Source organism: Streptomyces sp. NPDC008238 (assembly GCF_042956445.1).
In the GTDB taxonomy this organism is placed as follows: Bacteria; Actinomycetota; Actinomycetes; order Streptomycetales; family Streptomycetaceae; genus Actinacidiphila.
Window position 1 is genome coordinate 1 of record NZ_JBIBGK010000039.1, and the last position, 43,234, is coordinate 43,234.

Sequence of the window (43,234 nt, forward strand, 5' to 3'; positions counted from 1 at the left end):
ACCTGGGGGTGGCCTCGGGCAACGGCAAGGGGCAGATCTTCGTCAAGGGCGAGGTCATCAAGACCGTCCCCGAGTCGAAGATCGTCGAGACCCTCATCGAAGAGGCCATGAAGCTCGCCGAGCAGATGGAGGCCGACGGCGTCACCTCCGGCGAGCCCTCCGTCTCCATCAGCTGAACCACCGGCCGCAGCCGCGTCCCGGACCCCAGCGGTCCGGGATACGGGCCGGCCCGGGCGGAACACGCGTTCGCGAGGTAAGGTTCGGGGACTTCCCCCGACCGCTGCGGCCCGTACGGTGAGGCGCCCCACGTGTTGACGACCACGACGACCAAGGTCATGGAACCCGGCGAACTCGACGCCGCCCTCGCGGTGCTCGACCGCGACCCGGTGGCCAACGCCTTCGTCGCCTCCCGGGTCGCGGTCGCCGGCCTCGACCCCTGGCGCCTCGGCGGCGAGATGTGGGGGTGGTACTCCGGAGGCCGCCTCGAGGCGCTCTGCTACGCCGGCGCCAACCTCGTCCCGATCAGCGCCGGCCCCGAAGCCGTCCGTGCCTTCGCCGAGCGGGCCCTGCGCGCCGGACGCCGCTGCTCCTCCATCGTCGGGCCCGCCCCCGCCGCCTCCGCGCTGTGGTCGCTGCTCGAACCCAGCTGGGGCCCCGCCCGCGAGGTCCGCGCCCACCAGCCGCTGATGGTCACCCGCGCACTGCCCGCCCAGGTCGAGCCCGACCCCCACGTGCGGCGGGTCCGGCGCGACGAGATGGACGTGATCATGCCGGCCTGCGTCGCCATGTTCACCGAGGAGGTCGGCGTCTCCCCGCTCGCCGGTGACGGCGGACTGATCTACCAGGCCCGCGTCGCCGAACTCGTCAGCGCCGGCCGCGCGTTCGCCCGCATCGAGGACGGCAGGGTCGTCTTCAAGGCGGAGATCGGCGCCGTCACCCGGCACGCCTGCCAGATCCAGGGCGTCTGGGTCGCCCCCGAGTACCGCGGCCGCCGCCTGTCCGAGACCGGCATGGCCGCCGTCCTCCACTACGCGCTGCGCGACGTCGCCCCGGTGGCCAGCCTCTACGTCAACGACTTCAACGCGCCCGCCCGCGCCGCCTACCGCCGCGTCGGCTTCACCGAGGTCGGCGCCTTCATGAGCGTCCTGTTCTAGTAGTGTCGCCGCCCATGGAGGACGTGGCGGTAGAGCCGATCGACCTGACGGCACGGGTGGACGAGGCACTGGCCGTCCAGGCGGTCGCCTTCGGACTGGGCGCGGAGGAGGTCGCCATCCGGCGGCAGATCGTGCTGCGGCACCTCTGCTTCCCCGGCGTCCGCTCGCTCGGCGCGCTCACCCCCGACGGACGGCTCGCCGGCTTCGTGTACGGCATGCCCAACAGCCGCACCCACTGGTGGTCCACGGTCGTCGAGCCCTACCTGCGGCGCACCGGCACCGACGCGTGGCTCGACGACTCCTTCACCATCACCGAACTGCACGTCCACCCCGATTTCCAGGGTCGCGGCATCGGGCGCGCCCTCATCACCACCATCACCGACGGCGCCGACGAACCCCGCAGCATCCTGTCCGCCATCGACACCGAGAGCCGGGCCCGGCGGCTCTACCGCGCCCTCGGCTACACCGACCTGGCGCGGCCCGTGCACTTCCCCAGCGCCGCCAGCCCCTACGCCGTCATGGGCGCCCACCTCCCGCTCGCCCGGTAAACGCGTTTCCGGCTGCGCGCCACGGCTCGATATCCTCGGCGGAACGGTACGAAACCCCCTGGAGAGCCCCATGGTCCTGCGCATGTCCCGGCTGATGCTCAAGACGCTGCGCGACGACCCGGCCGACGCCGAGACCGCGAGCCACAAACTCCTGGTCCGGGCCGGATACGTCCGCCGCTCCTCCGCGGGGGTGTGGACCTGGCTGCCGCTCGGCAAGCGCGTGCTGGAGAACGTCGCCCGCGTCGTCCGCGAGGAGATGGACGCCATCGGGGGCCAGGAGGTCCTGCTGCCCGCGCTGCTCCCGCGCGAGAACTACGAGGCCACCGGCCGCGCCGGCGAGTACGGCGACCTGCTCTTCCAGCTCCGCGACCGCAAGGGCGCGGACTACGTGCTCGGTCCCACGCACGAGGAGATCTTCACCCAGGTGGTGAAGGACCAGTGCACGTCCTACAAGGACCTGCCGGTGATCCTCTACCAGATCCAGACCAAGTACCGCGACGAGGCCCGGCCCCGGTCCGGCGTGCTGCGCGGCCGCGAGTTCCAGATGAAGGACTCCTACTCCTTCGACACCACCGACGAGGGGCTGGCCGAGGCCTACCGGCTGCACCGCGAGGCGTATATCAAGATCTTCTCGCGGCTCGGCTTCGACTACCGCATCGTCTCCGCCGTCTCCGGCGCGATGGGCGGCTCGGCCTCCGAGGAGTTCCTCGGCCCCGCCTCCGCCGGCGAGGACACCTTCGTGGACTGCCCGGCCTGCGACTACGCGGCCAACACCGAGGCCGTCACCACCGTGGTGCCCCCCGTCGAGGGCGCCGCGCACCCGCCGCTGGAGGAGGTCGACACCCCCGACACCCCCACCATCGAGACCCTCGCGGCCCACCTCGGCGTGCCGGCCTCGGCCACCCTGAAGAACCTGCTCGTCAAGGTCGACGGCGAGATCGTCGCCGTCGGCGTCCCCGGCGACCGCGAGGTCGACCTCGGCAAGCTCGCGGAGCACCTCGCCCCCGCCGAGGTCGAACTCGTCACCGCCGAGGACTTCACCGGCCGCCCCGACCTAGTCCGCGGCTACGTCGGCCCGCAGGGCCTCACCGGCGTCCGCTACCTCGCCGACCCGCGCGTCGCCCCGGGCACGGCCTGGGTCACCGGCGCCAACAAGCCCGACACGCACGCCCGTAACGTCGTCTGCGGCCGCGACTTCGAGGTCGACGAGTACCTCGACGTCGTCACCGTCGAGCCCGGCGACCCCTGCCCGCGCTGCGGCGCCGGCCTCAAGCTGGACCGGGCCATCGAGATCGGCCACATCTTCCAGCTGGGCCGCAAGTACGCCGACGCCTTCGGGCTCGACGTCCTCGGCCAGAACGGCAAGCCCGTCCGGGTCACCATGGGCTCGTACGGCATCGGCGTCTCCCGCGCCGTCGCCGCGCTCGCCGAGCAGACCGCCGACGGGCAGGGCCTGTGCTGGCCGCGCGAGGTCGCCCCGGCGGACGTGCACGTCGTGGCGGCGGGCAAGGCACTGCAGACGGAGCTGGCCCTCGAGGTCGCGGAGAAGCTGCACGCCTCCGGGGTCCGGGTCATCGTCGACGACCGCGCGGGCGTCTCCCCGGGCGTCAAGTTCACGGACGCGGAGCTGCTCGGGGTGCCGACGATTCTGGTGGTGGGGCGGGGGGCCGCGGACGGGGTCGTCGAGGTGAAGGACCGGCGGTCCGGGGAGCGGGAGGAGTTGTCCGTGGGGGATGCGGTGGCGCGCCTTTCCGCGTAGCGGGTGCGGGTGGGTTGTGGTTGCGGCCGGTTGCTGTGTGCGGGTCCGTTGCGCCTGCGGTCGGCTGCGCCGGGCTGCCCGGTGGGGTGTGTGCGGGTCCGTTGCGCCTGCGGCGGGCTGTCTCCCACCCGCCCTCCCTCCCCCAACCTTCGGCCGGGGGGACCCCCATCCGGCGCGGTTGGTGCGGGTCTCGCACGTTGTTGTGGGGTCGGGGCCGCGCCGGCGCACTCCCCCAGCCTTCGGCCGGGGGGACCCCCAGAACGCTCGCGGTTTACGTCCACATCCCCTGGTACCGCACTTAACCGCTCGTCTCCCCCAGCCTTCGGCCGGGGGGACCCCCATGGCCGCACCCCGCCACACCCCCTCCCGTCGTATGGGCGCACAACGGCCGGTGGGGGTATGGAGGCAATCCGGGGCGCCCCGAACCGCGCCCTGACCCGCGGCCCCGTGGTTCAGGCCTGCATCGTTCGGCACCGGGTCAGCCGCCTGTCTTCTCCAGCTTCCGGCCAGGGGGAGCACCCCGCCACGCCCCAGTCTCTTTGCGCGGGCGCATGACGGCCGGTGAGGGGTGCGTGGGACGGGTGCGGCAACCCCGGACCGCCTTCGCACCCCCACCGGCCGTTGGTCGCCGTCGATTCGGAGGGGGTGGGGGAGGTGGGGGCACCCCCGGCCGAAGGCTGGGGGAGGGAGGGTGGGGGAGAAACCCAACCCCAGCCACGTAAGACCCGCACGCGGGGACCCGGGGTCTACAGCCAGGCCGCGAACTCCAGCAACAGCTCACCGGTCTGACGGTCGCCCACAGAGAACCCCCACACCCCCGCCTCGACCGCGCGAAACAGTGCCCACCCGCGGACGCGGTCCCGGTCGGTGTCGAGGGAGTCGGAGAGCTTGGCGACCCTGCGGCGGGCCGCGGACTGCGAGCCCGGCGTGGCGACCAGCGTCTCGAGGCGGTCGCGGACGAGCCACGCCAGGTCGTACGCCGGCTCGCCCGCCAGCGGCCTGGGGTCGACGGCCAGCCACGGCACGCGGTCCGCGGCGAGCACGTTGCCGTGGTGGTAGTCGCCGTGCAGCAGTACCGCCTCGCCCGGGGCGTCCGCGCACAACTCGTCGCGGACCGCGAGTGCCTCGTCGACCAGGGACCGGGCCTCGTCCGGCACGTACGGCCGTTCGCGCCGTTCCCGCAGCAGCGCCGCCAGGCGCGCCGTGTGCTCGGCGACGGGCACGAACGGGTGGCCCTCGCCCGGGGGGACCCAGAGCCGCTGCAGGGTGGCGCACGCCTCGAGCATCGCCTTCTGCTCGGGCAGCGAGCGCAGCGACACGTCGTTGTGCAGGCGCTCCAGCAGGAGCGCCCCAGCCTCGGGGTCGGCCCGCAGCAGGCGGACCGCGCCGCGGCCGTCCCAGCGGGCGAGCGCGGCGTGTTCGTACCGGGTCTCGTCCGTGACGAGGCCGACCTTGAGGGTCGCGGGGGTGTCGTCGGCCTGCCGTACGAGGACGGCCATGCTGGTCCGGCCGCCGGGGGAGAGGACGCGCTCGGGCCGCAGTTCCCAGCGCGCGAGGAGGTCCGCGACGCGCTCGGGGAGGCCGGCGAGCCAGGCGCGGCCCGCCTCGCCCTCCCGGGCGCTGACCGTGCGGACCAGCCGCTCGGGCGGTTCCAGGTGCTGGGGCTGAGGTGCCGAGGCCATGCGTGGGTACGTCCCTCCTGGTGCTAAACCTTCTCCGCGGCCGTCCGCTCGCGTTCGGCCAGCCCCGGGAAGGCTACGCTCCCCCCGCGCCAGCGCACGGCGCGGACCGCCGCCTCGCGCAGCGCGTCGGCCGCCCCGCGGCGCAGATCGGCGTCGGCCGCGCGCACGAGGTCCGCGTAGACCCCGGCGACCCGGTCCTCCAGTTCCGCGGCGAGACGCACGGCCGCCGCGCGGTCCGGCACGTCGAACGGGAGGGCGTACGCGGGCTCGGCGGCGACGGGTTCGCCGCCGAGGTCGCCGACGGTGCGGCGCAGCGCGTCGCGGCGGGCGCGGTGCGCGTCGTACGACTGCTGGGCCTGCCGGGCGAGTTCCTCGCCGACGCGGGCGCCGACGATGCCGTAGCCGTACACCGCGGCGTGCTCGGCGGAGAGTGCGGCCTGGACGGCCTTGAGCAGCGCTTGCTGTGCCATGGGTCGGGTCAGTGCTCCTTGAGCAGCAGGACGTGCCCGGCGCCGCAGGCGGCCACCGAGGCGAGCAGGCGGGCGAGTTCGGCCGGCGCGTCCAGGAGCGCGGCGGTCCGGGCGTCGGCGAGCGTGCGCTCGGCCGCCGCCAGCGCGGACAGCGCGTCCCCGGCCCGCGCGGGGGCGGACGGGGAGGCCGAAGGCGACGGCGACGCGGATGGCGAGGGCGCCGCGGATCCCGAGGGCGACGGTGAAGCGGAACGCCCGGACGGGCCGAACGCCTCGGCGTGGCGCGCCACTTCGGCCCGCAGCGGCTGCAGCCGCTGCGCCAGGTCCGGGTGCGCCGTGATGGTGGCGTCGTAGCGCGCCAGCAGTGCCGCGCTGTCCCGGGCGGCCCGCCGGCGCAGCGTCACGCTCGCGTCGGCGGACGGCGAGCCCTTCGCGGAGGTCCCCTCGGGCCGTGTCCCGTCGGAACATCCGCCGAGCAGTCCGGCCGCGGCCGGCAGGACGAGGGCGGCGCGGACCGCGCGCCGGCGGGGAATGTTGCTGAGCGGCACAGTGCCCCTTCCCGTGATCACCTCACGTGAGGGTACCCGCGTGGCGGCCGACGGCCGTGACGGCGCCCTCCGCGGCGCCGAATCGTCGTTCCGGGACCTGAACCGATAGGCTTTGGCCCGACACACGACCTTCCATCACAACAGCACACGCGGCCGAGGAGTCACCCGGATGAGCACCACCCAGAGCGAGAGGCTGCGCGCGCTGCTCGAGCCGCTCGTCGTGAAGACGGGGCTCGAACTGGAAGAGGTCAAGGTGACCGCGGCCGGCAACCGTCGGCAGCTCCAGGTGATCGTGGACTCCGACGAGGGTGCCCCGTTGGACACGATCGCCGAGCTGAGCCGGGAGATCTCGCAGGTACTCGACGACGCCGACGCCATGGGCGGGGCGGCGTACCTGCTGGAGGTCTCCTCGCCGGGCCTGGACCGTCCGCTCACCGAGCCGCGCCACTTCCGGCGCAACGAGGGCCGGCTGGTCAAGCTGACGACGGCCGGCGGCGAGCAGTTGGTCGCGCGGATCCTCGCGGTCGACGAGGAAGGGCTCGACCTGGAGGTCCCGGGTGTCAAGGGACGCAAGCCCAAGCCCGCCCGGGTCGCCTTCGGCGAGATCGCCAAGGCGCGGGTGGAGATCGAATTCAGTCGCAAGGACCCGGCCGGTGCCGATACTGACGGCGACGAGAGCACTGAGGAGGCGTAGCCGTGGACATCGACATGAGTGCCCTGCGGGGTCTGGTCCGGGAGAAGGAGATCTCCTTCGACCTGCTGGTCGAGGCGATCGAGTCGGCGCTCCTCATCGCGTACCACCGCGAGCCGGGCAGCCGCCGCAACGCGCGCGTGCAGCTCGACCGCACCAACGGGCACGTCACGGTGTGGGCCAAGGAGGACCCGTCGGAGACCCCCGAGGGCGCCGAGCCCCGGGAGTTCGACGACACGCCCAGCGGTTTCGGGCGGATCGCCGCGACCACGGCCAAGCAGGTCATCCTGCAGCGGCTGCGGGACGCGGAGGAGGAGATCACCTTCGGCGAGTACGCCGGACGTGAGGGCGACATCGTCACCGGTGTCGTCCAGCAGGGCAAGGACCCCAAGAACGTCCTGGTCGACATCGGCAAGCTCGAGGCGATCCTGCCCGTGCAGGAGCAGGTGCCCGGCGAGGACTACAAGCACGGCACCCGGCTGCGCTCGTACGTCGTCCGGGTGGCCAAGGGCGTGCGCGGTCCGTCCGTGACGCTCTCGCGCACCCACCCCAACCTGGTGAAGAAGCTCTTCGCGCTGGAGGTCCCGGAGATCGCCGACGGTTCCGTCGAGATCTCCGCGATCGCCCGCGAGGCCGGCCACCGCACGAAGATCGCGGTCCGCTCCGGACGCTCCGGGCTGAACGCCAAGGGCGCCTGCATCGGCCCCATGGGCGCCCGGGTGCGCGCGGTGATGGCCGAACTGAACGGCGAGAAGATCGACATCGTCGACTGGTCGGACGACCCGGCGGAGATGGTCGCCAACGCCCTGTCACCCGCTCGGGTGAGCAAGGTGGAGATCGTCGACATGGGCGCCCGCTCCGCCCGGGTGACCGTGCCGGACTACCAGCTGTCGCTGGCGATCGGCAAGGAAGGGCAGAACGCGCGCCTGGCCGCACGGCTCACGGGCTGGCGGATCGACATCCGGCCGGACACCGAGCAGGCCGAGCAGTAGCACCCGCGGGTGACGGAAGAACAACCGTGCGTCGAATAACCCGGAGGGGTGAGGTCGGCGCGGGGAGGTAGACTAAGGATGTCTGGCCGGACGCATGGCCCAGCACGCCCGGAGCGCACGTGCATCGGGTGCAGGGAGCGGGCGGTCAAGCATGATCTGCTGCGTGTGGCGGTGGTCGGGGAGTCCTGTGTTCCCGATCTTCGCGGTACGCTGCCCGGTCGGGGTGCCTATGTGCACCCCGACACCGTCTGTCTCGACCTGGCGGTCCGCCGCCGGGCGTTCCCGCGGGCCTTCCGGGCCCGGGGACCGCTGGACACCGCGGACCTCCGCGGGTACGTCGAGCAGGCACACCGTGAGTAGGCAGGAAGACCGCTCGGGCGACCGTGCGGTCAGTACCCCGCGAGTTGGAAGTAGGTCGAGATTGCGATGAGCACTCGATGAGCACGCGATGAGTACGCCCATGAAGTAGCGACGGTCCGGCGGACGACCACCCCGGACCTCATGAAGGAGCGAAGTGGCTAAGGTCCGGGTATACGAACTCGCCAAGGAGTTCGGAGTTGAGAGCAAGGTCGTCATGGCCAAGCTCCAAGAACTTGGCGAATTCGTCCGTTCGGCGTCCTCGACGATCGAGGCGCCGGTTGTTCGCAAGCTGACTGACGCACTGCAGGGCCCCGGCGGCGGTTCCGCCTCCAAGCCCTCAGGTGTCAAGCCCGCGGCGCCGCGCAAGGCCGCGCCCGCAAAGCCGGCCACCCCCACTCCGGGTGCGCCGGCCCGTCCCGCTGCCCCGGCCCCGAAGCCGGCCGCGGGACCTGCCCCCACCACCCCCAAGCCCGCGGGCGGCGCCGCGCCGGCCCCGGGCCCGCGCCCGACCCCCGGCCCCAAGCCGGCCCCGGCCAAGCCCGCCCCGGTCACCCCGGTGCCGCAGGCGGAGTTCTCCGCCCCGCCGGCCCCGGCCCCGGAGCGTCCCGCCGCCCAGGAGCGTCCGGCCCAGGCCGAGCGCCCCTCCGGCGGTCGTCCCGGTGCCCCCGGCCCGCGTCCCGGTACCCGTCCCTCCGGTCCCGGTCAGCGTGACGGCGGCCGTGGCCAGGGCGGCCCCGGTGCCCCGCGTCCCGGCGGCCAGGCCGCGCGTCCGGGCGCCCCGCGTCCGGCCGGTCCCCGTCCGGGCAACAACCCCTTCACCTCCGGCTCCACCGGCATGCCGCGCCCGCAGGCGCCGCGTCCCGGCGGCGGCCACGGTGGTGCCCCCGGCCAGTCCGGCCCGCGCCCCGGTGGCGCCCCGGGTGCCGGCGGTCCCCGTCCGGGTGGCGCTCCGCGTCCCGGTGGCGGTGCCGCCTCCGGCGGTGCGCGTCCGACCCCGGGCGGCATGCCCCGTCCGCAGGGCGGCGGTCCCCGTCCGAACCCCGGCATGATGCCGCAGCGTCCCGCTGCCGGCGGTGCCCCGGGTCGTCCGGGCGGTCCCGGTCGTCCCGGCGGCGGCCCCGGCGCGCGTCCCGGCGGCGGTGCCGGTCGTCCCGGCGGCGGCGGCGGCTTCGCCGGCCGTCCCGGTGGCGGTGGCGGCGGCGGTCGTCCCGGTGGTGGCGGCGGCTTCGGCGGTCCGCGTCCGGGCGGTGCCCCCGGCGGTGGCGGTGGCGGCGGCTTCGCCGGCCGTCCCGGTGGCGGCGGCTTCGGCGGTCGTCCCGGTGGCCCGGGTGGCCGCGGTGGCACGCAGGGCGCCTTCGGCCGTGGCCCCGGTGGCCGTCCGGCCCGTGGGCGCAAGTCGAAGCGGGCGAAGCGCCAGGAGTACGAGGCCATGCAGGCCCCGTCCGTGGGCGGCGTGCTGCTGCCCCGCGGCAACGGCGACACCGTGCGCCTCTCCCGTGGTGCCTCGCTGACCGACTTCGCCGAGAAAATCGGCGCCAACCCGGCGTCGCTCGTCCAGGTGATGCTGAACCTCGGCGAGATGGTCACCGCGACCCAGTCCGTCTCCGACGACACGCTGCAGCTGCTCGCCGACGAGATGAACTACACCCTCCAGATCGTCAGCCCGGAGGAGGAGGACCGCGAGCTCCTCGAGTCCTTCGACATCGAGTTCGGCGAGGACGAGGGCGGCGAGGAAGCGCTCGTCGCGCGTCCGCCGGTCGTGACCGTCATGGGTCACGTCGACCACGGCAAGACCCGCCTCCTCGACGCGATCCGCAAGACCAACGTGGTCGCGGGCGAGGCCGGCGGCATCACCCAGCACATCGGTGCGTACCAGGTGGCCACCGAGGTCAACGGCGAGCACCGGGCGATCACCTTCATCGACACCCCCGGTCACGAGGCGTTCACCGCCATGCGTGCCCGCGGTGCCAAGTCCACCGACATCGCGATCCTCGTGGTGGCGGCGAACGACGGCGTCATGCCCCAGACGATCGAGGCGCTGAACCACGCCAAGGCGGCCGACGTGCCGATCGTGGTCGCGGTCAACAAGATCGACGTCGAGGGCGCCGACCCGACGAAGGTGCGCGGTCAGCTCACCGAGTTCGGCCTGGTGGCCGAGGAGTACGGCGGCGAGACGATGTTCGTCGACATCTCCGCCAAGCAGGGCCTGAACATCGACAGCCTCCTGGAGGCCGTGGTCCTGACCGCGGACGCCGCGCTCGACCTGCGCGCCAACCCGGAGCAGGACGCCCAGGGCATCGCGATCGAGGCCCACCTCGACCGCGGCCGCGGCGCCGTGGCGACCGTCCTGGTCCAGCGCGGCACCCTGCGGGTCGGCGACACCATGGTGGTCGGCGACGCGTACGGCCGTGTCCGCGCCATGCTCGACGACACCGGCAACACCGTCGACGAGGCGGGCCCCTCGACCCCGGTCCTGGTGCTCGGTCTGACGAACGTGCCGGGTGCCGGCGACAACTTCCTGGTGGTCGACGAGGACCGTACGGCCCGTCAGATCGCCGAGAAGCGTGCCGCCCGCGAGCGCAACGCGGCCTTCGCCAAGTCCCGCCGCCGGGTCAGCCTGGAGGACCTGGACAAGGTGCTCAAGGCCGGCGAGGTCCAGCAGCTCAACCTCATCATCAAGGGCGACGCGTCCGGTTCGGTCGAGGCCCTGGAGTCCTCGCTGCTCCAGCTCGACGTCGGCGAGGACGTGGACCTGCGCATCCTCCACCGGGGTGTCGGTGCGGTCACCGAGACCGACGTCACCCTGGCGGCGGGGTCCGACGCGATCATCATCGGCTTCAACGTGCGGGCCGAGGGCCGCGCCACGTCGCTGGCCGAGCGTGAGGGCGTCGACGTCCGCTACTACTCGGTGATCTACCAGGTCATCGACGAGATCGAGGCGGCGCTCAAGGGCATGCTCAAGCCCGAGTACGAGGAGGTGGAGCTCGGCACCGCCGAGATCCGCGAGGTCTTCCGCTCCTCCAAGCTCGGCAACATCGCCGGTGTGCTCATCCGCTCCGGCGAGGTCCGACGCAACGCCAAGGCGCGCCTGCTGCGTGACGGCAAGGTCGTCGCCGAGAACCTCACCATCGAGGGTCTGCGGCGCTTCAAGGACGACGTCACCGAGATTCGTGAAGGTTTCGAGGGCGGTATCAACCTCGGCAACTACAACGACATCAAGATCGACGACGTCGTCGCGACCTACGAGCTGCGCGAGAAGCCTCGCGTCTGATCGAGGTACACATGACCGGGGCCGGTTGGCGGAGGGTAAATTCCGTCGATCGGCCCCGGCCGTTGCCTTTACTGTGGTGATTGCTGTTCACGGTGTTCGCACCGTTCACTACGAGGCCCCACAGGTCGGCTTGACCTGATGCCCATGTATGTAGGGACGCTGTCCTTCGACCTGCTTCTCGGCGACGTCCGCTCGCTGAAGGAGAAGCGGTCCGTCATCCGGCCCATCGTGGCCGAGCTCCACCGCAAGTTCGCGGTGAGCGTCGCCGAGGTCGACCATCACGACCTCTACCGCAGGGCCGAGATCGGCGTGGCGGTCGTGTCCGGGGATCTCGGGCACATCAAGGACGTCCTCGGACGCTGCGAGCGCTGGATGGCCTCGCGCCCCGAGGTGGACCTGCTGTCGGCGCGGCAGCAGGTCCACGGGGACGACGACTGACACTCACGTACCGAAGCGTGAAGAGAAGAGAGAAGAGCACGCATGACCGACACCGCGCGGGCGCGCAAGCTGGCGGACCGCATCCGGGTCGTGGTCGCGGAGACGCTCCAGAGGCGGATCAAGGACCCGCGGCTGGGCTACGTGACGATCACGGACACCCGGGTCACCGGTGACCTCCGGGAGGCGACCGTCTTCTACACGGTCTTCGGTGACGACGAGGAGCGGGCCGCCTCGGCGGCGGCTCTGGAGAGTGCCAAGGGCGTCCTCCGCTCGGAGGTCGGACGGCAGACCGGCGTGCGCTTCACGCCCACCCTGACGTTCGTCGCCGACGCGGTCCCGGAGAACGCGCGCACGATCGAGGACCTGCTCGCCAAGGCGCGGCTGGCCGACGAGGAGGTCCGCAAGACCGCCACGGACGCCTCCTACGCCGGCGAATCCGACCCCTACCGCAAGCCTGCGGAGGACGAGGACGAGGACGACGCCGAGGGCGACCATGAGGGCGACGCCGAGGGTGACCACGAGGCGGAGGACGGCGCTCGATGAAGGACGGGCTTGTCATCGTCGACAAGCCGGGCGGGATGACCTCGCACGACGTCGTGTCCCGGCTGCGCAGGCTGGCCGGGACACGGCGCGTGGGGCACGCCGGCACGCTCGACCCCATGGCCACCGGCGTCCTCGTCATCGGCGTCGAGAAGGCCACCCGGCTGCTCGGGCACCTCGCCCTCACCCGCAAGGAGTACGAGGCGACCATTCGGCTCGGCCGGAGCACGGTCACCGACGACGCTGAGGGCGAGGTCACGGCCTCGGTCCCCGCGGACGGGGTCACCCGTGAGGCCATCGACGCGGGCATCGTGCCGCTGACCGGGGACATCATGCAGGTGCCCTCCAAGGTGAGCGCGATCAAGGTCGACGGCGTCCGGTCCTACGCCCGCGTGCGCGGCGGCGAGGACTTCGAGCTGGCGGCGCGGCCGGTGACGGTGTCGGCGTTCGTCGTGCGGGACGTCCGGCACGTCCCGCTGGAGGGCGGAGCCGTGGTCGACGTCGACGTCACGGTCGAGTGCTCCTCCGGTACGTACATCCGGGCCCTCGCCCGGGACCTGGGCGCCGCGCTCGGCGTCGGCGGCCACCTCACCGCGCTGCGGCGCACCCGTGTCGGGCCCTACGGGGCCGACCTCGCCCGCACGCTGGAGCAGCTCACGGAGGCGTTCGCGGTGCTGCCCATCGGGGAGGCCGCGGCGGCGGCGTTCCCCCGGTGGGACGTGGACGACCGGCAGGCGCGGTTGCTCGGGAACGGGGTGCGGCTGGAGGCGCCGCCGTCCCTGGGGGCGGTGCCGACGGCGGTGTTCGGGCCGGAGGGGGAGTTTTTGGCGCTGGTCGAAGCGCGGGAGGGGCAGGCTCGGATCCTGGCCAACCTGCGCTGACGCTGCGCTTCCGGACCGGGGTTGCTTGTTGTGTGCCCGGTGGGTTGTTGTGTGCGGCGCCGTTGTGGTTGTTGTTGGGTTTCTCCCCCACCCTCCCGCCCGATTGCCCGGCGCGGTTGGTGCGGGTCTGCGCATGTTGTGGTGGGGTCGTGGCCGCGCCGGCGCACGTCCTCAACGCTCGCGGTTTACCCCCACATCCTTGGGCACCGCGTTCGCCGCTCGTCGTTTCCGGGCGCACCCCGACACACCCCCTCCCGAGGTATGGGCGCACAACGGCCGGTGGGGGGTCAGTAAGGCGTGCGGGGGTACCCGGAACGGCCCTCTGACCCCCACGGCCCCACGGGTTCAGCCCGCATCATTCGGCGCCGCGTCCGCCGCTCGTCTCCCTCAGGCTTCGGCCAGGGGGAGCACCCCGCCGCACCCCTCCCTGTAGCGCGGGTGCAGGGTGTCCCGTTGGGGGGTGCGTGGGGCAGGTGCGGTGTCCCCGGGCTGCCTTGTGGCCACCCACCGGCCGTTGGTCGCTGTCGATTCGGAGGGGGTGGGGGAGTTGGGGGCACCCCCGGCCGAAGGCTGGGGGAGGGTGGGCGTTCTGGACGCTGACATGTATGTGATGTGCGGCAGCGACGGCACCGACGAGTGGTGCCCGCCATGCACATAAATATGCGGTACAGAATGCCCACCCCGGAGGCCCCGCCCCCGGCCCACCCATGCACAGTGCGCAGGCCGCACCAATCGCGCCGGATGGGGGTCCCCCCGGCCGAAGGCTGGGGGAGGGAGGGAGGGCGGGCGGACGCCCGCCGCAGGCGCAAACGACCCGCACACAACAACCGGGCAGCACAGCGCAGCGCAACCACAACGGCGCCGCACACAACAACCGGGCAAGCGCGTGAGCGTGGGCGCGGGCCCTCCCCCCTGGCGGCCCGCGCCGCACGATCCCCCCTCCCCCCGTCCCTATCCACCCCACAAGATCGATTCACTCCAACGGGCAGGCGCTCGGAGTGAAGAGAGGGAGCGCTCGGGGGCGCTTTCGACATGGGATCTGTTCTGTCGATCAACGGACGTCTACGGTCGAAACGGGCACTGTGGCGGGGAGGTGCGCAGATGGCGGTGCTGCCCGCCGATGTCGACAGGGCGCTGGTGCGCGTTCGTGACCTGGCCGGACGGCCGCGGGGGACGGGGTTCCTCGTCGAGGCGCGGGACGGCCGCGGGACGCTCGTGACGAGCCACGAGGCCGTGGACGGCCTCGTCCGGCTCGTGCTGCACGCGCACGGGGAACAGACGACCCTCGTCGAGGTGCACGCGATCACGCCGTTGCCGGAGCTGGGGCTCGCGCTCGTGGCGACGGAGGGGCTGGACGTGCCGCCGCTGCCCGTGGCGGGGTTCGCGCGGACCGCGGGGCCCGGGCGGGTCGTGCGGTTGCGCGGCGCGGGCTGGGTGGAGGCCACGATCGCGGGGACGGCTCCGGTGACGTACACCGCGACGGACCGCTTCCACCTGCTCGACGCGGCGTACGAGCTGGCCGGCGCGCGCGGGGACGACGAGCCGCTGCGCGCGGTCGCCTCCGGGGAGCCGGTGATCGACGCCGAGACAGGGGCGGTGCACGGCGTCCTGGTGACCGCGATGCACGCGGGGCGGCGCGCGGGCGGATTCGCCGTGCCGTTGCGCGCCCCCGCCGAGGGCGGGGTACTCGGGGAGGCGCTGGCGCGCAACGCGGCCACCGTACCCGCGTACGGGCCGCACCTGAACATCGCCGGGGCGCTGCAGCTGACCGCGACCTCGGTCGGTTCCGCGGCCCGGCCGCGTGCCTGGCGGGAGGCCGTCGTACGGCCGGACGCGGAGGCGGAGCTGGCCCGGTTCACGGGGGAGGGGTGCGCCCCGGTGCTGGGGCTGGTCGGCGCCCCCGGGAGCGGGCGTACGACCGAGCTGGAGGTGCTGGCCGCGCGGCGTGCCGCCGGTCCGGACCCGGCGCCCACGGTGTGGCTGCGCGGGGCCGAACTGCGTGCGGGGGACGCCGGATTGCGGGAGGCAGTGGAGCGGGCGCTGGCCGCCGCGGGGCGCATCGTGCACGCCGGGGCGGCACCGGAGCACGCGCCGGCCGACGCGTCCCCCGATGCGGTCGCCCGCCTGGCGCGCACCGTGGGGCGGCCGTTGCTCGTCGTGCTGGACGCCCCCGAGGAGATGCCGCCGGTGCTCGCCCACGCGCTGCCCGAGTGGACGGCTGAGACGGCGAGTTGGCTGCGGTCGGCGGGTGCGCGGCTGATCGTGGCCTGCCGCCCCGAGTACTGGGAACAGGCCGGGGCGCTCTTCCCGCCCGGCGTGCTCCATGACGCCGGAACCCCGCCGGGGGCCCGCGCGCTGCCCGCGTGCCTGCGCCTGGGCGCGCTGCCGGAGGAGCCGGCGCGGCTCGTCCGTGAGCGCCACGGACTGCCTGCCGGCGCCCTCGCCGAGCAGGACGCGGCGCATCCGCTGGCGCTGCGGCTGCTGTCGGAGGTACGGGCCGCCGGCGGCGGCCTCATGGGACGGCCGGGCCGGGCGGAGGTGTTCTCGGCCCATCTGGACCTGCTGTGCCTGCGGATCGCGGACCGCATCGCGGCCGCCACGCCCCCCGCGCGGGCCCCGGAGGTGCGGCGGCTGGCCGCCCGCGTCGCCGGGCAGGCGCACGAGGCGGCCCGGCGCTGTCTGGGCCCCGGGCAGGGCGAACTGGACCGCGCCTCCTTCGAGGAGCTGTTCCCGTGGCGCTCCGGGTGGGCCGCGGCGGTGCTCACGGAGGGGCTCGTCGTACCGGCCGGCGCGGGGTACCGCTTCGCGCACGAGGAGTTCGGCGACTGGCTGCAGGGCTGCCAACTCGACCTGGACGAGGCGCTGTACGCCCTCGTTCACCGCTGGTCGGCCGGCGACCGGGACGGCAGCGCCGAGGCCCCCGTGCGCCTGCCCGCCCGGGCCGCCGCGCAGCCGCGGCACAGCGCCGTGCCACCGGTCCCGCCCGCGCCGTCGCTGGCCCCGCCCTCCGTGCCGCGCTGCCTGCCCGTGCCCCGGCACCGCATCGGCCCCGTCGTGCAGGGGCTGCTGCTCACCGCGCGCCGCTCAGGGCCGGAGACCCTCGCCCGCAGGCTTCGGCAACTCGTCCTGGTGCTCGACCGCGACGCCGCCGTGCCCGCGGCCCGCGGCGCCGCGGGCGTCCTGCCGCGCGGCGACGGCGGGCGGCCGGCGGTCCGGCGCGCGGACGCGGTGTGGTGGGCGGCGCATCTGCTGGGGGAGACCCTGCTCGCGGTGCCCGACGCCACACCGTACCGGGAGGTGCTGCGGCTGCTGGCGGAACGCGTCACCGCCCGTTCCATCGAGGCCGGGGGCTTCCACGAGGGCGCGGGGCTGGGGGAGTTCGGCCCGTGGTTCTGGCGGCGGCTGCGGCTTCCCCCGGAGGAGCGCCTGGCCCTGCTGCGGGTGCTGCTCCCCGCCGACGGCCCGCCGCGCGTCGCGGACGGCACACGCGAGCGGTTCCTGACGGCGGCCGGCGAGGTGCTGACCGGTGCGCCGCGACCGTCGCTGCCCGCGCTGTGCGACTGGTTCACCGACGAACGGCTGCTGCAGTCCGCGCCCTCCGGCCCCCGGCCGACGGTCGCCACTGCGGCGCAGGCCCTGCTCCACACCCACCGGCGGCAGGCGGTCGACGACCTCACCGAGGCCCTGGCCGCCACGGACCACGCCCGTTCCCGGGAACTGCTGGCGGCCCTCGCCGAGGACGAGCCGTCCGCCGTGTGCCGCGCCGTCGACCGCTGGGCGCACGACGACCGGCCCGAGCGCCACACCGACGCCGCCACCTACGGCCTGCTCGCCGCCCCGCACGCCGCACTCGCCGCCGACCGCGAGCTGCTGCGCTACGCGGCCCTGGCGATCCTGGCCAGACCCGCCGACCGCGCCCTGCACGGTGCCGCGCTCGGCCTCCTCGTGCGGGACCCGGCGACCCGCTCCCTCCACCTGGCCGCCGCCCTGGACGGATTCGCCGCCGGCGATCCCCTGCTGCCGGCCGCGGCGCTCGCCGCTGCCCTGCCCACCCATCCCGAGCAGGTGCTCGCCGCCTTCCACCGCCGGCTGCGCGAACCCGGTCCCGGCGCCGCCGAGGTGCTGCGCGAGCTGGCCGAGGTCTCCACCCCGGCGCTTGCGCGGCGGGCCGCCGCCCTGGTGTGGGACCACCTCGGCCACCGCCCCGAGGACGCCCGGTACGCGGCCGCCTACCTCGACCGCCGGCTGGAGCACGGCCCGGCCGCCCGCGCCGTGCTCCTGCCGCTCGTCACCGGCCTGCTGCGGGAGCACCCGCCGCAGGTGCGCAGGGTGCTGGCGCCCGTGCTGGCCGCGCCGGGCGGCCAGGTCTCCCGTCCGCTGCGCCGGGAGCTGCTGGACGTGCTGCTGGAGCAGGAGCGCGACCCCGCGGTACTGGACGCCCTGCTCACCGCGGCCGCCGACGGGTGCGCCCGGCGGCCGGCCCCGGCGACCCGCGACCTGGTGCACCGGGTCGGCCTCCTGCTCTGCCGTACGCCCGAGGGGGCGGCCCTCTTCGACCGGCGGCTGGTGCAGCTGGTCAGCGGGTCGCCCGGGTTCGGCCGGCAGGTGCGCGGATGGCTGGCCGCCGACGGGCCCGACGGCGCGGGCGCCGGGGCATGGGACGCGGTCATCGGCCCCAGCGCCCGGCGCATGTGCGACCAGCTCGCGCCCGCGCGGGCGGTGGGCCTGTGACGGGCTCCCGGGCCGGGCGGTGGGGCGGGGGACGACCCGCGGCGGATCCGGAACGGCCCCGTCACCGGGGGTGCCGCGCCGGTGGGGGGCCCGGCATGGCAGGCTTGGACCTGCACATCGGAGAACCATCGGCGGTCGAGGAGAGCGGTCACTGTGCAGCGCTGGCGAGGCCTGGAGGACGTCCCCGAGGACTGGGGACGCAGCGTCGTCACCATCGGTTCGTACGACGGTGTGCACCGCGGCCACCAGCTGATCATCGGCCGGGCCGTCGAGCGCGCCCGCGAGCTGGGCGTCGCCTCCGTCGTCGTCACCTTCGACCCGCACCCCAGCGAGGTCGTCCGCCCGGGCAGCCACCCGCCGCTGCTGGCGGCCCACCACCGCCGCGCCGAGCTGATGGCGGAGCTGGGTGTGGACGCCCTGCTGATCCTGCCGTTCACCACCGAGTTCTCGCAGCTCTCGCCGGGCGACTTCATCCGCACCGTGCTGGTCGACGCGCTCCACGCCCGGGCCGTCGTCGAGGGCCCGAACTTCCGATTCGGGCACAAGGCGGCCGGTGACGTGGAGTTCCTCTCCGCGATGGGGCTGAAGTACGACTACGAGGTGGACGTCGTCGACCTCTACCTGACGGGCGAGGCGGGCGGCGGCCAGCCGTTCTCCTCCACCATGACCCGCCGCCTGGTCGCCGAGGGCGACGTGGCGGGCGCCCGCGAGATCCTCGGCCGGCCGCACCGCGTCGAGGGCGTGGTCGTCCGCGGCGCCCAGCGCGGCCGCGACCTCGGCTACCCGACGGCGAACGTCGAGACGCTGCCGCACACCGCGATCCCCGCCGACGGGGTCTACGCCGGCTGGCTGCACGTGGCGGGCGAGGCGATGCCCGCCGCGATCTCCGTCGGCACCAACCCCACCTTCGACGGCACCGCCCGCACCGTCGAGGCCTACGCCATCGACCGCGTCGGCCTGGACCTGTACGGGCTGCACGTCGCCGTCGACTTCCTCGCCTACCTGCGGGGCATGGAGAAGTTCGACACGATCGACGCGCTCCTGGAGCGGATGGCGGACGACGTCAAGCGTGCCCGGGAGCTGGTCGACGCCTACGGCGCCACCGACTGAGTCCGCGGCCGGAGCGCCGCCGACCAGCCGGACGGAAAGGGCCCGTCCCGCCACGATGGCGGGACGGGCCCTTTTCCGTCACTGCTGCTGGGTCCAGCCCGGCGGGACCTGCCCCGGAGCCGGGGGCTGCTGTCCGGGCTGCGCCTCCTGTCCGGGCTGCGCCTCCTGCGGCGGCGGGGGCGGCTGCTGCGTCCAGCCCTGGGGCATGCCGCCCTGGCCCGGCGGGGGCGGCGGCGCCGGCTGCCCGTACGGCGGCTGCTGCGGGTAGCCGTACCCCTGCTGCGGGGGCATCGGCTGCTGCGGCGGGTACGGCTGCTGTCCCGGCTGTCCCTGCTGGGGCGGGTAGCCGCCCTGCTGCTGCGGCATCGGCTGCTGGGGCGGGTAGACGCCCTGTGCCTGCTGCGCGCGGACGAAGTCCTCGGCGACCAGCGACGCCAGGTGGAAGTACGCCTCTCTGGTCTTCGGCCGCATCATGTCGAGGTCGACCTCGGCGCCCGCGGCGAGGTGCTCGTCGAAGGGCACCACGACGACGCCGCGGCAGCGGGTCTCGAAGTGCGCGACGATGTCGTCCACCTTGATCATCTTGCCGGTCTCGCGCACCCCCGAGATCACGGTGAGGCTGCGCTGCACGAGGTCGGCGTACCCGTGCGCGGCGAGCCAGTCCAGGGTCGTGCTGGCGCTGCTGGCACCGTCGACCGACGGGGTGGAGATGATGATCAGCTGGTCGGCCAGGTCGAGCACGCCGCGCATGGCGCTGTAGAGCAGGCCGGTGCCGGAGTCGGTCAGGATGATCGGGTACTGCTGGCCGAGCAGGGCCACCGCGCGGCGGTAGTCCTCGTCGTTGAAGGTGGTGGAGACGGCCGGGTCCACGTCGTTGGCGATGATCTCCAGACCGGAGGGCGCCTGCGAGGTGAAGCGCCGGATGTCCATGTAGCTGTTGAGCTGCGGCAGCGCCTGGACCAGGTCGCGGATCGTCGCCCCGGTCTCCCGGCGCACCCGGCGGCCGAGGGTGCCGGCGTCCGGGTTGGCGTCGATGGCGAGGATCTTGTCCTGGCGCTCGGACGCGAGCGTGGAACCCAGCGCGGTGGTGGTCGTCGTCTTGCCGACGCCGCCCTTGAGGCTGATCACCGCGATCCGGTAGCAGGACAGCACCGGGGTGCGGATCAGGTCCAGCTTGCGCTGGCGCTCCTGCTCCTCCTTCTTGGCGCCGATCTTGAAGCGCGAGGGCTGGTTGTTGTTCTTGCGCGCCTTCGGCTGCTGCCGCAGCAGCCGGTCCGAGGACAGCTCCACGGCCGCGTTGTAGCCGAGCGGCGCGCCGTGCATCACGCGCTGCTGCTGCTCCTGGCCGGGACCCGGGCCGCCCCAGCCGGCCGCCGTGCGCGGGTCCACGGGCGGGGTGGGCTGCTGTTGCGGTTGTTGTTGTTGTTGTTGCTGCTGCTGCTGCTGCTGCGGCGGGGCCGGGGCCGGGGCCGGGGGCTGCGGGTGGGGCTGGGAGTGCGGCTGCGGTTGCGGCTGTACGGGCGGCTGGGGCTGGGCGTACGGGCCGGGCACCTGCTGCGGATAGCCGTAACCGTGCGGGGGCGGAGGGGGGTTGGTGCCGTCGGCGTACGGCGGCATCGGCTGCTGCCCCTGCTGCGGGAACGGGCCCGGAGCGGGCGCGGGAGCCGGCGGCTGCTGCGGGCCGGGCTGCCCGTACGGCGGCACGGGCGGCTGCGGCTGGGGCGGGACCGGCGGCTGCTGCGGGCCCGGCCCCTGCTGCGGGTAGCCGTACCCCTGCTGCGCGGACGGCGGTTGGGGCTGCGGCTGCGGAGGCTGCTGCGCGTTGGGGTCGCCCCACGGGGCGCCCTGGTTCGGCTGCGGGTAGCCGTAGCCGTGCGGCGGCGGGACCGGCTGGGGGTAGCCGTAGCCGTACGGCGGCTGCGGCGCGGGCACGTTGGGGTCGCTCCAGGGTGCGCCCTGGTGGGGCGGCTGCGGGTAGCCGTACCCCTGCTGCGGCGCCTCCTGCGGGGCGGCCGGCTGGTACTCGGGAGGCAGCGGCGGCACCTGGGACTGCGGCGCCGGGGCGGGCGGCGCGGTGACGGGCGGCTGTGCCTGCGCCTGCTGCTCGGGGGCGGCCGGGGCCTGTGCCTCGGGCGTCTGCGCCGGGTGGGGCGCCGGTTCCGGCTCCGCGTCGGGGGCGGGCGTCGCCTCGGCGGCGACGGGTCCGGGCTCCTGTGCGGGACGCGGTTCGGCCGGCTGCGGTTCCTCGGGCCGGGCGGGCCCGGGGTCGGCGAAGACCGCCGCCGCCGCGGCCTCACGGGCTGCGTCGGGGACCACGGGCGCGGGCTGCGGTTGCGCGGGCGTGGTCGCCGGAGTGGGCGGCTCCTCCTCCGCGGCCGGGGCCACCGCGGGGGCGGGCGCGGCCGGTTGCTCGGGCTGCGGTTGCTGCGGCGGCTGCGACGGGGGCTGCTGCTGCGGTGCCGCCGCCTCGGGGGCGGCCGCCGTCGTGGGCGCCACCGGCCCGCCGACCGGCGGACCCACGGGCGGCCCGAGCGGCGGGTTCACCGGAGCGGCGACCGGTGGCCCGACCGGCGGCCCGACGGGCGGCGGCGGGCTGACCGCGGGGCCCGGACCCGGACCGGGGGCGGGCGCCGGGGGCGTGGCGGGACCTCCGCCGGCCTGCTGCGTGTACCAGGACGGCGGCGCGTAGTCGATCTGGAACTCGCCCGTGAGGTCCGCGTCGGACTGATCCCCGTCCGGGACGGCCCCGCCCGTGCGGATGTCGTCCTGATCGCTGCTCACTGTGCCTCCTGGTCAACTGATGTACGCGTCCCACCCGTCGGGGCGGACGCGTTTCCCCCGTCTCGGAGTTCCCGCGGCGCAGCCGCCACGGCTCACCGGAAGAGCCTAATCACCCGGCCCGCGGGTAGGGCAAGCGCCGTGGGCATCACGACGGGCACGCCGGCGTGATGCCCTGTTTGTCCCGCACGGGGGCCGCACCGCCGACGAGTTGACGCGACCGCTGCGGATCCAGGGACCCCTGTGCCCCATGCCCCGTGCCGCGGCCCGGAAACCGCCGCGGCACCAGAGCGGCCGGAACACCCCCGAGGGGGCCGTGCGGATCAGTCCACGCGCCGGGCCGGGCCGAGGAGGCCGGACTCCGCGTCGGTGGGCTGCGTCATCACGAACTGCCGGTGCTTGCGCGTGCACCACATGGTCACGTTGTCGCCGAGCGTCGGCAGCGCCGTCACGTCGGCCTCCGACAGACCCATGACCCGGCCGATGACCTCGGCCTCCTGCGGCGAGACCCGCTGCAGCCCCACCACGTCGGCGCCGGCGAGCAACCGCGGCGCCGTGGGCCCGAGGTACGGCAGCAGGGTCATGACCGACTGCCAGGACTGCGCCGCCACCCGGCTGCGCGGCGGACGGGCGCCGCAGTCCCGGACGATGACGACGGGGCTGTGCACCGACGGGCCCTGCGGGGCGATCCGCCCCACCTCGTGCACGGTCACGCACTGCTGGCCGCCGCCGGCCGCCTGCGCCATCGGCGCCCACGACTGGGGGCGGGCGGTCTCCACCGCCACCCGCGCACCGGTCGCGGCGGCGCGCAGCGACAGCACCTGCGCCAGCCACATGCTGCCGACCAGCACCACGTCGAGGCGGGCGGGGCGGCTCAGCGCCAGCACGGCGGGCTGGTTGGACGCGTCGATCCCGATGACGACACCGTCGTCACCGATCGGCAGGGACAGCCCGGCGAGCTGAGCGGGCGCCAGGGTGTGCCGGTCGCGGCGCGGCCCGAGCAGTCCGAACGCGGCGCGCAGCGTGCGCCGTCCGGCGCCGGCGAGGGAGGAGCCGCGCGGGTCGGAGCCCTGCGGCAGGTGGGAGGGGCGCGGTTCGGTGCCGCCGGGGAAGCCGGAGCCGGCACCCGGGCGCCGGCCGTCGAAGGCGGGAACGGTCGGAGCCGGCATCAGCGGGTACCTCCCAGGGGCAGCGTGGCGAGGATGCCGGGCACCTGCTCGCGGTCCAGCCGCAGCAGGCCCAGCCGGGACGCGGTCGCACGGCGCTCCAACTGGCGCCTGGCCTCGACCAGTTCGTTCTCACTGCGGCCGGTCAGCCGCACGTACCCCGACAGCAGCGCCGAACGGCTGCCCCCCGGCGCGAGGACCAGCGAGAAGGTGCTGGCCAGCGCGGGCGAGGAGGTCAGCAGGCCGACGAGGTCGGGCAGCGCGGTGGCGCCGGAGCCCAGGTGCGGCCAGCGGCTGACCCAGTACGTGGTGTGCCAGCGGTCGTCGCAGCGCCACGCCCGTGCGCTCTCCGAGGTGCGGCGCGCCTGGCGGCTGCCGTCGAGGGCGGCGCCGCCGGTGGTGGCGAGCGGGTTAACGCAACTCGACGTCGCCACGGCGGCGATGATCTCGGGCTCGGTCAGCACCCGGGCCTCGAGCCCGGTGCCCACCAGCCGGCTCACCAGGTGGTCGGCGGCCCGCAGCAGGGCGCGCCGCGCGCCGGCCATGCCGCCGCCGCGTGCCTGCACCGCCTCCGGGCACAGTTCGGGGTCGAGCTTGATCGCGATCCAGGTCAGCCGCAGCCCCGGCGTCTGGCTCTGTGCCTGGAGCGGCGCGTAGGAGCGCGCGGCCACCGCCTGCGGGGGCAGGTGCGGGGCGGGGGCGGGCTGGGTGTGCTGGACGACCTGCACCGACGCGAGCCGGATGTCGTCCACCGTCAGCAGGTCGTTCAGCAGGTCCAGGGGGAGCGAGCGGACGCCGCGGGCCGGGCGCAGCGGCTCGTCGACCGCCTGCACCTGGACGACGGCCGTCAGGAAGGTGCCGTCCCCGACCATGCCGATCTCGCGCTGCTCGCGCTCGTCGGTGTAGCCGTAGGTGCGCAGCGCCGGGTCGCACTCCACGACCGGAACGAAGCCGGGGTCGGTGCCCTGCGGGACGGCGACGGCGTTGCGCCGCTGACGGGCCTTCAGCGCGCGTCCGGTGGCCATCCACTCCGGCATCGGGCGGCCGCGCCGCCGCAGCAGGCCGAACAGTACGAGCGGCACGGCCACGGCCGCGGCCACCACGGGCCCAGCCACCTTGTGGATCAGCCAGCCGCCCAGCAGCAGTGCGAGCGCCAGCTCGATCAGCACGAGCTGCTGCACCCGCACGGGGCCTATGCTCCCGGGTCTGCGGGTCATCGCCGGCGCCGCGGCCCCGGTCCGCGCCGCGGGGGCGCCGCCGCGGCCGTCCCCGGGTGGTCCTGCGTGCTGTTGCGATGGCTCGTCGCCCGGACTGCGCCGGGACCTGGTCGCCGTGGTCATCCCCCGTACAACCCTTCTGCTTCTGCCGGTACTTGTGCCGCGTGGCCGGCGTGCCGCGCCGTCCAGCGCTCGCTCGCGTCCGCTCGCCGGCCGGCGCGGGACGCTCCGGGTGCCGCTGGCGGGCCGATCGCGCCACCCCGTACCGTACGGTGCGATCGTCACACGGCATAGTAGGGGTCCCCCTCGCCACAGCCGTCACCACAGCAGGCCGACGCGACCGGGGAACGCCACAACAAAGCAGCGACATACGGGGAGTTGACGCAGCAATGGCGACACGTAGGGATGAGCTGAACGCCTACTCGTTCGCGCGCAGGCGCACGGTGGCCGCGTTCCTCCAGCCCTCCCCGCACGGTTCGGAGGAGGCCGCGCCGCGTCCGCTGAAGACCGTCGCCCCGAGCCTCGTGGTGGGCCTGCTGGTCGTCGTCGGCTTCGGATTCTGGGGCATATTGAAGCCCGCCGCCCCCAAGGGGTGGGACACGCCCGCCCAGAAGGTCATCGTCGGCGACGCGTCCACCACCCGTTACGTCGTGCTGAAGACCAACGGGGAGCCCCAGTTGCACCCCGTGCTCAACCTCGCCTCAGCCCGGCTCCTGCTCGACCCGGAGAAGTTCGAGGTCCTCAAGGTCAAGGAGTCGGTGCTCGACAACAGCGGGATGACGCTGGGCACCACCATCGGCATCCCCTACGCCCCGGACCGGCTGCCCAGCCAGGACGACGCGGGCAGGGCCAAGACGTGGGCGCTGTGCGAGACCCCGGGCGGCGGCACGGACCGCTCCGCGCAGCGGGCGGTGCTCGTCATCAACCAGCAGAAGCCCAAGGAGGCGGCCCTCGTCGGGGGCGGCAACCGGCTCCGTGACGACGAGGCCATGTACATCGAGGTGCCCGGTGGCGCGCAGTACCTGGTGACGGACCGGGGCTTCACCTACCTGCTCGGCGGTCCCGACTGGAAGCAGCACCCGGAACTGGTCAACACCCTGCGCCAGGTCATCTTCGGCGCCTCCGCCCAGCCGCAGAAGGTCGACTCCGACTTCCTGTCGACCCTCAACAACGTGCCGGGCGCGGCCATCTCCTTCCCGCCGGTCGACGGGATGGGCGAGCCGTCCACCGCCCCGGGGCTGAGCCCGGAGCACGCCAAGGTCGGCCTGGTGCTGAGGGCCAACGACGACCAGTACGTGGTGCAGCGGGACCGGGTCGTGCGCGTCACCGACTTCATGGCGAAGCTGCTGCTGAACAGCACCCAGGCGAGGTCGCTCTACAGCGGGTCGCCGGAGGCGGTCTCCGTCAACGTGGGCGAGGTGACCTCGGCCCGGGCGAGCGAGACGTTCATGGACGGGCTGGGCTGGCCGGAGAAGTCGGTCACGCAGGCCAACACCCAGGACGAGAAGGACGGCCGCAGGGTCGCCTGCAGCGTGTACGGCGGCGTCGACGACAAGTTGACCAAGAAGCCGGCGATGACCATGTGGGCCGGGAAGAAGTTTCCCCGGGACGTGGCGCAGAGCGGTACGAACACCTACGTCTCGCCGGGTAGCGGACTCTTCTACAAGGCGTACGACGGCACCGACAAGCGCATCGGGTCCATCTTCCTGGTCACCGACACGGGCCTGCGCTACTCGGTGCCGACGACCGGCGACAGCGACAGCGGCGGCGCGGCGAAGCAGGACGACGAGGTCGGCGTCGTGCAGACCAAACTCGGTTACGCGAAGAACTCCCCGGTGCCGGTGCCGCGGATCTGGTCGGATCTCCTCGCGAGCGGGCCGACGCTCGACGTCGACGCGGCAAAGCAGGCACAGGGCTCCTGAACTGGCATTTCCGCCGGGTTCCACGGGAATTGCTTGAGTATTTGACAAACCATTGGCCAAACCATCAACTCCCGCGGGACGGTGTGGGTTTGGTGATGAAGGTCAGGATCCCGATACGGAACCGGGTACCTGTTCGCCTTGTCGCTGCTATTGGCTAGAGTTGAAGACCGGCGACATCTTCCGATGTTCGTCGAATCCGATCTTCTACGTCTCATGGGGGACGCGACACATGGCTGGACAGCAGTTCACCATGACCGAGGAGGAGATGGTTGCTTTCAGCAACCGCATCTCCACGGTCAACTCCTCGATCCAGGGCGAGATCCGCCGCCTCCAGACCGTGATCGACACGATCACCTCCGGGTGGAAGGGCTCCGCCGCCACGGCGTACAACAACCTGCAGTCGCAGGTGAACGAGGACGCCAACAAGATCAACCAGATCCTGGGCGACATCAAGGAAGCCGTGGACGCGAGCACCAAGAACTACTCCGCCTCCGAGGAGGAGCAGCGCGCGTCCATCCAGAGCATCTCGGCGCAGGGCGGCAACCCGTTCGGATGACCGTCCCCGCACGGTGACCTGACGCCGTGCCGGCCGGATCACGGTTCCGAATCCAACATCTGAGGAGACATCACATGTCCGGGCAGATCCTGGTCAACTTCCAGACCATCTCCCAGGCCGCGACCGACGTGCGTACGACGGCCAACAACATCAAGCGCCAGCTGGACGACCTCGAGTCCGGCGTGAAGAAGATCGCGACCACGTGGGAGGGCTCCGCGCAGGAGGCCTACCGCGCCAAGCAGACCGAGTGGGACCAGCGTGCCGCGTCCATGCACCAGACGCTGGAGGCCATCGCCCGTGCCCTCGACACGGCCGCGCAGAACTACCAGGACACCGAGAACAAGAACCGGCAGATCTGGGGCTGACTGCGCGCCTGGCCGCGTAGTTCGTGATGAGGGCGGGCGTGTACGGACGACGTACGTGCTCGCCCTCGTCGGCGGTTTGACCACGAACCGCACACAACGGGAGGACGGAACACCAGTGGGATCGCACGCCGTGAGGCGCACCGCCACCGCCGCCGCAGCAGCGGCGTTCGCCGCCTTCGGCCTGCCGGCCTCCGGCGTCGCCCCGGTGCCGGCCGTCGGTGACGTCCGCACGGTCCTCGCCGACGACGTCGACAACGAGCGCTTCCAGATCGACGACACCCAGTGCTCGTTCCCCTCCGACGTGATCGAGGGCACACCCTGGTCGCTGCAGCGCATCGTCCTGGACCAGCTGTGGAAGGACACCCAGGGCCTCGGGGTGAACGTCGCCGTGATCGACACCGGCGTCGACAAGAACAACCGGCAGCTCGCCCCCGCGATCAAGTTCGGCGGCGGGGAGGACCTGATCGAGCCGGGCAAGAAGAAGGACGGCACCAGGAACGACGGCACCAAGGACCCGGTCGGCCACGGCACCAAGGTCGCCGGCATCATCGCCGCCCGGCCCTTCAAGGACACCGGCTTCGTCGGCATCGCCCCGCGGGCGTCGATCCTCGCGATCCGCCAGAACGACAACCAGGGCGGCGGCACGGTCCGGACCATGGTCGACGCGATCCGGCACGCCGTGGACAAGGGCGCCCAGGTCATCAACATCTCGCAGGACACCGCCACGGCGATGCCGCCCGACTCCGCGCTGGAGCAGGCCGTCAGGTACGCCCAGCGCCACGACGTGCTGATCGTCGCCTCGGCCGGGAACGACGGCGCGAGCGGACAGGTCAAGCTGACCTACCCCGCCTCCTACGACGGCGTCCTCGCGGTCGGCGCCTCCGACCGAGACAACGCCCGCGCCAACTTCTCGCAGCCCGGCCCCTTCGTCGGCGTCGCGGCGCCCGGGGTCGACATGGTCTCCACCGTCCCCGCCGGCGGCCACTGCATCGATCAGGGCACCAGCTTCTCCGCGCCGTACGTCTCCGGTGTGGCCGCCCTGATCCGGGCCAAGCACCCCGACTGGACGTACCGTCAGGTCATCACCCAGATCGAGCAGACCGCGGACCGCGGCAAGCCCGGCCGCGACGACTTCGTCGGCTGGGGCGTCATCGACCCGGTGGCCGCCGTCAACGACGACGCCACCACCCCGGAGGACGCCCCGAGGCCGGACCCCGTCGTCGACGCCGGAGCCCACGAGAAGATCGAGGCGGCCACCGTCATCCTCGGTGAGAGCCCCCAGGAACGCACCGAGCGCTACGCCGTGTACACGGTCGGCGGCGCCGTCGGCGGTGTCGCGCTGCTGGTCGGCGGCGGCGTGGTGCTGGGTGACTGGCGTCGCAAGCGAGGGATCAACACATGAGTAGGAACGGGGAAGCGACACGATGAGTGACCAGTACAAGGTCGATCTGAGTGAGCTCGAGGACACGATCACCAAGCTCAACGGCGTGCTCAGCAGCATGGGCAGCGCGAAGTCGACCGCCGTGAACCAGACATTTCTGCCGCCGGGTGCACTGGGGATCGACTTCGTCGAGGCCAAGGAGCTCACCGAGGCCCACGACGGCATGAAGCTCTACCTCGAGGACATCATCAAAGCCGTGCACGAGGTCATGGACCAGTTCGGGAAGAACACGAAGAAGGCGCACGGCCATTACTCGAATGCCGAGTACGACACCCAGACCGGCATGTCCGGCGGCTGAGCGGTGCGGGTCCCGATGAACGAATTGCTGATCCATGAGGGGGTTGTGGAGCATGGGTGACGGACTGTCCTACGAGTACCGCGAAGCGGAGAAGATGTGCTTCGCCGGCGAGGTGAAGACGCCCTTCGCCACAGGCAAGAACATGGACGAGATGAAGGCCATGCTCGCCAACGCCAACCCGGACACGGTGGAGGGCGTGGCCCAGGCCTGGGGACGGGTCCACGACATGCTCGTGAAGGGCGACGGCAGCGTCAAGGCGGTCTTCGACAAGGCCGTCGACCACGTCCTCCAGCACTGGGAGGGGTCCGCCGCGGAGGGCTTCGCGGCGAAGGCGAAGAAGATCAGCACGCAGATCGACAACACGGCGACCTACGCCCACTACACCTCCACCGCCATACAGAGCGCCGCGAACGTGCTGCGGCCCGTCAAGGCGGATGTCGACAGCATGGAGAAGCCGAGCAGGCTGTCGAGCATGGGTGACGCGCTCACCGACGGGTTCGACCGCAGCGAGGACTGGCAGAAGGACATCCGGGAGAACCGGGGTGCTCAGAACGCCTTGGACAACAACGAGGGCAGTCTCTCGGCGGGCAAGGAAGCCCAGCTGCAGATGGCGGCCAGGATGGAGACCCTGGCCCTCGCGTACTCGGCGCAGTCCAAGACCATGGGCGAATGGCGTCGGCGGATCGACGATCCGGAGGATTACCCCCCGGCGCCCATCGGTCAGCCCCCGGTCCCCGTCGTCGTTCCCACCACGCCGTCCCGCACGGTCGAACGCCCGAAGACGACCACGTCCCGGAACAGCGTGACGGGGAACACCGGAGGGACGGTCAAGCCCTCCTCGAACGTGAAGTCCCCGCGTGACACGGGCATCACCGGCGGCGTCCCCAAGCCGGCCACCAGCACGAAGCCTCAGGTCGGTACGGCGATCGACGGGATAGCCACTCCTCCCGGCACGACGACGGGCATCGGCGGCGGCACGGCCGGAGCCGGTGGTGGCGTGGGAGCCGGAGGTGCGGTCGGTGGCGGCGCCGGCGGTGCGGGCGGTTTGGCCGGCGGCCTCCCCGGCGGCGTGGCCGGTGCCGGGCTCGGCGCACGTGGTGGCGCCGGTGCCCGCGGTGGGTCCTCCGGAACCGGTGGGCGCGCCGGAGCAGCGGGTCGCGGCGGCATACCGGGCGCCGGTGGCGCGGGTGCGGGTGCCGGCGGCAGGGGTGGCGCGGCGGCCGGCCGCGGCGGCAGCCTCGCACGTCGTGGCGGCGGTGTCGTCGGTGCCGCGAAGGGCACCGGTTCGGGCACCCGCGGCACACCGGGCGGTTCGGGTCTGCACAAGAGCCGCGGCGCGGCGGGCGCCGGCGGCGGCAGCGGCACGGGCAGGGGCGCGAACCGCATGATGGGCCGCGGCCAGACCGACCGTGGGGAAGAGGAAGAGCGGCGCGAGGGCGAGCGTCCCGACTACCTGGTCGAGGACGAGGAGACCTGGACGCCCGAGCAGAACAACGCTCCGCGGGTCATCGAATAACCGTTCGTCCAGTAGCTGGATGTAGAAAGTGGGGGGCGTGGCCATGCCGCGGCCCCCACTGCCCGAGGAAGGACACCGATGAGCTTCACACGAACGCTGCGCGTGGTCAGCGGAGCCGTACTCGCCGGCGCCCTGGTTCTGACCGCCGCGCCCATGGCCGCCGCGGATCAGGTGAGAGACGACCAGTGGCCGCTCAAGGCGTTCGATGCCGAAGCCATCTGGAAGATCTCCACCGGCAAGGGCGTCACCGTCGCCGTCATCGACGAGGGTGTCGACTCCGAGCACGTGGACCTCAAGGGCAACGTGGTGCAGGGCAAGGACTTCATCGACGGTGACGCGTCGTCCCTGCCGGAGGGCGAAGACGCCCACGGCACCGCGATGGCATCCATCATCGCCGGTCACGGACACGGTCCCGGGAATGGCAGCGGGGTGATGGGTCTGGCCCCCGACGCCCGCATCCTTTCGATCCGCGACACCGGCGACGCCGAGGAGGGTTTCGGGCCGTCCATCCGCTACGCCGTCGACCACGGCGCCTCCGTCATCAACATCTCCCAGCAGATCTCCACGCAGTCGACCGCGGAAGAGGAGGCCGTCGCCTACGCTCTGCAGAAGGACGTCCTGGTCGTGGTGGGTACCGGGAACGACGGCGGCGGGCGGGAGGCATGGAAGTATCCCGCGAGCGATCCCGGTGTGCTGACGGTCGGCGCGGTCCAGAATTCCGGGGAGGTCTGGGAAGACTCCAACCACGGTGAGGGACTCCTGCTGACCGCACCGGGGACGCACATCGTGTCCGCCGGCGGCGGGGACGAGTCCTTCCCGTATCGATCCGCCAACGGCACCTCGGACGCCACCGCCTTCACCTCCGCCGCCGCCGCGCTCCTGCGGGCCGAGTTCCCCGACCTGACCGTCGGGCAGCTCGTCAACCGCCTGACGAAGACCGCGGGGCTCCCCGCGTCAGCGAAGGGCACCGCGCTTCCCGACGACCACTACGGCTACGGCTTCATCCAGCCGCTCGCCGCACTCCAGCGGGACGTCCCCGCGGGCGCTAAGTACGGCCCGCTCGCCGTTCCCGAGTCGCTCAAGGAAGGCGCCCCGGGGCCGACGGAGTCCAAGGGGAACCCCACCGCGAGCGATGACGCGGCGTCCTCGTCCTCGTCGTCCTCCGGCAACGGCCCGGTCCTCGCGGTCGTCGGACTCGTCGCGCTCGTCGTCCTCGCACTCCTCGTCCTGCTGATCGTCAGGATCGCGCGCCGGGGCAGGCGCAACGGCGGGGGACCGGGCGGGCCGGGTGTGCCCGGCGGGCCTGCCGGGTGGGGTGGCGGCGGGCAGCCGCAGTACGGGCAGCCGCCGCACCAGCCGCAGTACCAGCAGGGCGGCGACCCGTACCAGCAGCAGGCGCAGGCGCCGGGGCGGTGGCCGAACCAGTAGCCGGGGCCCGAGCGGGGGCGGACCTCGGGCCGGCCGTCGTCCGGGCCGTGCGGCCCTGACGACGGCCGCACGTATGGTCCCGGCCGCCGTCGGGAAGCCTCAGGAAGGCTTCGCCGGGCTGCCGCACCCGTGGCGGGCGGCCGACTGCTCGGCGAAGTGCCGCAGATCGGCCTGCTCCGGCCCGGTGAGCGGGTGCGCCCCGAAGTCCCGGCTGCTCCCGTCGACCGCGTACGCCGCGAAGTAGCCGATGCCCAGCGCCCCGGGGCAGGTGGCCGAGGTCCACACCGAGGTGCGGTCGGCGCCCGCGGGCTTGTCGTGCCCGCCATAGGGGCCGTTCGCGACGGCGCGGGAGTTGTCGTTGAAGGGGCCGTACGCGGCCGACAGTTGCAGACGCCCGCCGAGCACGCACTCCTCCACCGGCGCGGTCGCGGCGGGTGTCTCGCGTACCTCCGTCGCGGAGGTCAGCCCCTCGCAGGTGCCCTTGGCCCCGGCGGCCGGCACGGTCGTGGCGGCGGCCTGCGGGGCCGTCAGCGCGTCCGTGCTCCCCGGCTTCGTCGTGCACCCCGTGTTCTCCGCGGCGCGCTGCGCGGTCGCGGTCACGGTACGGGCGAGGGCCAGGCGCACGTCCTCGGTGACCTCGGTGCCGGTGGGGGACGTGGCCGCCACGAGGATCCCGCCGCCCTCGTCGGGCGCCCAGTTCTTGCAGCTGAGCACCACGGAGGCGGTGGCATCGTCGTCCTCGGTGACCATGAAGCCCTGCCAGCCCCCGCCGAGGGGGACGGGCAGGGTCCGCTCCTCGCTCTGGAAGGTGTAGGCGCCGTACGCGTTGAGGGCGCCCGCCGTCGTCTCGACGGACACCTTGACCCCGCCCACCTCGCAGCGCACGGCGAGCCCGTCGGGTTCCTTCACGTCGTCGGAGACGTCGAACCGCCGGCTGTCGGCGTCGAAGCCCGAGCCGAGCAGGCTCAGCCGTGATTTCCCTGCGAGGTCCAGCACCGGGTCGACCGGCAGCATCCCGCCGCACGCCCGGGCCGCCTTCGCCGCCGGGTACTGCAGTTGGAACCCGTAGTACCCCGCGCCGAGCGCGGCGAGCACCACTGCCGAGACGACCAGCCGTCGCCCGCCGTTCTTCCGGAGCCACGTCCGGTTGTCCCACTTCATGAGCCGCATTCCCTGTGTCGCGTGTCCGAGGCCGGTCCCGTGCTTGCGCCCGGGGTCAGCCCTGCCCGGTTCCCCTCGTGTCCTGGCCGTAGCCGTCCAGGTTGCTGTCGGCGGAGTGGAATCCCACCTCGACCTCGTTGGCGAGGATGTTCTGGTAGTCGGCGACGTGACCCTGTCCCTGGGCCTCCGCCGAGTTCCGGTAGGCGTCCTGGAGCACGGCGGCGGTGGAGTACTTCGCGTCCTCCCAGTCGCCGCCGCTGGAGTACACCGCGTTGCCCATGGTGTCGCGCTCGGCTCCGCTGACGATCCGGTTGATCAGGTCCCCGGTGACGGTGGTCGCGACGCCGCCGACACCCGCGCCGACGGCCGGAGTGGCGATGAAGGACGTGCCGACACCGATGCCGGTGCCCACGATCCCCGACGCGTAGCCGCCCGCGCGTCCCATGGCGTCGTTGTAGGCCTTGTCGGCCTCCGCGGCGTCGCCGATGTCGGACTCGCGCCTGCCGATCGCGATGCTGCCCTGGACCTCGCCCGACGACCTGGCGATCTCCCGCAGCGCGGTGTCCGTGGACCCCTCGAAGGCGTCGGGGTGTTGCAGGTGGTGGTCGATGAGGTTCGAGGTGTACGCGCTCTCGGCGAGGTTGACCGCGGCGTAGCCGTCCGGGTCCTTCCCGACGGTCATCAGGAAGCGGGAGGTGTCCTGTTCGCTGAGGTTCGCCGCGGCGCCCTCGATCGGATAGAACTGGTCCCTGTTCCCCGAACGGTCGTTCGTCAGGGACTGGTGGATGTCCGGCATGTACTCCCCGGCCATCCGTCCGAGGCTGTCCTGCATCCCGTCGTGCGCGAGCTCCGAGTCCTGGGACACGGAGTGGACCACCTCGTGCATCAGAGGGGCCTGCTTCTCGTTGTGCGCCGGGGTGTCCGCCGAGGGGCCGGTGTCGTACGCGTGCCCGGTGGTCGCGGACTCCAGCGCGTGACCGAGGTTGTTGTAGCCGCTGCGGTTCTGGGGGTCCCCGGTGAAGGCCGCGCCGTCGGGCCAGTGGCGGTCCTTCATCAGGTAGTCGAGGTGGTCGACCTTCTCGCCGTTGACCTCCGACTCGGAGGAGAGGAACTCGGTGGAGGCAGCCGGGTTGTGGCCCAGGGCTTCCATGAAGCCGGTCATGGGGTCCAGTGCGCCGATGTTGGCGGGTCCCAAGGAGCGGGTCATGTTGCCGGTCCAGTAGGCATCCGGGTTCTGGCCGCCGTTCGTGCCGTTCTTCTCGGCGGTGAGGAGGTCGTTCCCGTAGGCCTGGAGGAAGTCGGTGTCCCACGTGCCGTGGCTCATCAGACTGCTGGTGAGCTGGTACCCGCTGAGGCCGTAGGGGGTCTCGGTGGGGTTGGCGTTGAAGTCGCGGTGACCGGCTTCGAGCAGGTCGTCCTGGAACTTCGTGACGGCGGGGTCGCGGTGGCCGGCGCGGTCGTCGGACGTGGTGGCGGTACCGATGGTGGTGCCCAGGTTCTGCTGGATGTCCTTGAGCCGGGCCAGTTCGCTCTTGGACAAGTGCGTCCCCGCGGGCGGGGTGACGATCTCGTTGTACTTGTCCAGCATGTTCTCGGCGCCGGTCTTCACCGCGAACTGCCGTGCGAACTCCGGGTCGTTCCTGTTCGCCGCGAGGAGCCGGTCGAGCTTGGTGAGCTCGGCGTCGGTCAACCGCCCCTTCTTCGTCATCAGCGCGGACGCCTGGTCGGCCTCCACCGCGTCGAGGCTGGTGTAGACGCTGGTGTTGAACGACCGGCTGTCTGCGTTGGCGTCGCGTCCGAGGGCGGCGCTCGCGGCCTCGTCGGCGGCGGTGGCCTGTTCGAGGACCTGCCTCAGGCGGGAGGAGAGCGAGTCCAGCTTGTCCTTGCGCTCGGTCGCGAAGCCCGGGGACGCTGAGGCGGTCGGGCTGTCCCAGCGGGAGTCGACGTCCTTGATCGCGCCGTCCTCGGAGACGCGGAAGCTGTCGCGGCGGGCCTCGTCGAGCAGGGTGTGCAGCTGCTTCTGGTACCTGGCGAACTCGGTGTGGGCGTCCTGGAGCAGCTTGGCGACGCGGCCGGCCTCGGTGGCGGCGTTCTCGTACTCCGTGCGGGCCCTGCCCATGGTGGCGAAGGCCGCGGTCGCGGCGTCGCCCTCCCAATGGCCCTTGAGGTGGTTGATCACGCGCTGCTCGAACTCGCGCCGCAACGCCTCGTACTTGGCGGGAAGCGCGCCCCACGAGGCGGCGGCGTCGGCCAGCGGGCCGAGGTCGGCCTTGTCGAGGTAGGGGATGGACACCATGTCTGCGTCAGCTCCTGTCCGTCCCTGCGGACGGGTGTGGGTTTTCGCCCCGGACGTACGACGTCCGCCGGGCGCCGTCCCGGGCGACCCGGGTCCGGTGCGGGATCCAGTGCCGGGCTCAGCCGAAGGGGGTGCGGATGGAGGCCTGGCGGGCCTGTTCCTCCTGCTCGGCGCGGGTGTAGTGGCCGGTGCTGGCGTGGAGCCTGTCGCTGATGTCCTGGAGCATGAGTTTGAGGTTGACGACCTGGTCGCCCCAGCGGACGTCCAGGCCGACCAGGGAGCCCGCGGTGGCCCAGGAGCCGGCCTCGGGCGGGCCGGGGGCGGTGTGCCTGTTGAGGCCCGTGACGGCGCCGAGGGTGTCCTCGTCGGCCGTGTTGTCGACGTTCTCGGTGTCACCGCGCAGTTCGACCAGGGCGTTGGCCGCCCCGTCCAGCCGCTGCGTGTCGACCTTCGTCGTTCCGGCGGACGTCCCGCCGCCGCCCGGGTCCGCGGGCACGGAGTTCAGCCGCGTCCGCGCGGCGGCGCCGCCCTGTGAACCTTCGAAGGGAGTACTCATCCCCGTTGTCCCATCCCCGTTGACTGCGATTCCGGCACGTCCGCGGTGCGTACGGCCCCCGGCTCCGGTACCGCCGATCGCCTAAGCGAGGACATGCCAACAGCATCCGAACCTACCGGATCACGCAAGGGGCGGGCCCGTCACGCACGTAGAGATCCTGGGCGGAGCCCCCGGCGGGGGTGAAGCGGCACGTGGGGAGCGGTAGCCTCGGTGGGTCGGCTGAAACCACCGCCCCTGGCGCTGAGGCACGGCGGGCGGTCCACGCGGGGGACACACATTGGGTGACCACTTCAAGGTCGAGGTCCAGGACCTCGACCGGCTGCTGAAGCAGTTGCACGACAGCCAGGACGACATGCGCAAGGCGCTGAACGCGCTGAAGGACGTGGGTCCGAAGAGCACCGGCAGCGAGGCGCTGGACAACGCCTGCGACGAGTTCCACGACAGCTGGGACAACGCGATCGGGAAGATCGCCGACGGCACCGCGCAGATCGAGGAGAAGCTCAAGGCCACCAAGGACAACTACGAGGCCACGGAGCAGGCGATCCGCGACGCCATGACGCAGGGCGCCGCGCCGAAGCCCACCCCGTCCCCGACCCCCGAGGCACGGCCCACGGCGGGTGCGCGATGACGGCGACGGACTACCCCTCCATAGGCTTCGACCCCGCGCCGGGGAAGGTGGAGAGCGTCGAGGACCTCAACTCCAAGCTGTCGCGGGCCGCGACGGGCCTGGACAACGCCTACACCACGCTCACCGGGATCACCAAGGGCGGCAAGACCTGGGAGGGCGAGGCGGCGAGCGCCTTCGCCGAGAAGGTCGGCGATCTGCCGCGCTACGTCGGCGACAGCCGGGACGCCCTGCGCGAGGCCTCGCTCCAGCTGTCCTCGTGGCGGACGAAACTGGCGGAGTACCAGCAGAAGGCCCGCGACTACGAGGCCCAGGCCAAGGCCGCCAAGGAGCGCGAGAAGTCCGGGCAGGGCGCCTACGACCGCGCGGCCTCCTCCTACAACCAGGCGGCGGCCGACCCGGCGCTGCGCCTGGCCGGCCAGTACTACGCCACACCGGGCGAACTCGCCGACGCCCAGGCGAGGATCGACGCGGCCTCGAACCGGCTGAACCAGGCGGGCAAGGACCTCGACCTGGCGGGGAAGCAGCTGGAGAAGGCGCAGCAGGAGCTCGAGGACATCATCAAGCGGGCCGAGGAACTGCTGGAGCACCACCAGTCCGACGCCCGGGGCGTCGCGGACCGCTTGCGCAAGGCCAACGACAAGGCGCCGGACGCCGGTTTCTTCGAGGGGCTGGCGGACTTCTTCACCAAGATCGGCCACGACATCCAGAACTGGTGCGTGAAGCACGCCGATCTGCTGAAGAAGGTCGGGGACATCCTCAGCGCCGTCTCCGGCGCGCTGGCCGTCGCCTCACTGCTGACGATGTGGTGCCCGCCGCTGTCCGGCGCGCTCGCCCTGGCCGGCGGCGTCACGGCGCTCGGCGCGCTGGGCGCGCACGGTGCCGCCAAGCTCGGCGGCGCGGACGTGAGCTGGACGAGCCTGGGCATGGACGCGCTCGCGGCCGTCCCGGGCGGCAAGTTCCTCGCCATCGGGGCGACCGGGAAGATCGGCAAGGCCTTCAACGCGGTGAAGGCGGACGCCGCCATCACCGGCGGCCTGAAGTTCACCCTCACCGGCAAGCTGCCCGTCCAGGGCGCGGCGAAGCTGGCGAACATCATGAAGGAGAGCAGCGCGCTCTCCTTCGCCAGGACGCCGCTGAGCAAGGTCGCGAGCACCCTCGACAACCTGCCCATGCGCCCGCAGGAGTGGTGGTACCGGGGTTCGTGGACGGGCATCACCGGCAGTGGTACCGGCCTGAAGATCCCGGGCCTGTTCAGTGACGAACCCCCCGCGGCAGGAGCCTGATCGATGACGGAGACGACGACGGACACCGGCGCGGAGGAGAGCGCACCGGCGTTCGTGCAGTGGCGGATCCCGCAGGAGTTCCGCTCCCTCGGGCTGGAGTTGGAGCCCGCGGAACGCGATCGGTACCTCGACGCGATGGCCGCCGACATCTGGGCCGCGGGAACCGGCTACCAGCGCGAGACCGTGGCGTACTGGTACAAGCGGATCGCCGAGGCGGCGGCCGAGGACGGCACGCTCGAAGCGGCCTTCTGCCTGCTGCGCACGGCGGACGACCGGGTGACGACGGCGACGCTGTCGGTCATCGCGGAGCCGATCGAGCGCACCCCGGACGTCCGGACGGTGGTGGCCGGCCTCGTGGAGGCCCTGTCCGACGACCCGGTCAACGAGGTCCTGGAGGTCAACACCTCGGGCGGACCCGGGGTACTCGTCCTGTCCGGGCTGCAGATGACCGCGCGGGGCGGGGAGGACGGCACGGGTGGTTCCGTCACCCTCGACCTCGCCCAGGCGAGTGCCTACCTTCCGTGCCTCCCGGTCTCCCAGCTGGTCGTACTGACGCTCACCACACCGATGGTCCAGGACTTCCCCGACTACGTCGGCGTCCTGGCCGCCGTGGCGGACAGCGTCGAGGTGAGCATGGGGACCCGCCCGCCGGCCGTGCCCCGGCAGGAGTCCGCCGGCGGCCATCCCAGCACGCTCAGCGTGCGCGACGTGTTTGGGTGATGCCATGTCGACACCTCTACTGCCACACGACCGTCCCACCGTCCGGCGCAGGAGCAGGACGGGACTGCTGCTGCAGTTCGTCCTGCAGTGGTTCTGGCTCCCGGTCTGGGCCGCCCTCGCGGCGGCACTCGGGGTGCTGGCGGCCCTGGCGTCGGCCGGGCTCAACCCGCCCCTGAAGTGGCTCAACCCCTGGCTCGGCGTGCTCACCTGGCCGCGCCTGCGGATCGAGTGGGCCTGGGACGCCGCCGTCTGGGAGGCCTACGCCACCGAGAAGATCCACGGCCGCATCGACCGGGCCGAAGGGCACCCGGCGGCGTACAAGTCCGGGACCGCGGCGGACGGCGGCCTCGAGCTCGCCGTCACCGTCCCCGCCCGGCTGTTCCGCGGTGTCGGCCAGGAGCGCGCCATGGCGATCGCCGGCGCGCGCGGCTGGTCGGCCGAGGCGAGGAGTACCGGGCGGGAACAGTGGAGCCCCGGTGCCCTGCGGCTGACCAGGACCGTCGGCCCCGCCTCGTGAGCGTGCTCGCGGCGTGCCCGCCGGGCCGGCGGTGATGCGCGGGCGCGGTTCACCCCCTGCCGTGACCTGGCCGGGCGGGAGCCGCTGGGTCCTGTCGTACGCCCGCCGGCCGGGCAGCCGATGGGCGGGCGGTCGACCGTTCTCGGCCCCGACGGCGGGGAACCGGGCGAACCGCGCACGCCGCTGAAGCGGGCACGGTGGCGGCCGCGCCGGGAGATCAGGCCGGCCGGTGGGGCGACGCCGGCCGGCCGCGGCGGGACGGTGACCTCGTGGGTGGTGTTCGTGCTGCTGTCGCCCCTCTGGCTGCTCAACCTGTTCCGGGCTGTCGGCGGCAGCGGCGACTCCGCCTGGCCCCTGCCCGTCCGCACGGCTCGCCTGCGCCCAGGCGGTCGTCCACCAGGCGCACGGGTCGTCGTGGGGGGGGGGGGGGGGGGGCGCCCCCCCCCCCCCCCCCCCCCCCCCCCGGGGGGCCCCCCCGGGGGGCCCCCCCCCCCCCCCCCCCCCCCCCCCCCGGGCGGGGGGGGGGGGGGGGGGGGGGGCGGGGGGCGGGGGGGGGGGGGGGCCCCCGGGGGGGCCCCCCGGGGGGGGGGGGGGGGGGGGGGGGGGGGGGGGCGGCGCGCCCCCCCCCCCCCCCACCCCTCACGCGGGTTCAGCCCGGCAGGTAGCCCACCAGCAGGTCCGCCAGCCCGCCCGGGTCGGCGAGCGCCACCAGGTGCCCGCCCGGAACCACGTCGGCCTCGACGCCGAGCCGTTTCCGGGCCACGCGCCGCTGGAAGGCCGCGGGGAACAGCCGGTCGTCGCGGCCCACGACGACGCGGGTCGGCACGTCCGGCCAGGCGGACAGCGGGAAGGGCACGCCGAACGGGGTGTCCGACTGCGGGGTGCCCTGGGCGAGGCCCTCCTCCGCCAACGGCCCCGGCAGGTCGTGGAAGAAGGTCACCAGGGGGTCGAACTCCCCGTCCACCGGACGCCCCTCGGCGAGGTCCAGGGCGCGCCGGGCCTCCGGCTGGCCCGTGGCGGCCCACCACTCCCCGGCGGTCTCGCCGGGAGCCGGGACCATCGCGTTGACCAGGACGAGCAGCACCAGCCGGTCGCCGAGCCGTTCGCAGGCGAGGGGCGCGCTGAAGCCCGCCATCGACTGCGCGACGAGCACCAGCGGCGCCCGGTCGCCCGCGGCGGCGACCACCGAGTCCGCGTACTCCCGCAGCCCCGCGCCGTCGTCCCCCGTCGGGAGGTCCACCGCGACCGCGGCGTGGCCTCGGCGGCGCAGTTCGGGCACGAGCAGGTGCCAGTACCAGGTGCCGCCGCCCGCGCCGGGGACGAGGACGAAGGTCGTCGCCGTCACGTCCGCGGTCCGCCGTCAGGACTTCGCCAGGACGGAGGTGAAGCTGTCCAGGATGTGGTTGGCGCCGGCCTCGGCCGTGGCGCAGTACTCCTCGGGGACGCCGGGCTGGCGGTAGACGACCTCGGTCCGCTCACCGCGGTCGGTGAAGGTCGCGTCCATGACGACCTCGGGCTCTCCGGGGACCTCCATCGTCCACACCAGCCGCTTGTGGAGTTCCACCTCGCGGTACACCCCGCTCAGCGGCATCTCGCCCTGCGGCGTGGTGACGGTGGCGCGCCAGGCGCCGCCGGGACGGACGTCGCTGGCGACGGTGGGCAGCGGGGCCCCGAACCACTGGGCGAAGTACTCCGGCTCGGTCCACACCTTCCACACCTTGGCGAGCGGGGCGTCGAATACCCGGGTAATGGTGATGTCGTCCATGGTGCTGCCTCTCTGGTCGGGCCGGGCCACGGCGGAACGGCTCCGGTGATAGGACCGGGCCGGCCGGCGGAACTCATCGGTGGCGGTGTCGGACCCGGGTGGTGTGATGGTCAGGAGCGACGAGGGGAGCGGTCGATGGACACGCAGGTACGGATCGAGCCGTGGTCGGAGGGCGACCTCGAACTGCTCCGCCGGGCGAACGCGCCCGCGATGATGCGCCACCTCGGCGGCCCCGAGACCGAGGAGCAGCTGCTCGTCCGGCACGAGCGGTACCTGGCGAGCGGGGGCGAGGCAGGCGGCGGGATGTTCAGCATCGTCCTGCTGCCCGAGGGGGTACCGGCCGGGAGCATCGGCTACTGGGAGAAGTCCTGGCGGGGCGGGACGGTGTACGAGACGGGCTGGGGCGTCCTGCCCGAGTTCCAGGGGCGCGGTGTCGCCGCGGCCGCCGGGGCGGCCGTCATCGCGCGGGCGGCCGCGGAGAAGGGCCCGCGCTTCCTGCACGCCTTCCCCAAGGTCGACAACGACGCCTCGAACGCGATCTGCCGCAAGCTCGGCTTCACGCTGGTGGAGGAGTGCGACTTCGAGTACCCGCCGGGGAACCCCATCCGCTGCAACGACTGGCGCCTGGAGCTGTACGCCCCCTGACGCCGTGCGGCGGACGGCGCCGGACGAGTCCGCCCTCGAAGACGGCGCCCGGGGCGGCGGTGCGGGTGACGGTCACGCGGTGGCAGGCCCGTCCGCGCCCTCCCGGGGCCGGCACACTCGACGCATGCTGACCCTCGGGACGATCGTGCTCGGAGTGACGGACGTGCGGCGCGCGGCGGCCTTCTGGGGCGCCGCCCTCGACTACGTGCCCCGCGACGGCCAGGTGCGGGCGGAGGACGACTGGGCGGTGCTGGTGCCCGCGGCGGGTGCGTCCGGACCGGGCATCGCGCTCGGCGCCAGTGCCACCCCGGTGCAGGAGCACCCCCGGGTCCACCTCGACCTGTACGCGGACGACGCCGCCGAACAGGCGGCCGAGGTGGAACGCCTGGTCGCGCTGGGCGCCGTGCGGGTCGACTGGGACCGCTACCCGCCGGACCCGGACTTCGTCGTCCTCGCCGACACCGAGGGCAACCGCTTCTGCGTCATCGACACGAGCCACGGCTGACGGCCCGGCCCGGGTTCCCCGGGGCGGCCCCGGCCCGGTTCCGTCACAGCGGCTCCGGCCCGACCTGCGGCGGCTCCACGAAGAAGCTGTCGTGACGGAGCAGGAACTCCCGGAACGCCGCACCCCCGCGCCGCGCCATCTCGCCGGCCCTCTCGACGTACTCCTCCCGGGCCGCTCCGGGCGCGAAGAGCAGCAGCATCGAGGCCGGTTCGTCGGAGTCGTTCTGGAAGGCGTGCAGCCCCCCGGCCGGCACGTGGAGGAAGTCCCCGGGGCGGGCGGTGATCCAGCGCTCCCCGTCGAAGAGCTGCACGGCCCCGGAGAGGACGAAGAAGGACTCCGAGATCGACCGGTGGAAGTGCGTGCTGGGACCGGGGGAGCCGGGGCCCATGTCGATCCGGTACAGGCCGAAGGCACCGTCCGTCGACGCGTGCGTGGCGAGGTAGTGGGTGTGGGTCCCCGAGGGCGCGACCACGTCCGCGGCGGTTCCGGCGGCACGGAAGAGCGCGCTGACCTCGCCCTGATCTCCGAGGTAGCGGGGCTCCGGGTAGGACATGGGCGCTCGTCGCCTCCTTCCATCGGTCAGACAGACCGTGCCACACCGGATCGGACGACCCCGGCCAGCGCGCCCGGGACCGTGGTCGTGGCGTCCCCCTGATGGCACGATGGCATGGACACACGCGTCACGACACTCTCGACCGGGGGAACGGAGCCGATGAGCAAGGAGATCAGCGACGCGGACCTGATGGACGTAGCCGACGATCCCGCACAGGCCCGCCGACTGCACAAGGCGCTCAGGACACTCGCCGACAACCCCGACGTCGACCCAACGCTCAAGGAGACGGCACGGCAGGTGCTCTCCGGCCGTGTCGGCGGGCGCGAGGCGCTGCTGTCCGGCGCTTACCTCGGCGCGATCGGCGACCGCATGGCCGAGCTGAAGCGCGCGGACGAGCGGATGACGCCCGAGGAGCGCGCGGCGCAGGAGGAGCGCGCCCGGCGCTGGTTCGAGCAGCGGGCCGGCGAGGAGGCGGCGGAGGCGGCGGACGAAGCCCGCGAGGACGAGGCGGCCCGAGGCGACCGCCCGGCCGCCGTGCGGCGCGACCCCCGGGACGTACCGCCCGCCTACCGGCCGCCGTCCCCGCGGGACTGAACGCCGGCACACGGGCGGGGGGGGGGCCGCCCGCCCCCCCCCCCCCCCCGCGCCCCGCCCCGCGCCCCGGCCCGGGCAGAGCCCTCCCGCCGGGAGCCCGGGGGGGGGAGGGGGTTGGCGCCGCGCCCCCGGGTTGAAATCGCGCGGCC

General features: G+C 73.4%; 38 protein-coding genes and 1 pseudogene. 27 read left to right on the plus strand and 12 right to left on the minus strand.

From position 1 onward, the window contains the following. The 4 genes and pseudogenes from ACFZAU_RS38590 to ACFZAU_RS38605 all read left to right on the plus strand — a co-directional run. A pseudogene (locus ACFZAU_RS38590) lies at nt 1–176 on the plus strand (flavodoxin-dependent (E)-4-hydroxy-3-methylbut-2-enyl-diphosphate synthase); the annotation flags it as partial. Between the two features lie 132 nt (nt 177–308). Then, a complete protein-coding gene (locus ACFZAU_RS38595; protein ID WP_499602102.1) occupies nt 309–1,154 on the plus strand; it encodes a GNAT family N-acetyltransferase in 846 nt (281 codons plus the stop codon). Nucleotides 1,155–1,168: 14 nt separating this feature from the next. Then, nucleotides 1,169–1,702 carry a GNAT family N-acetyltransferase gene (locus ACFZAU_RS38600; protein WP_499602100.1) on the plus strand — a complete coding sequence of 178 codons (534 nt, stop codon included), beginning with the start codon at nt 1,169–1,171 and terminating at the stop codon, nt 1,700–1,702. Between the two features lie 70 nt (nt 1,703–1,772). Then, nucleotides 1,773–3,461: a proline--tRNA ligase gene (locus ACFZAU_RS38605; RefSeq protein WP_500556098.1), complete on the plus strand. Its 1,689-nt coding sequence runs from the start codon at nt 1,773–1,775 to the stop codon at nt 3,459–3,461. Nucleotides 3,462–4,207: 746 nt separating this feature from the next. Here ACFZAU_RS38605 and ACFZAU_RS38610 read toward each other — a convergent pair. From ACFZAU_RS38610 to ACFZAU_RS38620, 3 genes are read right to left on the minus strand one after another with little or no spacing between them, the layout of a single operon-like run. Next, nucleotides 4,208–5,143, minus strand: a complete 936-nt coding sequence (locus ACFZAU_RS38610; RefSeq protein ID WP_500556099.1) for an aminoglycoside phosphotransferase family protein — start codon at nt 5,141–5,143, stop codon at nt 4,208–4,210. Between the two features lie 23 nt (nt 5,144–5,166). Further along, entirely contained in the window at nt 5,167–5,613 is a 447-nt protein-coding gene (locus tag ACFZAU_RS38615) for a ferritin-like domain-containing protein (protein WP_500465354.1), read from the minus strand. Nucleotides 5,614–5,621: 8 nt separating this feature from the next. Continuing rightward, nucleotides 5,622–6,179, minus strand: coding sequence for a hypothetical protein (locus tag ACFZAU_RS38620; protein ID WP_500556127.1), 558 nt, complete (start codon nt 6,177–6,179; stop codon nt 5,622–5,624). A 151-nt stretch (nt 6,180–6,330) separates the two neighbouring features. Here ACFZAU_RS38620 and rimP point away from each other — a divergent pair, with 151 nt between their 5' ends. From rimP to ACFZAU_RS38665, 9 genes are all read left to right on the plus strand, one after another. Further along, nucleotides 6,331–6,855: a ribosome maturation factor RimP gene (gene rimP / locus ACFZAU_RS38625; protein ID WP_499602093.1), complete on the plus strand. Its 525-nt coding sequence runs from the start codon at nt 6,331–6,333 to the stop codon at nt 6,853–6,855. A 2-nt stretch (nt 6,856–6,857) separates the two neighbouring features. After that, the gene (nusA, locus tag ACFZAU_RS38630; protein WP_500465356.1) at nt 6,858–7,844 is read left to right on the plus strand and encodes a transcription termination factor NusA; all 987 of its coding nucleotides are present in this window, start codon (nt 6,858–6,860) and stop codon (nt 7,842–7,844) included. Between the two features lie 78 nt (nt 7,845–7,922). After that, complete coding sequence (locus ACFZAU_RS38635; protein WP_500556100.1) at nt 7,923–8,204, plus strand: YlxR family protein; 282 nt, start codon at nt 7,923–7,925, stop codon at nt 8,202–8,204. Nucleotides 8,205–8,358: 154 nt separating this feature from the next. Continuing rightward, the gene (gene infB, locus ACFZAU_RS38640; protein ID WP_500556101.1) at nt 8,359–11,475 is read left to right on the plus strand and encodes a translation initiation factor IF-2; all 3,117 of its coding nucleotides are present in this window, start codon (nt 8,359–8,361) and stop codon (nt 11,473–11,475) included. 144 nt (nt 11,476–11,619) lie between these two features. Further along, on the plus strand, nt 11,620–11,913 hold the full coding sequence (locus tag ACFZAU_RS38645) for a DUF503 domain-containing protein (protein WP_431965611.1): 294 nt from the start codon (nt 11,620–11,622) through the stop codon (nt 11,911–11,913). Nucleotides 11,914–11,955: 42 nt separating this feature from the next. Further along, complete coding sequence (rbfA, locus tag ACFZAU_RS38650; RefSeq protein ID WP_500556102.1) at nt 11,956–12,456, plus strand: 30S ribosome-binding factor RbfA; 501 nt, start codon at nt 11,956–11,958, stop codon at nt 12,454–12,456. Beyond that, on the plus strand, nt 12,453–13,334 hold the full coding sequence (gene truB, locus ACFZAU_RS38655) for a tRNA pseudouridine(55) synthase TruB (RefSeq protein ID WP_499602086.1): 882 nt from the start codon (nt 12,453–12,455) through the stop codon (nt 13,332–13,334). Before rbfA ends, truB begins: the two co-directional genes overlap by 4 nt. Nucleotides 13,335–14,435: 1,101 nt before the next feature. Then, nucleotides 14,436–18,065 carry a serine protease gene (locus ACFZAU_RS38660; RefSeq protein ID WP_500556103.1) on the plus strand — a complete coding sequence of 1,210 codons (3,630 nt, stop codon included), beginning with the start codon at nt 14,436–14,438 and terminating at the stop codon, nt 18,063–18,065. 153 nt (nt 18,066–18,218) lie between these two features. Continuing rightward, nucleotides 18,219–19,175, plus strand: coding sequence for a bifunctional riboflavin kinase/FAD synthetase (locus ACFZAU_RS38665; RefSeq protein WP_499602082.1), 957 nt, complete (start codon nt 18,219–18,221; stop codon nt 19,173–19,175). A gap of 78 nt (nt 19,176–19,253) precedes the next feature. On the opposite strand, the gene ACFZAU_RS38670 is transcribed toward ACFZAU_RS38665, so the two are convergent. The 3 genes from ACFZAU_RS38670 to eccE form a co-directional block, all read right to left on the minus strand. Beyond that, a complete protein-coding gene (locus tag ACFZAU_RS38670; protein ID WP_500556104.1) occupies nt 19,254–21,956 on the minus strand; it encodes an SCO5717 family growth-regulating ATPase in 2,703 nt (900 codons plus the stop codon). Between the two features lie 320 nt (nt 21,957–22,276). Then, nucleotides 22,277–23,122: a hypothetical protein gene (locus tag ACFZAU_RS38675; RefSeq protein ID WP_499602080.1), complete on the minus strand. Its 846-nt coding sequence runs from the start codon at nt 23,120–23,122 to the stop codon at nt 22,277–22,279. Continuing rightward, the gene (eccE, locus tag ACFZAU_RS38680; protein ID WP_500556105.1) at nt 23,122–24,459 is read right to left on the minus strand and encodes a type VII secretion protein EccE; all 1,338 of its coding nucleotides are present in this window, start codon (nt 24,457–24,459) and stop codon (nt 23,122–23,124) included. Before eccE ends, ACFZAU_RS38675 begins: the two co-directional genes overlap by 1 nt. A gap of 266 nt (nt 24,460–24,725) precedes the next feature. Between eccE and eccB the strand changes: the two genes are divergently transcribed. The 7 genes from eccB to ACFZAU_RS38715 all read left to right on the plus strand — a co-directional run bounded on the left by eccB (nt 24,726) and on the right by ACFZAU_RS38715 (nt 31,862). Next, a complete protein-coding gene (gene eccB, locus ACFZAU_RS38685) occupies nt 24,726–26,258 on the plus strand; it encodes a type VII secretion protein EccB (protein ID WP_500556106.1) in 1,533 nt (510 codons plus the stop codon). Between the two features lie 229 nt (nt 26,259–26,487). Then, nucleotides 26,488–26,814: a WXG100 family type VII secretion target gene (locus tag ACFZAU_RS38690; RefSeq protein ID WP_499602075.1), complete on the plus strand. Its 327-nt coding sequence runs from the start codon at nt 26,488–26,490 to the stop codon at nt 26,812–26,814. 74 nt (nt 26,815–26,888) lie between these two features. Next, entirely contained in the window at nt 26,889–27,179 is a 291-nt protein-coding gene (locus ACFZAU_RS38695) for a WXG100 family type VII secretion target (protein WP_499602074.1), read from the plus strand. Nucleotides 27,180–27,309: 130 nt separating this feature from the next. Next, a complete protein-coding gene (gene mycP, locus ACFZAU_RS38700; RefSeq protein ID WP_500556107.1) occupies nt 27,310–28,581 on the plus strand; it encodes a type VII secretion-associated serine protease mycosin in 1,272 nt (423 codons plus the stop codon). Between the two features lie 22 nt (nt 28,582–28,603). Continuing rightward, nucleotides 28,604–28,918, plus strand: a complete 315-nt coding sequence (locus ACFZAU_RS38705; RefSeq protein ID WP_499602070.1) for a hypothetical protein — start codon at nt 28,604–28,606, stop codon at nt 28,916–28,918. Nucleotides 28,919–28,970: 52 nt separating this feature from the next. Beyond that, nucleotides 28,971–30,434 carry a hypothetical protein gene (locus tag ACFZAU_RS38710; RefSeq protein WP_500556108.1) on the plus strand — a complete coding sequence of 488 codons (1,464 nt, stop codon included), beginning with the start codon at nt 28,971–28,973 and terminating at the stop codon, nt 30,432–30,434. Between the two features lie 78 nt (nt 30,435–30,512). Further along, nucleotides 30,513–31,862, plus strand: a complete 1,350-nt coding sequence (locus tag ACFZAU_RS38715) for a S8 family serine peptidase (protein ID WP_500556109.1) — start codon at nt 30,513–30,515, stop codon at nt 31,860–31,862. Between the two features lie 99 nt (nt 31,863–31,961). Here the strand turns inward: ACFZAU_RS38715 and ACFZAU_RS38720 are convergent, their stop codons facing one another. From ACFZAU_RS38720 to ACFZAU_RS38730, 3 genes are all read right to left on the minus strand, one after another. Continuing rightward, nucleotides 31,962–33,023, minus strand: a complete 1,062-nt coding sequence (locus ACFZAU_RS38720) for a hypothetical protein (protein ID WP_500556110.1) — start codon at nt 33,021–33,023, stop codon at nt 31,962–31,964. Nucleotides 33,024–33,078: 55 nt separating this feature from the next. Further along, nucleotides 33,079–35,319: a hypothetical protein gene (locus ACFZAU_RS38725; protein ID WP_500556111.1), complete on the minus strand. Its 2,241-nt coding sequence runs from the start codon at nt 35,317–35,319 to the stop codon at nt 33,079–33,081. 118 nt (nt 35,320–35,437) lie between these two features. Then, entirely contained in the window at nt 35,438–35,875 is a 438-nt protein-coding gene (locus ACFZAU_RS38730; RefSeq protein ID WP_500556112.1) for a hypothetical protein, read from the minus strand. Nucleotides 35,876–36,152: 277 nt separating this feature from the next. On the opposite strand from ACFZAU_RS38730, the gene ACFZAU_RS38735 reads away from it, so the two are divergent. Genes ACFZAU_RS38735 through ACFZAU_RS38750 form a run of 4 tightly spaced genes read left to right on the plus strand, consistent with a single transcriptional unit; the run spans nt 36,153 to nt 39,023 of the window. After that, entirely contained in the window at nt 36,153–36,503 is a 351-nt protein-coding gene (locus ACFZAU_RS38735) for a DUF6317 family protein (RefSeq protein WP_499602058.1), read from the plus strand. Beyond that, nucleotides 36,500–37,786, plus strand: a complete 1,287-nt coding sequence (locus ACFZAU_RS38740) for a putative T7SS-secreted protein (protein ID WP_500556113.1) — start codon at nt 36,500–36,502, stop codon at nt 37,784–37,786. Before ACFZAU_RS38735 ends, ACFZAU_RS38740 begins: the two co-directional genes overlap by 4 nt. 3 nt (nt 37,787–37,789) lie before the next feature. Continuing rightward, nucleotides 37,790–38,506 (plus strand): hypothetical protein, encoded by a 717-nt coding sequence (locus ACFZAU_RS38745; RefSeq protein ID WP_500556114.1) that lies wholly within the window; start codon nt 37,790–37,792, stop codon nt 38,504–38,506. Between the two features lie 4 nt (nt 38,507–38,510). Next, nucleotides 38,511–39,023 (plus strand): hypothetical protein, encoded by a 513-nt coding sequence (locus ACFZAU_RS38750; protein ID WP_500556115.1) that lies wholly within the window; start codon nt 38,511–38,513, stop codon nt 39,021–39,023. 649 nt (nt 39,024–39,672) lie between these two features. On the opposite strand, the gene ACFZAU_RS38755 is transcribed toward ACFZAU_RS38750, so the two are convergent. Together ACFZAU_RS38755 and ACFZAU_RS38760 are read right to left on the minus strand one after the other, a co-directional pair. After that, entirely contained in the window at nt 39,673–40,368 is a 696-nt protein-coding gene (locus tag ACFZAU_RS38755) for an alpha/beta fold hydrolase (protein WP_500556116.1), read from the minus strand. 15 nt (nt 40,369–40,383) lie between these two features. Then, nucleotides 40,384–40,788 carry an SRPBCC family protein gene (locus ACFZAU_RS38760; protein ID WP_499602048.1) on the minus strand — a complete coding sequence of 135 codons (405 nt, stop codon included), beginning with the start codon at nt 40,786–40,788 and terminating at the stop codon, nt 40,384–40,386. A gap of 135 nt (nt 40,789–40,923) precedes the next feature. Here ACFZAU_RS38760 and ACFZAU_RS38765 point away from each other — a divergent pair, with 135 nt between their 5' ends. Together ACFZAU_RS38765 and ACFZAU_RS38770 are read left to right on the plus strand one after the other, a co-directional pair. Further along, nucleotides 40,924–41,433, plus strand: a complete 510-nt coding sequence (locus ACFZAU_RS38765; RefSeq protein WP_500465375.1) for a GNAT family N-acetyltransferase — start codon at nt 40,924–40,926, stop codon at nt 41,431–41,433. A 124-nt stretch (nt 41,434–41,557) separates the two neighbouring features. Then, on the plus strand, nt 41,558–41,938 hold the full coding sequence (locus tag ACFZAU_RS38770; RefSeq protein WP_499602044.1) for a VOC family protein: 381 nt from the start codon (nt 41,558–41,560) through the stop codon (nt 41,936–41,938). A 43-nt stretch (nt 41,939–41,981) separates the two neighbouring features. On the opposite strand, the gene ACFZAU_RS38775 is transcribed toward ACFZAU_RS38770, so the two are convergent. Then, complete coding sequence (locus tag ACFZAU_RS38775; protein WP_500556117.1) at nt 41,982–42,491, minus strand: cupin domain-containing protein; 510 nt, start codon at nt 42,489–42,491, stop codon at nt 41,982–41,984. 159 nt (nt 42,492–42,650) lie between these two features. Here ACFZAU_RS38775 and ACFZAU_RS38780 point away from each other — a divergent pair, with 159 nt between their 5' ends. Further along, nucleotides 42,651–43,085, plus strand: coding sequence for a hypothetical protein (locus ACFZAU_RS38780; protein WP_500556118.1), 435 nt, complete (start codon nt 42,651–42,653; stop codon nt 43,083–43,085). The last annotated feature ends 149 nt before the right edge of the window (nt 43,086–43,234 follow it).

Coding starts and splice junctions, on each gene's coding strand:
- truB (WP_499602086.1), top strand. CDS start 12,453: ATGAAGGACGGGCTTGTCATCGTCGACAAGCCGGGCGGGATGACCTCG.
- ACFZAU_RS38750 (WP_500556115.1), top strand. CDS start 38,511: ATGTCGACACCTCTACTGCCACACGACCGTCCCACCGTCCGGCGCAGG.
- ACFZAU_RS38710 (WP_500556108.1), top strand. CDS start 28,971: ATGGGTGACGGACTGTCCTACGAGTACCGCGAAGCGGAGAAGATGTGC.
- ACFZAU_RS38615 (WP_500465354.1), bottom strand. CDS start 5,613: ATGGCACAGCAAGCGCTGCTCAAGGCCGTCCAGGCCGCACTCTCCGCC.
- eccB (WP_500556106.1), top strand. CDS start 24,726: ATGGCGACACGTAGGGATGAGCTGAACGCCTACTCGTTCGCGCGCAGG.
- eccE (WP_500556105.1), bottom strand. CDS start 24,459: ATGACCACGGCGACCAGGTCCCGGCGCAGTCCGGGCGACGAGCCATCG.
- ACFZAU_RS38775 (WP_500556117.1), bottom strand. CDS start 42,491: ATGTCCTACCCGGAGCCCCGCTACCTCGGAGATCAGGGCGAGGTCAGC.
- ACFZAU_RS38740 (WP_500556113.1), top strand. CDS start 36,500: ATGACGGCGACGGACTACCCCTCCATAGGCTTCGACCCCGCGCCGGGG.
- ACFZAU_RS38725 (WP_500556111.1), bottom strand. CDS start 35,319: ATGGTGTCCATCCCCTACCTCGACAAGGCCGACCTCGGCCCGCTGGCC.
- ACFZAU_RS38730 (WP_500556112.1), bottom strand. CDS start 35,875: ATGAGTACTCCCTTCGAAGGTTCACAGGGCGGCGCCGCCGCGCGGACG.
- ACFZAU_RS38720 (WP_500556110.1), bottom strand. CDS start 33,023: ATGAAGTGGGACAACCGGACGTGGCTCCGGAAGAACGGCGGGCGACGG.
- ACFZAU_RS38660 (WP_500556103.1), top strand. CDS start 14,436: ATGGCGGTGCTGCCCGCCGATGTCGACAGGGCGCTGGTGCGCGTTCGT.
- ACFZAU_RS38745 (WP_500556114.1), top strand. CDS start 37,790: ATGACGGAGACGACGACGGACACCGGCGCGGAGGAGAGCGCACCGGCG.
- ACFZAU_RS38635 (WP_500556100.1), top strand. CDS start 7,923: ATGTCTGGCCGGACGCATGGCCCAGCACGCCCGGAGCGCACGTGCATC.
- ACFZAU_RS38780 (WP_500556118.1), top strand. CDS start 42,651: ATGAGCAAGGAGATCAGCGACGCGGACCTGATGGACGTAGCCGACGAT.
- ACFZAU_RS38605 (WP_500556098.1), top strand. CDS start 1,773: ATGGTCCTGCGCATGTCCCGGCTGATGCTCAAGACGCTGCGCGACGAC.
- rimP (WP_499602093.1), top strand. CDS start 6,331: ATGAGCACCACCCAGAGCGAGAGGCTGCGCGCGCTGCTCGAGCCGCTC.
- ACFZAU_RS38675 (WP_499602080.1), bottom strand. CDS start 23,122: ATGCCGGCTCCGACCGTTCCCGCCTTCGACGGCCGGCGCCCGGGTGCC.
- ACFZAU_RS38645 (WP_431965611.1), top strand. CDS start 11,620: ATGTATGTAGGGACGCTGTCCTTCGACCTGCTTCTCGGCGACGTCCGC.
- ACFZAU_RS38610 (WP_500556099.1), bottom strand. CDS start 5,143: ATGGCCTCGGCACCTCAGCCCCAGCACCTGGAACCGCCCGAGCGGCTG.
- ACFZAU_RS38765 (WP_500465375.1), top strand. CDS start 40,924: ATGGACACGCAGGTACGGATCGAGCCGTGGTCGGAGGGCGACCTCGAA.
- ACFZAU_RS38770 (WP_499602044.1), top strand. CDS start 41,558: ATGCTGACCCTCGGGACGATCGTGCTCGGAGTGACGGACGTGCGGCGC.
- ACFZAU_RS38690 (WP_499602075.1), top strand. CDS start 26,488: ATGGCTGGACAGCAGTTCACCATGACCGAGGAGGAGATGGTTGCTTTC.
- ACFZAU_RS38715 (WP_500556109.1), top strand. CDS start 30,513: ATGAGCTTCACACGAACGCTGCGCGTGGTCAGCGGAGCCGTACTCGCC.
- rbfA (WP_500556102.1), top strand. CDS start 11,956: ATGACCGACACCGCGCGGGCGCGCAAGCTGGCGGACCGCATCCGGGTC.
- ACFZAU_RS38600 (WP_499602100.1), top strand. CDS start 1,169: ATGGAGGACGTGGCGGTAGAGCCGATCGACCTGACGGCACGGGTGGAC.
- ACFZAU_RS38705 (WP_499602070.1), top strand. CDS start 28,604: ATGAGTGACCAGTACAAGGTCGATCTGAGTGAGCTCGAGGACACGATC.
- ACFZAU_RS38760 (WP_499602048.1), bottom strand. CDS start 40,788: ATGGACGACATCACCATTACCCGGGTATTCGACGCCCCGCTCGCCAAG.
- ACFZAU_RS38695 (WP_499602074.1), top strand. CDS start 26,889: ATGTCCGGGCAGATCCTGGTCAACTTCCAGACCATCTCCCAGGCCGCG.